This is a genomic window from Serratia sp. LSHTC3 (genome assembly GCF_057197125.1).
Map to the genome: position 1 here is coordinate 1,242,883 of NZ_JBXUNP010000001.1, position 57,671 is coordinate 1,300,553.

A 57,671-nucleotide genomic window follows, 5' to 3' on the forward strand; every position below is an offset into this window, starting at 1 on the left:
TCAACTCCTACGGTTCACGCCGTGGCAACCACGAAGTGATGATGCGCGGCACCTTCGCCAACATTCGCATCCGCAACGAAATGGTGCCGGGCGTGGAAGGCGGCTATACCCGCCATATTCCTTCGCAACAGCAGCTGTCTATCTACGACGCCGCCATGCAGTATCAGCAGGAGAAGGTGCCGCTGGCGGTGATCGCCGGTAAAGAGTACGGTTCCGGCTCCAGCCGTGACTGGGCGGCGAAGGGGCCGCGCCTGCTGGGCGTGCGGGTGGTGATTGCCGAATCCTTCGAGCGTATTCACCGCTCTAACCTGATCGGCATGGGGATTTTGCCGCTGGAGTTCCCGCAAGGGGTGACGCGTAAAACGCTGGGGCTGACCGGGGATGAGCAGATCAGCGTTGGCGGCCTGCAACAGCTTCAGCCGGGCCAGACGGTGCCGGTGCACATCACCTATGCCGACGGGCGCAAGGAAGTGGTCGACACCCGTTGCCGCATCGATACCGGCAATGAGCTGACTTACTACGAAAACGACGGCATCCTGCACTATGTGATCAGGAAAATGCTGTAATTAATCAATAAAAAGGGCGCCGTAAGGCGCCCTGATTGTTTCCGCTGCGGTGGCGATCACTTCTGGTCGAGCAAATGGCCCATTTTGGCGGCCTTGGTTGCCAGATAGCGTTCGTTCTTCGGGTTGCGGCCGACGATCAACGGCACGCGTTCGCTGATGTTGATACCGGCTTCGGTCAGGATCTCGACCTTTTTCGGGTTGTTGGTCAGCAAACGCACCGCGTCGACGCCCAGCAGTTTGAACATGTCGGCACACAGGGTGAAGTCGCGCTCGTCGGCGGCGAAGCCGAGCTGGTGATTGGCTTCCACGGTGTCTGCGCCCTTATCCTGCAGGGCGTAGGCGCGGATCTTGTTCAACAGGCCGATATTGCGGCCCTCCTGGCGATGGTACAGCAGGATGCCGCGGCCTTCTTCCGCAATCTGCTCCAGTGCGGCTTCCAGTTGAAAACCACAGTCGCAGCGCAGGCTGAATAACGCGTCGCCGGTCAGGCATTCGGAATGCACGCGTGCGAGCACCGGCGCTTCGCCGGAAATATCACCGAATACCAGTGCCAGATGGTCATGTCCGGTCGCCAGTTCTTCGAATCCTACCATCAGGAAATCGCCCCAAGGTGTCGGCAGTTTAGCCTCTGCCACCCGTTTCAGCTGCATGTCACTCTCCACAAAAACCTACGATTCAATCATTGTCGCGCATCCTAAGTCCGGTTTAGTAAATTGACCAAGACTAAAACGTGCTACGCCGATCTCTATTTCGTTAATTATCGGCTATTTTGCCACAACTTCTTGCCGGGCGGTGCTCAGCAAACCAGCAGATGGCGTTTTCTGGCCACCTATTATTGCGATAGGTTTTCTATCTGTTTAATTTTTCGCGTGTTATCAATATTGCACTCTTGTTACACTGCAGCCTGATTCACGCAGAGGAAAACGGGAATGTATGAGATAGCAAAACGTACGTCGGGCGGCGCGCTGCTGCTGCTGTTGATGCCGCTGGTGGTATGGGCCTCCGGCTGGCATTGGCAGCCCGGCGGCAATGAGCGGCTGCTCAAAGCGCTGTTCTGGGTGACCGAAACCGTAACCTCGCCGTGGGGCATTCTGACCAGCGCTATCCTTTGCGGTTGGTTTTTGTGGTGCCTGCGCTTTCGGCTGAAGGCGGCCATCGGTCTGGCGATCCTGCTTTCCGCCGCGTTGGTGATTGGGCAGGGGGTCAAGTCGTTGATCAAGGATCGGGTGCAAGAACCGCGGCCGTTTGTGGTATGGCTCGAGCAAACCCACGGCGTGGACGGAAAATATTTCTATTCGCTGCATCGCAAAGAGCGCAGCGCGCTGGTGCGCGAGCAACTGCAAGACCAGACGCTGGTGCCGAACTGGCTGCGCAAGCACTGGCAGTTTGAAACCGGCTTCGCTTTCCCGTCGGGGCATACGATGTTCGCCGCCACCTGGGCGCTGTTGGGCGTAGGGCTGCTGTGGCCGCGCCGCCATTATAAAACCGTTGCGCTGCTGATGGTGTGGGCAACGGGGGTGATGGGCAGCCGTCTGCTGCTGGGCATGCACTGGCCGCGCGATCTGGCGATGGCTACGCTGATCAGTTGGCTGCTGGTGGTGGTCACCTGCTGGCTGGCGCAGCGCTGGTTCGGCCCGCTGACGCCGCCGCCACAAGAGCAGCAGGAAATCGCGGCGCGCAAGCCGGAGATATGATCGCTATGTGACCACGTCACAAAATAGGCGGCATCGGATCGGTGCCGCATTAACCGCTTACATTTTCCCGCCATTGCAATTCGCCCGGTTGCCCCCATATCCTTATAAATTCGACGTTTTGAGAAGCTTTCTCATCAATTTGTTCGCTAAGACCGTTTACTGCCGAATATGCCAGCAGATATGTGGTTTTATCGTGCGGCAGGGTTTCCCTGCCGCAGCGGGAAATGCTAACTTAAGGGTTAGGGACGCCACATTTTGGCATCGTTCATCCGATTCACTCGGCATCGCGGGAAAGAATGTGAAATATTTGCTGATTTTTTTGTTGGTTCTGGTGATCTTCGTGATTTCCGTCACCTTAGGTGCGCATAACGATCAGGTGGTCAATTTTAACTATCTGGTTGCGCAGGGCGACTATCGCGTATCGACCCTGTTGGCCACGCTGTTTGGTGCCGGTTTCGTTCTCGGCTGGATCATTTGCGGCCTGTTCTACCTGCGCACGCGTATTGCGCTGGGTCGCGCCGAGCGCAAGATCAAAAGGCTGGAGCTGCAGCTTGAGCAGCCCGCTGAACCGGCGGCTCAGCCTGTTGTCAGCAAGGAATAATCCTCTATGTTAGAACTGCTGTTTCTGTTGCTGCCCGTGGCTGCCGCGTACGGTTGGTACATGGGGCGCAGAAGCGCTCAGCAGGATAAACAGCAAGAAGCCAACCGCCTGTCGCGCGAATACGTGGCAGGGGTGAACTTTCTGCTCTCCAACCAGCAGGACAAGGCGGTCGATCTGTTCCTCGACATGTTGAAAGAGGACAGCAACACCGTTGAAGCCCACCTGACGCTGGGTAACCTGTTCCGTTCGCGCGGTGAAGTCGACCGCGCCATCCGCATCCATCAGGCCTTGATGGAAAGCGCCTCCCTGACCTTCGAACAGCGCCTGCTGGCGGTGCAGCAGCTGGGCCGCGACTATATGGCGGCCGGGCTGTACGACCGCGCGGAAGACATGTTCAGCCAGTTGACTGACGAAGCGGATTTTCGCGTCTCGGCGCTGCAGCAACTGCTGGTGATCCATCAGGCGACCAGCGACTGGCAGAAAGCGATCGACGTGGCGGAAAAACTGGTCAAGCTGGGCAAAGAGAAGCAACGCGTCGAGATCGCGCACTTTTACTGTGAGTTGGCGCTGCAGGCAATGGGCAGCGACGATCTCGATCGGGCAATGAGCCTGCTCAAGCGCGCGGACGCCGCCGATAAACAGTGTGCGCGCGTGTCCATCATGTTCGGGCGCATCTACATGGCGCAAAACGACTACGCCAAAGCGGCAGAGTCGCTGCAACGCGTACTGAGCCAGGATAAAGAGTTGGTCAGCGAAACGCTGCCGATGCTGCAGGAATGCTACACGCATCTGCCGGAACAACAGCACAACTGGGCCGATTTTCTTAAGCGCTGCGTGGAAGAGAACACCGGCGCCACTGCCGATCTGATGCTAGCCGAGATCATCGAGCGGCACGAAGGGCGCGACGTGGTGCAGGTCTATATCAACCGTCAGCTGCAGCGTCATCCCACTATGCGGGTGTTTTATCGGCTGATGGATTATCACCTGGCGGACGCTGAAGACGGCCGGGCGAAAGAGAGTCTGCTGCTGTTGCGCGATATGGTCGGCGAGCAAATTCGCACCAAACCGCGTTACCGCTGCCACAAATGTGGCTTCACCGCGCACTCGCTCTATTGGCATTGCCCGTCGTGCCGCGCCTGGTCATCGGTCAAACCGATACGCGGTCTGGACGGGCAATAACGCGGCGGAGCGGCAAAAAAAACGGGGCGAAAATCGCCCCTTTTTTTATGTTCATCACTTACTTTTTCTTGCCGCCTTTGGCGCCGGTTTTCAACAGCTGACGCAGTTTCTTCAGCTCTTTCTGGCTCAGCGGCTGTTCAATCTCTTCTTCGGTGCTTTGATTGTCGATTTCGCCGTGGTGCAGCTCATCCGCCTTTTTGGCCGGTTTCTCTGCTTTGGTGGCGGGCGCGCTGAAACTGCTTTCCAGGCGCTGGCACACTTCCACGCTCAACGAAAATTCGTTTTCAGCGGCGGCGGCGCGGATTTTTTCCTTCAGTTCCAGAGGAATTTTAATGGTAAGTGTCGATATCTCGCTCATTTTGAAAGCCTTTCTGCAGGAAGATGCCTTCAAGCTAAGCCACTGACGATCGGGTGTCTAGTGTGTAATAAAAATTTAATATTTTTGTAACAAAGCAGGGCGAGGAAAATGCGGTTTTTTCAGGCGGCAAACAGAGGCAGGGCCCGAACGTTCGGGCCCTGTACCGGAAACATTATTTGTAGATGATCGCGGTGCCGCTCAACATGTTGTTACCACCGGCGGAGATGATGCGGTAGCTGCTGGCGCCCTGGGCATCCGCTTTAGCGGCCAGTTTTTTCTCCAGGCTGCTGAGGGTGGTTGCGTGGCCTGCGGAAACGATGCCGGCGGCGGTCAGGTTATCGGCCTGCTGGCTGCTGATCGGTTCAGCGGCGAAGGTGGCGAAAGAGGTCAGTGCGATAGCGGCTGCGGCTGCAAAATATTTGATGGTTTTCATGGGTGACTCCAGTCTGTTTATTTAGGAAGGAAGCCATTCGCTTCCGATGGGGTGAATAATAAAGCATCCGTGCCGATTGAAAATCTGATAATGCTGAGCAAGTCATTCAAAATATCTGATTAACAATTTACGCATCTTTACGGCGTTTTACGCTGCGTGGTTTATTGCTGACGGGCGTTCATTGACGCGCCATGACAAAGGCGGGAGGTAACATGACAGAGCGTAGGTGCGCGCTGCGGCTGGGATTTCGGGCCTCCGACATGTAGAATGCGGCGGTCAGTTTCGCGGGTGAGTCCCTGATTATCTCCATTTTACAAAAGGTAGAAGAAATGAAGTCTGAAAATAACGCTAATAACAATGACTTAAAATCATCTCCAATCGTTGTGGCGTTAGATTACGCCGATAAGAACGCTGCGCTGGCGTTCGCCGACCGTATCGATCCGCAAGACTGCCGGCTGAAAGTGGGCAAAGAAATGTTCACGCTGTTTGGGCCGCAACTGGTGCGCGATCTGCATGGGCGCGGTTTCGACGTGTTTCTCGACCTGAAATTCCACGATATTCCCAATACCACTGCGCATGCGGTAGCGGCGGCGGCCGAACTGGGCGTTTGGATGGTTAACGTCCACGCCAGCGGCGGCGCGCGCATGATGACTGCCGCTAAAGAAGCGCTGGCGTCATTCGGGACGGATGCGCCGCTGTTGATCGCCGTAACCGTGCTCACCAGCATGGAAGCGGAAGACCTGCGCGGCATCGGCATCGAGGCTAGCCCGGCGGAACACGCCGAGCGCCTGGCGCGCCTGACCCGCGACTGCGGGCTGGACGGTGTGGTGTGTTCGGCACACGAAGCGCAGCGGCTGAAGGCGGCCTGCGGGCAGGCTTTCCAACTGGTGACGCCGGGGATCCGCCCTGAAGGCAGCGCGGCGGGCGATCAGCGTCGTATCATGACGCCGGTGCAGGCGCAGGCCGCCGGCGTGGACTATATGGTGATTGGGCGTCCGATCACCCAATCTGCCGATCCGGCCGCGACGCTGCGCGCGATCCGCGCCTCTTTGGCCTGAGGAAGCGATGATGAATGACGATAACAGTCGTCTGGTGTATTCCACGGACACCGGTCGCATCAAGCAGGAAGAGGTTAAACCGCAACGCGCCAAGGGCGATGGCGTTGTGCGCATCCAGCGCCAGACCAGCGGCCGCAAGGGGAAGGGCGTGTGCCTGATTACCGGCGTCGATCTGGATGATGCCGCGCTCGATAAACTGGCGGCCGAGCTGAAAAAGAAATGCGGCTGCGGCGGCTCGGTGAAAGACGGGGTCATCGAGATCCAGGGCGATAAACGCGATCTGCTCAAACAGCTGCTGGAAGCCAAAGGCATGAAGGTCAAACTGGCGGGCGGTTGAGGTGAATCGCCATGCCGCGGTGCAATGCTGCGGCATGGCTAGAGGTTGTTGCTGCCGGGGGTTAACCCGTTAACGGCGAAAGAACCATAGACTTAACGTAAAACAGACCTGAAATCATCGTTATTGGTTAATACGTCAAAGCGCCAAGTCGCTTTTGCCCGCCTGTCGGCGGAGGAACATCGGGCAGGTTATTTGCCAACCTGGTGACCGATGATGCCGCCCACCGCTGCCCCACCCAGCGTGCCCAAAGCGCTGCCGTTGGTCAGCACTGCGCCGCCGACTGCACCGGCGCCGGCGCCGATGGCGGTGTTGCGATCGCGTTTGGACATGTTGGAACAGGCGCTCAGTGAAAACGCCAGAGTCAGAGCCAGAGCGGCGGTGGCGAAACGTTTATTGATAATCATCATAATGACTTCTCCTTAGCATTGGCTATATGGAAGTGCCTTATAAGTATAGGCGTTAACCATAAATCAGGCCTGCTGTTGATTCCCATACGGTATCGATATAAAAAATGGCATTTTTTGTTAACGGCCGAATAATTAGCGGGTTACGGCCCAAAAGTTACCGAAGCTGAGTATAGGTTTCTCGGGAAGGATAAACAGGTAAATAGTCTTAAAATCCCGCTGCGCAAGGGGAAAGACGCGCGGCGTGGCCCGCGCGGTGCGGCGGTGGTCTGCGTTATTCGTTGACCAATTCCACCTGTACGCCCTGGCGTTTCAGCTGATGCTGATACTCCAGCGCCAAACGTGAATCGGTGATCACCCGGCTGATTTGCCCCGGCTGCGCCAGCGGATTGGGCTGGATCTGGCCGAATTTGCTGGAGTCCGTCAGCACGATATTCTCCACGCCCTTGGCCAGTACCGCGCTGACCACATCGGCGCGCATCATGTCGCGGCCGGTAAAGCCGGTTTCGGCCTGAAAGCCGTCAATGCCGATAAACGCCTTATTGAAATGCACCTGCTGAATGCACAGCCGCGTCAGCGGGCCGACCACGGTCTCGCTTTTCTTCTGGTACATGCCGCCCAGCACAATCACGTCGCAGTCGGTTTCTTTCAGCAGGTTGGCGATGTAGTGGCTGACGGTGATCAGCGTAATGCGCTTGTGTTCGGCGATGTAGCGCGCCAGCAGGGCGTTGGCGCTGCCGCTCTCGATAAAGATCGTCTCGCCGTCGTTGACCTGCGCGGCGGCGTATTGCGCCAGCCGCTGCTTGAGGGTGAAATTGGACATCATGCGGGCGTCGACGTCGTCGCTCTCCAACGCCACGGCGGAACCGTGCACCCGCTTCAGATAACTGCGCTTTTCCAGCAGGTTGAGATCCTGCCGGATGGTGACTTCCGAGACGCCCGAGGCGCGCGCCAGCTCATTGACGCTGATCCGCCGGCGATCGTTAACCAACTGCAATATGGTCTGTTGTCGTAAATTCATATCGGCCTGATGATGCGGCCGCCAAGGCGCGGCCGCTAAGAGTCAAAGGTTTAAAGAGTATGTTCTGTGCGCGTAATAATATCATCCTGCGCCTCAGGGGATAATGCGGTAAAGAAGGCGGAATAGCCAGCTACGCGAACCACTAAATCACGATATTGGTCAGGGTGTTGCTTCGCCGCCAGCAGCGTTTCGCGCGACACGATGTTGTACTGCACATGCCAGCCGCGGTAGCTCTCGAAGAAGGTGCGCAACATCAGCATCAGCTTTTCCCGATCGCGCGGGTTGTCCAGCGTCGCCGGGTTAAGCTTTTGGTTGAGCAGCACGCCGCCGAGGATCGCCTCGGTCGGCAACTTGGCGAGCGAATTGAACACCGCCGTCGGCCCCAGATGGTCGGTGCCGGACGCCGGACTGGCGCCTTCCGCCAGTGGCGTGTGCGCCTTACGTCCATCGGGCGTGGCCAGGGTGGCAGAGCCGAACGGCACGTTGGCCGAAATCGACGAGGTGCCGGCGTAGTAACCGCCGCCGATCGGCCCGCGGCCGAAGCGGGTGTTGCGATACTGCTTCAGTTCTTCGATATAGGTTTGGTAGGCGCGCACCAGCAGCCAATCGACCTCGTCCACGTCGTTGCCGTATTTGGGCGCGGCGTTGAGCAGCCGCTGGCGCAGCTGCTCGCCATCCAGCCCGGCGAAGTCTTCGGCCAGCGCCGTCGCCAACTGCTGCTGGCCGATCGTCCCCTGGTCGAACACCAGTTTGCGCACCGCCGCGAGGCTGTTGCCCAGGTTGGCGATGCCGACCTGCAGGCCGGAAACCCAATCGTATTTGGCGCCGCCTTGCTTGATGCTTTTACCGCGTTCGATGCAGTCATCCACCAGCGCGGAACAGAGGATATCGTGGGCGTTCTCCTCCAGCACGCTGTCCACCACGCACTCGATCTCGATCGACTTGCGCGTGTAGTAGCGGATTTGCCGATCCCAGGCGGTTAAGACCTGCTCGAAATCGGCGAAGTTTCCTTTGGACAGCGCCTGTTCCTGTGGCAGGAAGATCTGCCCGGAGGTCGCGTCGCGGCCCTGTTCCAGCGCCGCCAGCAGCACGCGGGCGAAGTTGATGAAGCTCATGCCGGTGCAGCGATAGCCCCATTTTCCGCCGACGGCGGTCTCGATACAGCCGATGGCGGCGTAGTCGTAAGCGTCTTGCGGTTCGACCCCCAACTTGATGAACTCGGGAATGACGATTTCGTCATTATTGAATGCCGGCATGCCGAAGCCGCAGCGGATCACCTGCACGCAGGCGTCGAGGAAGTCGGCGCTCATCCCGGCATGGTAACGCACGCTGAGGTTGGGCTGGGTGGAGCGCAGGCGGCCGCAGGACTCGAGAATGGCGTAGGACAGCGGGTTGACCGCATCGCACGGCCGGCCGTCGATCAGCTTCTGTCCGCCGATGGTGACGTTCTGGTACAGCGGGCTGCCGGCGGAAGCCTTGGAATGCGAGCCGGAGCGGATCTTGTTGACCTCCAGCAGCTTCAGCCAGCAGCTGTGCAACAGCTCGATGGCGTCTTCCCGCGCCAGGTTTTGCTCCAGCTCCACGTCGCGCCGATACCAGGGATAGAGATACTGATCGAGGCGGCCAAAGGAAACCGAATGGCCGTTGGATTCGATCTGCAACGTCAGCTGGATGAAATAGCACAGCTGCAGCGCCTGCCAGAAGGTTTGCGGCGGGCGATGGGCGATCCGGTCGCAGTTGTCTGCGATAGCCAGCAGCTCGGCGCGCCGCCAGTCGCGGGCTTCGTTTTGCGCCATGTCGCGCGCCAGGCGAGCGAAGCGCAAGATGTGTTCGCTCAGCGCCGTCAGCACAATATCGATAGCGTTGAGAAACTGCGCCTTGTGCAGATCTTCCCACTCGGTCAGACGCAGGCGGCTGCGGCGCGCGTTCACCTTTTCACGCAGGCCATCGAGGCCTAACTCCAGCAGCAGCGGGAAGTTGACCGCCAGATGGGCGTCCCCGGAGGTCATATTGCCCTCGGCCTTGATGATGCCGGTGGCCAGCAGCGCCTTTTGTTCGTCGGTAAACATGCCGTAGCAGCGATCCTGCACCGTTTGGCCGCGCCACCAGGGGCACAGACGATGCAAAATTGCCTTGTTCTCGTCGCTGACCGAAAAACCGGCGCCCGGCCGGTCGGCCAACTGGTCTATTTCGTTTTCTATCCAGCCGACGGTGTATTCGGGGAAGATCGGCGCGGCGCGCAGCTCGCTGGCCTGGTTGCCGACGATCAGCTCGTCGTTGGCGATCCAGATGCTGCGTTTCGCCAGATGGTTGGCCAACGCCAGGGCGCGGCGCACCGGCAGCGGCTTGTCCTGATGCTGCTGATAGGCCTCGGTATAGTGCTGCGCGCGTTCGGTGCACACCGGCGGTTTGACGATGTGAATCAGCGCATTCTTATGCGCCTGGATACGGGCGCTCAGGGTAGTCAAATCCAACGTGGTCATGGTGTTATCCTCGCAAAATGGCGGTCAGGCCCTTGGCGCCGGCATAGTCTTCGGCGAAGGCCAGCAGGTCGGGTGCGTCCAGTGGCGTGCGGGCGGCACGGTAGGATTCGCCGAGCAGGTGGTACTTGTTGATGCCAAGCGTGTGGTACGGCAGAAAGTGGATCTCCGACACGCCGATCTCGTCGGCGGCGAAGTCGACGATGGCACGGACAGAGCGGCGATCTGCGTTGAAATCGGGGATCAGCGGCACGCGTACGGTCATTTGCGCGCCGTGCGCCGCCAGCCGACGAAAATTGCTCATCACCCGGCGGGCGGAACCGCCGGTCCAGGCTCTGAAGCGCGCTTCGTCGGTGTGTTTGAGATCGGCCAGCAGCAGATCCAGCCACGGCAGCGAAGGGGCGATATAACGCCATGGGACGTGCAGGCAGGATTCGACGGCGGTGTGGATGCCGGCCTCGCGGCCGCGCCGCAGCAGGTCCGCCGCGATGTCCGGCTGCATAAAGGGTTCGCCGCCGGACAGCGTTAAACCGCCGCCGCTGCGCAGGTAGAAAGGCTTATCCCGCATCACCTCGGCCATGATATCGTCGGGGTTGATCGGGCTGCCGCACAGACTGAGTGCGCCGGTCGGGCAGGCGGCGGCCAGGGCGGCATAATCGTCTGCGCTAATCAGCTCGCGTTGCAGCGTCAGCGGCCCGTCGGTGCGTTGCAGCCCTTGCGGACAACGCTCGGCGCACAGCGTGCAGCCGCTCAGGCACAGACGTTCGTCAAACAGCAGGTCTGCGTGGCGCGAGCGGCTTTCCGGGTTCTGACACCACCGGCAGCTCAGCGGGCAGCCTTTTAAAAAGACCACGCTGCGGATGCCCGGGCCGTCATGGGTCGAGTAGCGCTGCACATTGAAGATCATGAGTCACCCGTTTGGCGTTGCTGTATCTTTCGCCATTAAAGATGTTTCGAATGAAAGTTGAATTGATTTTGATCAAAAGTTAGCGCGGTTTTTGCCCTATGATGATCAGAGTTTGAATCCGCCTACAGAACATGACACAGGAGTCCGTGATGGAGCTTTATCTCGATACCGCCGATGTGACCGCGGTAAAACGCCTGGCGCGCATTCTGCCGCTGCACGGCGTCACCACCAACCCGAGCATCTTGGCGAAGGAAGGCAAGCCGATCTGGGAAGTGCTGCCCGCGCTGCGCGACGCTCTCGGCGGCACCGGCAAGCTGTTTGCACAGGTGATGGCGACCGATGCGGAACGTATGGTGGCGGAGGCGGCGCTGCTCAGCCAGCGGGTACCGGGGCTGGTGGTGAAAATCCCGGCGACCGCCGAAGGGCTGGCGGCGATCAAGAAGCTTAAAACGATGTCCATTCCGACGTTGGGCACCGCGGTGTACGGCGCTGCACAGGGGCTGTTGGCGGCCTTGGCCGGGGCGGAATATGTGGCGCCTTACGTCAACCGGGTGGACGCGCAGGGCGGCGACGGCATCGAAATGGTGCACGAGCTGCAGCAGCTGTTGAGCCTGCATGCGCCGTCGGCGCAGGTGCTGGCCGCCAGTTTCAAAACGCCGCGCCAGGCGCTGGAGTGCCTGTTGGCGGGCTGCCAGGCCATCACGCTGCCGGTGGACGTGGCGGAGCAGTTCCTGAATGCGCCGGCCGTACAGGCCGCGGTCGAGAAGTTCGAGCAGGATTGGCAGGGGGCGTTCGGCAGCAGCCTGCTGAACTGATGGCCTGCGTCTATTCCTCGGTGCTCACACTATTATCGCTAAAGGATGGCGGCTACGCGCCATCCTCCTTTCATTATCCATTATCGGCTTTCCTTTCACTTAATTTTCGCTGAACTGTTTATTTTCCGCACGATCTCTCTTTCGGGAAAAATCGATTGATTTTCGCCCTTATCGGCTCATAATTCGTCACTAAAGCAGTGTCATTACAATTATTTAAATTATTTATAATATTGCACCAATAAATTTATTGAAATAATAATGATGGGGAGCCAAGGATGCGCTCAAATTACGTTCGTGCTGTGCCTTGTTTTATTCGCTATGGTCTGTCGGGATTGTTGCTCGGCGCCGTGCCGTTTTTTGCCGCCTCCGCCTCTGCGGCTGAGGCTTTCAGCCAGGGCGCGGCGACTATTGATGCCCGTGAACAGCTGCGTCAGCAAGAGCGAGAACGCGCCCTGCAGAACCAAAACACCCCTCAGGCCGATGCGCGCGTGGCTGCCCCTGAGCGGGTGCTGCCCGATTACCCTCCTCACGAAAAACCCTGTTTTACCATCAACCGGTTGGCGCTCGTCGGCGAGTCGGCCGAACGCTTTCAGTGGGCGCTTGCGGCCGCCAACGATGCCAAAGGCCGTTGCCTGGGCGGGCGGGGGATCGTGCTCGCTATCAACAAGGTGCAAAATGCCATTTTGGCCAAAGGCTACGTCACAACTCGGGTGATGGCGCAGGAGCAGGATCTGACTCAGGGCACGTTGACACTTACGTTGCAACCCGGGCGCATTGGCGCCGTCCGCTTTGATGAGCCGGTTTCCTGGCGTGGACGGTTGTGGAACGCCGTTCCGGCCTCGCGCGGCGATCTTCTTAACCTGCGCGATATCGAGCAGGGGCTGGAGAACTTCAGGCGGGTGCCCAGCGCCAATGCCGACATTAAAATCGTGCCCGGCGCCCAGGAGGGCACCAGCGATCTGCAGGTCAACTGGCACGAGGGGCGCCCGGTGCGGCTCAGTCTGGGACTGGACGACAGCGGCTCCAAAAGCACCGGGCGCTATCTTGGCTCGGCCACCCTGGCTATTGATGCCCCGTTTGCGCAAAATGACCTGTTCTACGCCAACATCGGCAAGGATTTATTCCAACACGGGCCGTTCGGCAACCGTTCGCATACGCTGAACTATTTCTTCCCGGTGGGATATTGGGCCTTCTCGGCCAACTATAACGACTACACCTACCATCAGAACATCCCCAACGCCAATGAGGTGCTGCGCTACAGCGGCAAGAGCGACAACTTTCAGTTGACCGTTTCCCGGTTGCTGTACCGCGACCAATCGCACAAGACCACGCTCAACCTGCGCGGCTATCGCAAGCACTCGACCAACTATGTGGAAGACATCGAAATGGCCCAGCAAAAGAGGCGGACAGCGGGCTGGGAGATTGGACTGAACCAGCGCAGTTACCTCGGGCGCAATACGCTGGATGCGTCGTTAGCTTGGCGGCGCGGCACCGGCGCCCTGGGAGCGCTGCGCGCGCCGGAGGAAGCCAATCACAACGGTTCGGCGCGTACCGGCATCCTGCTCGGGGATGCGGGGTTCAACATACCGTTCTCCTGGGGCGAGCAGCCGTGGCGGCTGTATACCAGCGTGCGCGGCCAGTGGAGCTCGAACGCGCTGACGCCGCAGGAGCGGATGGCCATTGCCGGGCGCTACACGGTGCGCGGTTTTGACGGCGAGCAGATGCTGTCTGGCGAAAAAGGCCTGGTCTGGCGTAACGATATCGCCTGGAATGTGTTTGCCCGCGGTCAGGAACTCTATCTGGCCGCCGACTACGGGCGGGTGGACGGCCCGAATACGCGAGGCTTGCCGGGGCGGCAATTGGCGGGCAGCGCGCTTGGGGTGCGCGGCGCCTTATGGGGGCGACTCAGCTATGACCTGTTTGCCGGCATTCCTTTGTACAAGCCTGCGGGTTTCCACACCTCGGGTGCCACGGCCGGCTTCAGCGTTAACCTGGAAATCTGAACGCGGGCCAAGCATTAGTGGCGGCTTGCCTGACGTTGACCGTAACGGATTGATATTGATCACGGATGTGACCCATGAATAAACATTGCTATCGCCTTATTTTCAGTCGCACTCACGGGGAACTGCGGGTGGTTTCCGAACTGGCCCGCAGCTGCAGCACCGAATCGGGGCAAAGCCGCAGTGCGGGCGCCCCCCGCCTGTGGGTGACGGTGCGGCGCTCAGTGTGGATGCTGGGGCTGGCCTTGTTCGCCGGGCCGGCGATGGCTGACGGCATTGTGGCGGACGGTGCCGCCAATCCTTCTCTGCGGCCGGAGGTTATCGCCACGCAAAATGGGCTGTCGCAGGTCAATATCACGGCCCCCAATCAGGCAGGGATATCGCATAACCAATATCAACAGTTCGATGTTGACGCCAAAGGCGCCATCCTCAATAACTCGGCGGTGATGACAGCGACCCAGATGGCCGGGATGATCCAGGGCAACCCGAACCTCACCCCCAACGCTGCGCCGGCCAGAGTGATCCTCAACGAAGTCAACAGCAATAACCCCAGCCAGCTGCGCGGCTTTTTGGAAGTGGCCGGCGGCAAGGCGCAGGTGATCGTGGCTAACCCGGCGGGGATCGTGTGCAACGGTTGCGGTACGATCAACGCCGGGCGCATGACGCTGACGACCGGCAAACCGCAGATGAACGCCGACGGCAGCATGGCAGGTTATCAGATCGAACGCGGCGTGGTGCGCGTTGAGGGCGGCGGCCTCAACGGCGATGCCCGTCACGATACCGAATATGTAGACATTATGGCACGCGCGGTCGAGATCAACGCCGGCGTTTGGGCCAAGGAGAGCGTGTCGGTGGTGGGCGGCCGCAACCGGGTGAGCGCAGACGGCAAAACGGTGACGGCGCTGGCGGATGACGGCGGCGCCAGACCGGCGCTGGCAATAGACATGGGTCAGATGGGGGGCATGTACAGCGGTAGCATTCGCATGATCGGCACCGAGGCTGGCGTCGGCGTGCGCAACCAGAATGGGCAAGTGCAGGCAGGTAAAACGCTCACCGTCAGCAGCGAAGGCAAGCTCAGTTGGCGGTCTGATGCGCCGGATGCCGCCACGCAGTCCGGCGGCGACACCAAACTGGCGGCGAAAGGCGACATCGAGTATCGCGGCAAATTGCACAGCGGCGGTCAGCTGGCCGTGCAGAGCCGGGAGGGGACGCTGACGCAGTCCGGCACGCTGGCGGCGGCCGGGGATGTGCGGCTTGACGCCGCGCACGGCATTCAAAGCAGCGGCCATCTGCTGGCGGGCAGCGATGTCGACAGCCGGATTGTGCGCGACGCGAGCCTGCGCCTTGACAGCCAGGGCGACATTCGTGCCAGCGGCAGCTTACTGAGCAAAAGGGCGGTTAGCGCCAGCGGGCGCCGCGTTGATCTCAGCGGTGCGCAGGTGGCGGCGGCTCATGCCTCGCTGGCGGCCCGGCAGGGCGGCGTGGTGTTGCGCCAATCGACCGTCGATAGCGGTGAGTTTACCGTGAACACCCCGGGTGATGTGGACGCCCGGCAGGCTCAGTTCAAAACCGGGCGCTGGCAGGTTGATGCCAACAATGTGTTTGGCCAGGGGGCCGTCTGGTCCCAAACCGGCGGTGGCGAAAGTCGTTTCAGCCTGGGCGGTGAGCTGAATAACAGCGACGGCACCATTGAGAGCCGCCAGCTTGATCTCAAGGCGGCGGCGTTGACCAACCAGCGCGGCCGCCTGGTGGCGCTGGGCGACGCGGCGCAGCACTGGCGGATCGGCGGCCTGCTCGACAACAGCGACGGTGAATTGGGCGGCAACGGCGATCTGCGGCTGGATGCCGGCAGGCTTGATAACCAGGGCGGCAAGATAACAACGCCGGGTCAGTTGGTGGTTCAGGCGGGCGGTGCGATCAACAACGCCGGCGGCGGCCTGTTCGCCGGCCAGGCCCTGGAGCTCGAAGCGGGCGGCGAACTGAACAACCAGTCCGGAACGGTGGACGGCAGCCGGGTGCGGCTGACGGCGCAGCATCTGAATAACGTGCAAGGAAAGCTCGTCAGCCAGCGCAATCTCGATCTGACCGCCGGCCGCGTGGGCAACCGGGGCGGCCTTATCGGCGCAGGAGAGAAACTGGATCTTCACGCCGGTGACTGGGACAACCGCGGCGGTACGGTGCAAGGTGAAACGGCCGTTACGGCAACGGCAACTACCCTCAGCAACGACGGTGGCAAGTTGCTGTCCGGCCAAGCGTTAATTCTGAACACCGTGGGCCCGGCGACTAACCGCGCGGGTGAAATCAGTGGCGCGGCGCTGACGGTGAGCACCGGCCGGCTCGATAATACGCAGGGCAAGGTTATTGGCCTGCAGCGGCTTGAGCTGCACGCTCGCCTGGGATTGGACAATGCCCAGGGGCTGCTGGGTGCCGGCCAGACATTGACCATGCGCACCGATGGCGCGCTGAATAACCGCCACGGCACGATCTCGGGGCACGGGCAAACCCACATAGCGGCTGGGAGTGTGCACAACGAGGCCGGAAAGGTGCTGGGCGGGCAACAACTGGTGCTGAACAGTGCGGCAGAGTTGGTGAACCTCGAGGGCGAAATCAGCGGGGAATCGCTCACGCTGGCGGCACAGCAGGTGGATAACGGCCAGGGCAAAGTGGTGGCTCGTCAGGGGCTGGAGCTGACGACGCAACGGGAACTGAACAACGCGGCCGGCTGGCTTGAGGCCGGCAACGCCCTCGTCGTGCAGGCCGGCGGTGACTGGGATAATCGCGGCGGCGGCGCGCAAGGCGGTCGGCAGGTTGCTGCCTCGGTGCGCACTCTCGACAATACCGGCGGCAGCCTGCAGTCCGGCGGCGATCTCCGTTTGGATGCCGCAGGCGATGTCCGCAATCAAATCGGTAAGCTGACCGCACAGCGATCGTTGGCGGTTAATGGCGGCGCCGCCAGCCTGTTTGACAACGACGGCGGGTCGTTGCAAAGCGGCGGCGATCTGTCGCTGCAGGGTGGCCAGTTGACCAACCGCGCTGCGGGGGTGGTCTTCAGCGAGCAAGGGCTTGCCCTTAACCTGGCCGGCGGCTGGGATAACCAGGGGGGCACGTTTACCGGCAATGGGCGCGCCGAGGTACGCGCCGCCGGGCTGAACAATGCCCAGGGGGCGATCAATGCGCTGGGCAGCCTGGATATGCAATTCACCGGCGCGCTGGATAACCGCCGGGGCAGGATTTTCAGCACGTTATCCCAGGCCCTCACGGCGCAGGACATATACAACGCCGAGGGCTGGATGGGCAGCCAGGGCGGCTGGCACGCCGTCAGCGGCGGTTTTGACAACGCGCAAGGCAGCGTACAAAGCCAGCAGGATGCGCAGCTGTCGGCGGGCTGGCTGAACAATGCCAAAGGGGGGCTGCAGTCGGCGGCGGATTTGGTGCTGCGCGTTGCGCAGGATGTCGATAACCGTGGCGGTAAGGTCTCGGCGCAGGGGCAGCTTGCTGTGATGGGTGCCAAAGACGGCGAACACGCCGGCGCCATCGATAACGCAGGTGGTCAGTGGCTGGCTGGCGAGGGGCTGAGTATCGCCGCCCGTGCACTCGACAATACGCAGGGCGGGCTGCTCTACAGCCAGAAACAACAACGCCTTGCGCTGAGCGACGCGCTGAACAACCGCGATGGGAAAATGCAAAGTGGCGAGGCGCTTCAACTCGACGCGCAAACGCTGAACAATGTCGGCGGTCAGCTCGAGGGCCAGCAACAGGTGGCGCTGCGTATTCTCGGCATGTTTGATAATACCGGCGGCGCGGTGCGCAGCAATGGTGAACAGCAGGTGTCGGCGGCTGGCATTGTGAACCGTCAGGGCATATTCAGCAGCCGGAGCGGCCTTGATCTGGCCACGGCGCGGCTGGAAAATACCGGCGGCACGCTCATCAGCCAGGGAACGGGCGCCTACCGCATCGGTACGCTCAACAACCAACAGGGCAAGGTGCACAGCGGTGGGGCGCTCACGCTCGACGGCGCCCAGGTGAATAATCAGGGTGGGCAGCTGGTTTCGACCCAGCGGTTGACGCTCAGAGCTGCAGAGATAGACAACAGCGCTCAAGGAGCGCTGAGCAGCCAGGCGGCGTTGGAGGTGCAGGCTGAGCGCCTGAACAACCGCGACGGCGGCCTGATCCGCGGCTCTGCCCAGACCGACATCGCCGCGCGCGACATCGACAACACGGCTGGGCGGCTTCAGAGCGTCGGTCCGCTCACGCTCACGAACGTGGCCTCGCTGGACAACCGCCAGGGGCAACTCCTCGCCAACGGCGATCTTGGCATTAACGCCGGCCTGTCGCCGGCCGATTCGCCGCTGGTATTGCTTAACCAGGGCGGGCGGCTGGAGAGCGCCGGCCAACTTACCCTGCATGCGCGCACGCTGGATAATCAACACGGCAACTTGGTGGGATTGCAGGCGCTGAACCTGTCTGCGCAGCAGGACTACACCCGCCAGGCCGGCGAAAATATCAGCAGTAACGGCACGGTGACGCTCTCCCTGAACGGCGCCTTTATCAACCTGGTGGACTGGTTGCTGCCGGGCAATCTGGTGCTCAATGCGGCCAGCATCGCCAATCCGGCATCGCTGGTGGGCAAGACGCTACAGCTGACGACCGGGGCGTTGCAGAACACCGGGCGTATTGAGGCTGACAGCATGACGCTGAACGTCGATACCCTGGACAACGCCGCGGCGCTGATGGGGGACGCTATCACCGTGCGTGGGCGTGTTATCGACAACCACGGTCAACCTGCGGTGATGGCGGCGACCCAAAGCCTGACGGTGCAGGCCGGTGAACGCCTGACCAACCGGGATGGGGCACTGATCTACAGCGCCGACCGTCTGCAGCTGCACAGTGATGACCTGATTGAAAACCGGGCGAGCTTTATCGAAGCTGACGGTGATGCCACCGTCGAGGCTCGGCGTCTTGATAACCTGCGCGAAGGGCTGGTGATTGAGCGTGACGCCGAGAAGAGCGATTACAAATGGCATCGCTACAACTACTACTGGCGCTCCTATGGTTCGGCGGTCAACCCCGATAAAAGCACCATGGCGCCAACCACCCAACAGCTGAGCTTTCAGGATGACGCGGTGGCCCAGAACAATCGCTACGGCACCCTGCTGGCTATTGATGCGGCGGGCAAACGCGCGCAGGTGCGGGTCAAGGACAATAAGGGCGCACTTACCGACCTGTGGGTTAACTACCTGGCGCTCAAGCCGAATGCCGACGGCAGCTATGCCATGACGTTCTACGAAACGCGTGGGGGAAATCAGCTGGCAACCATCCCGACGCCTTATCAAAACGGCTTCCATTGGGAGCATGACTGGACGCAGGTGATGACGTGGGATCCCGAGAAGCATGTCGATATTGACAGTGCGCCGTTCGTCACCGATTACAACAACTTCCGCGAACGTACCGAGACCGGCACGCTGACGCGCGACAGGCTGGTCTCCGAGGGCATCGGCGCGCGTATTCTGGCGGGCGGCAATATGGTGCTGCGCATCACCGGGCAACTGCTTAATGACGCCAGCGTCATTACCGCCAACGGCAACCTGACGCAGGACGGCGGCGGCAGCCTGGACAACCGCGGTTACTCGGTTAACGAACGGCGCCAGGCGGTTATCGTCGACCACTATGACAAGGACACGCATCACTGGTATCCGACGTTCAACCGAGACGAGACCACGGCGCTGGCGACCGTTGACGGCGTGATCACCGGCAGTGGCACGGTCACCATCAATGGGGCTCGCATCACTAACATCACGGTCAATCAGGCGCAAATCAGCCAACTTGAAGCGGCATTAAACGCCGTGGATGCCGAACGCGCCGAACTGGAACGCAATCCGCTGGGCTTTGCGGTAGAGGGCGCTGGTATCCAGAATGGTGACACGGCGCTTGCTCCGGGCGAGCAAATGACAAGACCGGGCGCCATGCCGTCTTCGCCGCTGGGGCGTCCGCTGTTGCCGTCTGAGCTGGCGTTAACGCAGTTACAGCATCTGGGCAATGTGGCTACCGCGATCCCCAATAACGCGTTGTTCAGCCAACCTACGGCGGCCGGCAGCCCGTTCCTGGTGGTGACCGACGAACGCTTTACCCGCCGCGACAACTTCATCAGCAGCGACTATATGCTCGAGCGTGTGGGCTATGATCCTGCGCAGGTTCATAAACGCCTTGGAGACGGTTTTTACGAACAGCGGCTGGTGCGCGAGCAGGTGCTGGCGCTGACCGGCAAGCCGTCTATCAGAGGTGAAGATGCGATGGCGCAGTACCAGCAACTGATGAACAACGGGGCGAAGGTGGCGCAGGACTTCCATCTGGTGCCGGGCGTGGCTTTGACGCCGGAACAGATTGCGGCGCTGCAGCAGGATATTGTCTGGCTGGTGAGCGAGACGGTGCAAACCGCCGAAGGCCCGCAAACGGTGTGGGTGCCGAAGGTGTATCTGGCGCAGACCACGTTGCGCCTGACCGGCGATGGTGCGGTGATTGGCGGCGGTAGCCTGCAGCTCTCGGCAAACAGTGTCACCAATGCCGGCAATCTGTTTGCCGATAAGGCGCTAACCGTTGATGCCGGGCAGTTCCTGCACCAGGGCGGTGATATCAAGGCCGGCAGCATTGACGTGCGAGCCGACAGTCTGACCCTGAGCAATAATCTGCAGGAGGCGCTGCGCCAGGCGACGATGAACGCCGGCGATATTCGTCTCAGCGGCGCCGATATCACCCTCTCGGGGGCGAAACTCGATGCGACCGACACGCTCAGCCTGAGCGCGCGCAATGACCTGACCATCACCACCGCCAAAAGCAGCCATATCGCCGACCTTGAGGTTATCTCGGGGGCAATGGGTAACCGCACCCGTGGCGGCACGGAAGCGGCAGGCTCCCGGATGGCGCGCGTGAGCGGCGAATGGCAGCAAACACAGGGGAGCGAGCTTAACGCCGGCGGCAACCTTAACCTTTCGGCCGGACGGGACGTTACGTTCGCTGGCAGCCAGGCCAAGGCCGGCGGCAGCACCCGCGTACAGGCCGGCGGCGATATCGCTATCAGGGCCGAGAACACCACCAATACCACGCATCTGGCTGCCAACAGCCGTACGTCATCAGTCAGCAACGATCGCCAGGAAGAGCGCCTGACATTAAGTGCACTCGGCGGCGACCAAGGCGTCACCCTGGTGGCGGGCAACCAACTGCTGGCCGAAGGCGCGCAGGTTGACAGTAAAGAAGGGCGTATCGGCATCAGCGCGCAGGACGTGACCGTTAAAGACGCGCGCAGCCGCACGCAAGATCTGGACAGCGAAAATAAACGCGAGGGCAAAACCAAAAGCCATCGCATCGAACAAACCGAGCGCGAAATCAGCACCGGCAGCACCTTCAGCGGACGCGACGGCGTGACGGTAGTCGGGCGAGAGGGCGACGTCACCATTACCGGCAGCACCCTGCACAGCGACCAGGGCGTCATCGCCCTGCAGGCGAAAAACGATGTCACCCTCAATACGGCTACCGAGCGAGAGTCGCGCTACAGTGAGGAGCGTTCGGAGAAAAAAGGCTTCCTGAAAAAAAGCAGCAGCCACAGCGTAGCGCGCGATGCCACCACGCGTGAGAAAGGCACGCTGCTGAGCGGCGACAGCGTCAGCGTCAGCGCCGGTAATGATCTGACGGTCACCGGCTCGGCCATTGCCGCCGACCGGGACGTGAACCTGCAGGCCGGCCGTAATGTCGATATCGGAGCGGCCACCGAGACCGATACGCATTACCTGCTGGAAGAGAAGAAAAAGAGCGGCCTGCTGGGTAGCGGCGGCATCGGCTTCACGATAGGCAAGCAGTCGAGCAAACACGAAATCGACGAGAAAGCCACCACCCAGAGCCAAAGCGTCAGTACCGTCGGCAGCAGCCAGGGCAGCGTCAATATCACGGCGCGCAACCAACTGCACATTGGCGGTGCCGACCTGGTGGCGGGCAAGGATCTGGCCCTGACCGGCGACAGCGTGACTATCGATCCTGGCTACGATCAACGCACGCGCAAAGAAACCTTCGAGCAAAAGCAGAGCGGCCTGAGCGTGGCGCTGTCGGGCACCGTGGGCGGCGCGCTCAACACCGCCGTCAGCACTGCGCAGCAGGCGAGAAAGGAAGGCGATGGGCGCCTGAACGCGCTGCAAAACACCAAGGCGGCGCTGTCCGGCGTGCAGGCGGCGCAAGCCGTTGAGCTCGACAAACTCAATACAGATGCAGGGAAAGGCGCCACCAACACGGTGGGCATCAGCGCCTCCTACGGCAGTCAGTCGTCGAAGAGCGAAATCCGCACCGACAGCCGCCAGTCGCAAGGCAGCACGCTCACCGCCGGGCAAAACCTGTCGATAACGGCGCAGGGCAATAACCACAGCGCACAGAGTGGCGATATCGCCATCGCCGGCAGCCAGCTGAAAGCGGGTAAAGACCTGTCGCTCGATGCGGCGCGGGACATCAGCCTGCAGTCTGCGCAGAACAGCGAAAGCACCGTTGGCAAGAACAGCAGCAAAGGCGGCAACGTTGGCGTCGGTATCGGCGCCGGCTCGGGTGGTTATGGCATCAGCGTCTCGGCCGGCGTCAATGCCGGCAAGGGGCATGAGAGCGGCAACGGCCTGACCCATACCGAAACCACCCTGGATGCGGGCAGCCATCTCAGCCTGACCAGCGGCCGCGACACCAAATTGAAAGGCGCGCAGGCCAGCGGCGAAAAGGTTACCGTCGACGTGGGCCGTGACCTGACGCTGCAAAGTGAACAGGATAGCGACCGCTATGATGCCAAACAGCAAAACGCCAGCGCGGGCGGCAGTTTCACCTTCGGCTCGATGACCGGCTCCGCCAACGTGAGCGCCAGCAAGGACAAGCTGCACAGCAACTTCGACTCGGTAAAAGAACAGACCGGGCTGTTTGCCGGCAAAGGCGGGTATGACGTCAAGGTCAAAGAGCATACCCAGCTCGACGGCGCGGTGATAGCCAGCACGGCAGACAAAGAGAACAACCGCCTCGATACCGGCACGCTGGGTTGGAAGGACATTCACAACCAGGCGGACTACAGCGCGACGCACAGCGGCGGCAGCTTCAGCACCGGCGGGCCGGTGGGCAAAGAGCTGTTGACCAACACGGCCGGCGGCATGCTGTCGGGCGCCAACAACAGCGGGCACGCCGAGGGCACGACAAAAGCCGGGGTCAGTGAGGGAACGCTGATAGTCCGTGACACCGACAAACAGCAGCAGGATGTGGCGCAGCTAAACCGGGATACCGAACATGCCAACGACGGCAGCATCAGCCCGATATTCAACAAGGAGAAGGAGCAGAACCGGCTGAAGCAGGCGCAGCTTATCGGCGAGATTGGCGGCCAGACGATGGACGTCATCCGCACGCAGGGCGAGATTGCCGGGCTGAAGGCACAGAAAGACCCGGCGGCGCTGGCGCAGGCCAGGGAGCAGCTTGAGAAGAGCGGCAAACCGACGAACGATGCGGCGGTGATGAAGCAGGCGTACGACAACGCGATGCGGCAATACGGTACCGGCAGCGACTTGCAGAAGGCGGCGCAGGCGGTGACGGGAGCGCTGACGGCGCTGGCGGGCAATAACCTGGCGGGCGCGCTGGCGAGCGGTGCCTCGCCGTACCTGGCGACGGAAATCAAGAAACGGGTCGGTGAGGATAATATCGCCGCCAACGCAATGGCACACGCTGTGCTGGGGGCGGTGACGGCGCAGCTGAACAACCAGTCAGCCGCCGCAGGGGGACTGGGTGCGGGCGGCGGGGAACTGGCGGCGCGCTACATTGCCGGCCAGCTGTACCCGGGCAAAACGGCGCAGCAGCTGAGCGAAAGCGAGAAACAGCAGGTCAGCGCGCTGAGTCAGTTGGCCGCAGGGCTTGCAGGCGGGCTGGCGACGGGGGATACTGCGGGAGCGGTGACCGGCGGGCAGGCAGGGAAGACGGCGGTTGAGAATAACTTCCTCAGTACGACATCTTCAACGAAACGGGATGAGTTGGCAGAGAAAGTGCTGCAAGGTGATAAAACACTGCAAACCGCAAAAGAGTTTTTACAGTTGGAAAATGCCGATCAACGTAGTGATGCACTGGTCGCCAAATTCAACAAAGATCCGACAGGGATGACATCGGGAGAACGCGCTGAGTTGACCAGTTATCTGATGGTCTACGCTGCCGAAATGCAGGCTCAGTACGGTGAGGCAGTCACTAAAGAACTGATTACGGGAATGCTGACAGGGCAGGATTATCTGAAATCAGCCCCGCAGACTGAAGCCCAGCAAAAAGCGCAAACCATCATGAATACCTGGGGCTACCATAAATCCAATGCGAGTATTGGGGATCCTGTGGTTCTGTATGGTCTGGGGCCGCTGGGGAACTCAATCAAGGCTGGGATGCTAGGCAATGCGGCGATAGGCGTTGGTGTTAATACAGCCGTTCAACTTGGTGGTAAAGATCCCTTTAACTACGTTGATGCGATACTTGCCGGTGTTACTGCCGCAGCTACTACAGGTAAAGGCATAGGTGTATCTGCTGGAATCAATATGGGCGGAGCAGCTTTGGGTAGTGCTGTTAACGGCGAGAATCCTATTGGTGCAGTGATTGGCGCAGGAGCGGGTTCTCTGATAGGAAGTGGTACCACTAAGCTTGTTACAGAAGGTATGTCAGCAACAGCGAAAGAAGGAACAAAAGAGCTAGTGGGTGCGGTTAGTGGTTCTGCTGCAAGTGAAGTAGTAGGTGGAATTGTGAAAGATGGCATTAATGCAGCGGAGAAAAAAGATGATAAAAAGTAATTTAAGTCAGTTAATAACTCTTGTTCTACGTTGTATTTTATTGTTTTTTTTTCTTGTAATTATTGGAAATTTAATAGGTTCCGTCATCGTCTATTTTAAGTTGGGCCATTTCTCTTTTGAGTGGAAAGACGTTGCTATTACTTCTTTCAAAAGAAGCCTTTTACCGGGTGCTGTCTTAGGGATCGGTATTTGGATCAAAGGTATATTGCAGGAGAAAAAAAATCTTGGTTGACTATAGAATCCCTGCCAGTTGGCCGGGATTTTGCTTTTATGCCCTAAAAAGTCTCCACTTCCCGCCGCTGCATCCGGAGTACACCGGGCGCAATAATGAGTTCCAGTTGTTCCGCATCGGTAATGCCGGACTCCGTAAGCCAGTCGCCGCTGATAATCACCTCGCCGTTCTCCCGCGCCCAATAGGCTACTAAATTCTGCCTATCTTGGCTGGTCTCGCAGAGTTTTTCCTGGCTGGCTTCGTTAGTGACGACAGTGATCTTGAGTGTGGGATGCTGAATCGTCTCGGCCGGCGTCAATGCCGGCAAGGGGCATGAGAGCGGCAACGGCCTGACCCATACCGAAACTACCCTGGATGCGGGCAGCCGTCTCAGCCTGACCAGCGGCCGCGACACCAAATTGAAAGGCGCGCAGGCCAGCGGCGAAAAGGTTACCGTCGACGTGGGCCGTGACCTGACGCTGCAAAGTGAACAGGATAGCGACCGCTATGATGCCAAACAGCAAAACGCCGGCGCGGGCGGCAGTTTCACCTTCGGCTCGATGACCGGCTCCGCCAACGTGAGCGCCAGCAAGGACAAGCTGCACAGCAACTTCGACTCGGTAAAAGAACAGACCGGGCTGTTTGCCGGCAAAGGCGGGTATGACGTCAAGGTCAAAGAGCATACCCAGCTCGACGGCGCGGTGATAGCCAGCACGGCAGACAAAGAGAACAACCGCCTCGATACCGGCACGCTGGGTTGGAAGGACATCCACAACCAGGCGGACTACAGCGCGACGCACAGCGGCGGCAGCTTCAGCACCGGCGGGCCGGTGGGCAAAGAACTGTTGACCAACACGGCCGGCGGCATGCTGTCGGGCGCCAACAACAGCGGGCACGCCGAGGGCACGACAAAAGCCGGGGTCAGTGAGGGAACGCTGATAGTCCGTGACACCGACAAACAGCAGCAGGATGTGGCGCAGCTAAACCGGGATACCGAGCATGCCAACGACGGCAGTATCAGCCCGATATTCAACAAGGAGAAGGAGCAGAACCGGCTAAAACAGGCGCAGCTGATTGGGGAGATTGGCGGCCAGACGATGGACGTCATCCGCACGCAGGGCGAGATTGCCGGGCTGAAGGCGCAGAAAGACCCGGTGGCGCTGGCGCAGGCCAGAGAGCAGCTTGAGAAGAGCGGCAAACCGACGAACGATGCGGCGGTGATGCAGCGGGCATACGACAACGCGATGCGGCAATACGGTACCGGCAGCGATCTGCAGAAGGCGGCGCAGGCGGTGACGGGAGCGCTGACGGCGCTGGCGGGCAATAACCTGGCGGGCGCGCTGGCGAGCGGTGCCTCGCCGTACCTGGCGACGGAAATCAAGAAACGGGTCGGTGAGGATAATATCGCCGCCAACGCAATGGCACACGCTGTGCTGGGGGCGGTGACGGCGCAGCTGAACAACCAGTCAGCCGCCGCAGGGGGACTGGGTGCGGGCGGCGGGGAACTGGCGGCGCGCTACATTGCCGGCCAGCTGTACCCGGGCAAAACGGCGCAGCAGCTGAGCGAAAGCGAGAAACAGCAGGTCAGCGCACTGAGCCAGTTGGCGGCGGGGCTTGCCGGCGGGCAGGCTGGCAAGAATGCGGTGGAGAATAACTATCTGAGCAGTAAGCAGATAGATGCCTGGTCAGCTGAAATGAAATCCTGCTAGGCTGGCGGTGGTGACTGTACTGGGATTATTAAAAAGTACGAAGAACTGAGTACCGCCCAGCAGCAACAGCTAATCAGCGATTGTGCAAGCAGCCCAACAACCTGCCAGAAGAAGTACGGTAATGTCTTGGCGGATAGCCTGGCAGTGAAGCAGGCAATAGATCGCGCATTGGGAGAAGATATCCCGATCAAGATGGTCTATGATTTGACGGCGACTTGGGCGCACCAGATGGATGCTGACGGGGTTATTGCCAGTAATAAAGTGTCAGAGCAGATCATGGCCAAATATGGCCTTGATCAGGTTCAGGCGGATTTGATTGCGGGCGTAGCGTTAAGTGCGCTGGGTGGGGTGAGTAAGGTTGGAAAAGGTTCTGGTGGCTCTGCAAATAGCACAGCTAAACTTTCGATTAATCAAGGGCAACAGAATAAACACGTGCCAGGAACTAATGAATACAAAATAGCGTCTGAAGCAGGATTAAATAAAAGTGTACTCACAGTTAAGCCTGATTCATTACTTTCAAAATTAGGAACAGGTCAACAAGTCGGTAGTACGGTTATTGGGGTGCCAGGCTCTAAGGAAAGGATTAACTATGGAAAAGTTATTGGAAACTATATAGATCCTCAAACTGGCGTGTCCACGCCGACTACCAATGGTATTGTTCATTATGGAAAAAATGGTGTTCATATTGTTCCTGCAAGGCCGTCGGAGTAAATAAAACCATGAAAAATCAAACTAATTTTAATAACTATTTTAAGCTATCCATACAAAGGGCTTTACTTGGAAATGTCACTAATAACATGCGAGCCATAATAGCGGAGTTAAGTGAAAACAATATTATTTTATTTTTTTATTATGATGGCGAAGTACATGAAGATGATGAAGAAATCGTCTCTGAGATTGAGGCTGAAGTAATGGCTGATTTTAATGAAGATTGCAATTTTAATGTAAATATAATACGTCTTGATTATCCAAATTCGATCAAAAATGATCGTGGGTTCTGCGTATACCTAAGAAAAGAATCTTAATTAATATCCCGGCCAATCGAGCCGGGATCTTTTTTTTAAGGTTAGCCAGTTATCCTTCAGCAGCTAGTCGGAACATCAATTGTTCTAGCGTAATCCCACCTAGACCCGTAGCCCGGTGGTACAGTCCCGTCGGATAATCGCGAGAGACTTCATAACGCCCGGAATAAAACCTGGCCTCGCAACGCAGGGTGATATCGCCGGGCTGAAGGCACAGAAAGACCCGGCGGCGCTGGCGCAGGCCAGGGAGCAGCTTGAGAAGAGCGGCAAACCGACGAACGATGCGGCGGTGATGAAGCAGGCGTACGACAACGCGATGCGGCAATACGGCACCGGCAGCGACCTGCAGAAGGCGGCGCAGGCGGTAACGGGGGTGCTGACGGCGCTGGCGGGCAATAACCTGGCGGGCGCACTGGCGAGCGGTGCCTCGCCGTACCTGGCGACGGAAATCAAGAAACGGGTCGGTGAGGATAATATCGCCGCCAACGCAATGGCACACGCTGTGCTGGGTGCGGTGACGGCGCAGCTGAACAACCAGTCAGCCGCCGCAGGAGGACTGGGCGCGGGCAGCGGGGAACTGGCGGCGCGCTACATTGCCGGCCAGCTGTACCCGGGCAAAACGGCGCAGCAGCTGAGCGAAAGCGAGAAACAGCAGGTCAGCGCGCTGAGCCAGTTGGCCGCAGGGCTTGCAGGCGGTCTGGCGACGGGGGATACTGCGGGAGCGGTGACCGGCGGGCAGGCAGGGAAGACGGCGGTGGAGAATAACTATCTGAGCAGTAAGCAGATAGATGCCTGGTCAGCTGAAATGAAGTCCTGTCAAGCTGGCGGTGGTGACTGTACTGGGATCATTAAAAATTACGAAGAACTGAGTATCGCCCAGCAACAACAGCTCATCAGTGATTGTGCAAGCAGCCCAACAACCTGCCAGAAGAAGTACGGTAATGTCTTGGCGGATAGTCTGGCAGTGAAGCAGGCAATAGATCGCGCATTAGGAGAAGATATCCCGATCAAGATGGTCTATGATTTGACGGCGACTACTTCCCAATGGGACGTCGTTCCCGGAAAATTATAAAATCCCAGAGCATTACAACTATCCTATTAAATAAAACCAACCCCGGCCAGTTGGCCGGGGCGTTGCTGCTCAGCGTCAGCTCCGGCAACGGCTCATGGGGAAAAGTGATGTTCATGCGGTGCCCTCCGTGGTGGGTGCGATGCGGATGATCAACTGCCCCGACTCAATTAACACTTTGATCCTCTGCATTCCAATACGGGGGTGATCAGATTGCTGACTCAGGGCCAACAAATACAGGTGGAAAATATATACAGGAAGTTATCGAAACGGTAAGAGATAACGCCTCTTGCTTATAGGTGAAATCAACGCTTAGCCTTCCCGACAACTTCTGAATTATTGGAACCTTTTATATTGCATAAGGTTGTTTTCAATCAGATGCAAGCATTGGCATTCTGAATTTTCTGTCTAGGCAGCCATCTAGGTTGATGGTAAGGTAACCTTTCCAAACATTAATATGTCACGGGCAACATGATTGGGTAGGCTAAAAATATTATTTTTGTTTGGCAGCTATCGAGTTGATGAATGTATTTAACTGTTGTGATTCTACGGGTGTATTTTTATTTTCAGTCATGATTGAGTGGAGGTAATAATGTTGCATCGATGACTTTTTGTCACAAGAGTCGAAAAGATAAAGTGCTACGGAAATATCATTCAGTTTTCTCTGCTATTGAACCTTTGGCTATTCAACTTAATGGAGTTTGTCATGCATAAGGATTTGAAAATTTACATTTCATCAGGGCGGTTTAGAAAAATAAGAGAGTGGAACAGGAGGCGGAATTATTACTTCAAAAAAGTGAAGATGAATATTAAGGTTTATATTGCAAAGCTTATCTGGGATAAGCGTAGAAAAAATGTGATTGATATCAAGTCTGTCAAAACCGTATTGCTCCTGCGCAATGAAGGGACAATTGGCGATGTGGTGATTTCGACGCCGCTAGTGAAATGTCTTTATGAGTATGGTTATACGGTGGATTTATTGCTCACAAAATCGAGTAGCGCGGTGGTGAAACACAACCCCTATGTCAGGAATATCTATGAGGCAGATGATTGTAATAATGAGATATTTTTGAAACGGTTCACTCACACAGTTGCAAAATCAACAGTTAAGATGTTAAGCGGGAATAATTATGATCTGGTTGTTGATCTTTGTTTGTTTGATACCCCGGTACATAGGATGATGCTTTTTCGCGATATAAACGCAAGGTTTGTTCTTGGTTTTAATAAATGGGATTGCATTAACCACTACAGCAAATCTATTTCATTTGACAATGGTAAGGAACATGTGACGAAAGCAATTGCTTTGATTGCCCATGCCGCAGGGCTCAATCTTACAAATCGCCGTGCCTATGACTTGCATATCCCAGATGAGATAACTTTTGAAGTGAGAGAGTATTTAAGAGGTTGGAAGGATAAAATCAAGATTGTCATTAATGTTTTTACCGGAAGTCCAGAGAGAAATCTATCCAGAGAGCAACTTGTTCGGCTTATTGATATGCTTAATGAAAAATCGTCAAGTATAAGTATAATTATTCTCGATCACCGAAAGGAACTGACTATATCTCTACCAAGTAACGTTGTTATAAATCCATTTAATTCATTGCATCATGTCATGGCTTTGATCCGGGAGGTTGACGTGATTATATCCCCGGATACGTCGATTGTACATATTTCTGCTGCATGGAATAAATCATTGGTTTGCGTTTACAAGAACGTAACAGATAATAATGACCTGTGGGCGCCAGACTATGAAAATGCAAAGCAGATTATTGTTAATAGCAGAAAAATAGCTGATGTGGATAATGTTCCGGAGCTTATATTGCATGAAATCGGCCGAAGAGGCCTGTTAGATAAGCAAGAAATAAAACAGCTGCAGCAGTCCGTTGATCGGTGAGGCGGATGCCGCCGTAAACGCAATATTGCCCACCGGCGCGGTAACGACCCAACCCCTCGAGCAGCGCATTGCTCGAGAGGCCGGCCGTCTATCTCAACCCCGGGACTCAGCCACGGCTGGTTTCCTCCCGCAGTGCGGCGCTGACCTCGTGCGCCGTCGGTTGTTCGGAACGCAGCGCCCGGCGGATGGCGAAGAAAGCGGCGATCAGCATGGTCACCGCCACCAGCATAAAGAACCCGCACAGCGCGGCGTTGATTTGGTTGCTGAACACGATGGTCTCCATGTCCTTCAGCGACTTGGCCGGCGCAATGATCGTGCCTTGCTCGATGCCGGTGGAGAACTTCTTCGCCTGCGCCAGGAAGCCGATGCTCGGTTTTTCGTGGAAGATCTTCTGCCAGCCGGCGGTCATCGAGGTGACGAACAGCCAGGCGGTCGGCAGAATAGTCACCCAGGCGTAGCGCTGCTTCTTCATCTTGAACAGCACCACGGTGCCGAGGATCAGCGCCATCGATGCCAGCATCTGGTTGCCGATGCCGAACAGCGGCCACAGGGTATTGATGCCGCCGAGCGGATCGACCACCCCCTGATACACGAAGAAGCCCCAACCGGCCACCGCCACCGTGGTGCCCGCGAGGTTGCCGAGCCAGGAGCGGTTGTTGGCCAGCTGCGGCACCGCCACGCCCACCAGATCCTGCACCATAAAGCGGCAGGCGCGGGTGCCGGCGTCGACGGCGGTCAGGATGAACAGCGCTTCGAACAGAATGGCGAAGTGGTACCAGAACGCCATCATCGCCCGGCTATTGAACACCTCGCTGATGATGTGCGCCATGCCCACGGCGAAGGTCGGGGCACCGCCGGCGCGCGACAGTATCGAATTCTCACCCACCTCTTTGGCGATCAGCGCCAGCGTTTCCGGCGTGACGATAAAGCCCCAGCTGTTAATGACCTGCGAAGCATTTTCCACCGTGGTGCCGATCAGCGCCGCCGGCGAGTTCATGGCGAAGTAAACGCCCGGATCCAGCACCGAGGCGCAGATCAGCGCCATGATGGCGACGAAAGACTCCATCAGCATGGCGCCGTAACCGATAAAGCGAATGTGGCTTTCGCGCTCCACCAGTTTGGGCGTGGTGCCGCTGGAGACCAGCGCGTGGAAGCCGGAAATGGCGCCGCAGGCGATGGTGATGAACAGGAATGGGAACAGGGCGCCGGCGAACACCGGGCCGCTGCCGTCGATAAAGCGCGAAACCGCCGGCATTTTCATCTCCGGCATGGCGAAAACGATGCCGATGGCAAGGCCGATGATGACGCCGATCTTCATAAAGGTCGAAAGGTAGTCGCGCGGCGCCAGCAGTAGCCACACCGGCAGCACCGAGGCGACGAAGCCGTAGATCACCAGCACCCAGGTCAGGGTGGTGCCGTGCAGCGTGAAGAACGGCCCCCAGTAGGGATCTTGCGCCACGTTGCCGCCGTAAACGATCGCCAGCAGCATCAGCACGAAGCCGATCACTGAGATTTCAGCGATTTTGCCCGGCCGGATAAAGCGCATGTAGACGCCCATGAACAGCGCGATCGGGATGGTGGCGGCGATGGTGAACAGCCCCCACGGGCTGTCGGCCAGCGCCTTCACCACCACCAGCGCCAGCGCCGACAGGATGATGATCATCACCCCCAGCGCGCCGAGCATGGTAATCACCCCGGCGAACGCCCCCAGCTCTTGCTTGGCCATCTCCCCCAGCGAACGTCCGTCGCGGCGGGTGGAGATGAACAGCACCAGAAAATCCTGCACCGCGCCGGCCAACATAACGCCGACCAGGATCCAGATGGTCCCCGGCAGGAAGCCCATCTGCGCGGCCAGGATCGGCCCCACCAGCGGCCCGGCGCCGGCGATGGCGGCGAAGTGGTGGCCGAACAGCACCCATTTGTTGGTGGGCACGTAGTCCAGGCCGTCGTTGTGGCGTTCGGCCGGGGTAAGACGGCGGTCATCCAGTTCAAAGACCTTGTCGGCGATGAACCGGCTGTAGAAGCGGTAGGCGATGCTGTAGCAGGCGACGGCGGCGACCACCAGCCAGACGGCGTTGACGTGTTCGCCGCGGCTGAGCGCCAGCATGGCGAAGGCGAAAGCGCCGACCAACGCCACCAGCAGCCAGATAAGTCCGGACCTGATGTTTTTCATGAAACAACTCCTTGGCGTACAGAGGTAGAAATTGACGTTGTTATTAGGGATGACGTTTTAACAGTAGAAGTTTTGCCGCCGAACCGCGGCAGGTCGGATGAGAAATGTGAAGCAGGTGGGGTTTTGGTGGAAAAACAACGTGATGAAACCCCATTGGTGCAGGCTGTCGTCGCAATGTGGCCCGGCAGCGTTTCCTGCTGCATTTTTAATTTTTATCTGGCGAATAATATCTAAACCCATCGCTTGCGCGATCCCTTTGGCATTATTTTTCTGTATTGCCGACACAAGGGGTACTAATAAACGTTTTGCGTGATATATCTTGGCTCGCGCTCGAAGCGCCATTCATTTATTTCACAAATAATAAAGTCAATAAAAGGAATTAATAATGATAGATAAAGTCATTGCAGGTTATTTACCGCAGCTAACGGCCATTCGTCATGATATTCATCAGCACCCGGAGCTTGGCTTCGAGGAGTTTCGTACCAGCGATTTGGTGGCGGATTATCTGAGTTCGTGGGGGTATGAGGTGCACCGCGGATTGGCGGGCACCGGCGTCGTCGGTACGCTGCGGGTGGGTGACGGCGTGAAAAGCCTCGGGCTGCGCGCCGATATGGATGCGCTGCCGATCGAAGAAAACAACGGCAAATCCTGGAGCAGCAGCGTGCCCAACCGCATGCACGGTTGCGGCCACGACGGCCATACCACCATGTTGCTCGGCGCTGCGCGTTACCTGGCGCAAACCCGCCGCTTCAATGGCACGCTGCATCTGATTTTTCAGCCGGCGGAAGAGACGCTGGGCGGCGGCGCGTTGATGGTGGAGCAAGGGTTATTCGAACGCTTTCCCTGTGACGCCATCTTCGCCATGCACAACATGCCGGGTCTGCCGGTGGGCGAGTTTTTCTTCCGTCACGGCGCCTTTATGGCTTCGACGGACCAATTCGTCGTTACCGTGCAAGGCTGCGGTGGGCACGGCGCTATGCCGCATCTGACCGTCGATCCGGTGCTGGTGGCCTCGCATATCGTCGTCGCGCTGCAAAGCATCGTCTCGCGTAATACCGATCCGCTGGAGGCGGCGGTGATCACCGTCGGCAGCATTAAGGCCGGTGAGGCGGCCAATGTTATCCCGGACAGCGCGGAAATGCGGCTTAGCGTGCGATCGCTGGGGCGCGAGTGGCGAACCGAGCTGTTAACGCGCATTCCTGCGCTGATTCAGGCGCAGGCGCAAAGCTTCGGTGCCACGGCAATCGTGAACCACATCAACGGCGCTCCGGTATTGGTTAACGATGAGGTCATGACGCGCTTCGCGCATCAGGTGGCGCAGCAGCAGTTCGGCGCCGCGCGCGCGCACTACGGCGCCAAGCCGCTGATGGGCAGTGAAGATTTCACCTTCATGCTCGAGGCGCAGCCGCAGGGTTGTTATCTGCTGATCGGTAATGGCGACGGTGAAGGAAGCTGTATGGTGCATAACCCGGGATATGACTTTAACGATGAATGCCTGGCGGCGGGCAGCCATTATTGGGGCGCGCTGGTGGAAGCCTATTTAAAATAAACTAAAAGAATAATAACAGGGAAGGTCATAATGAGTGAAAATACGGCGGTGACGCAATCAGAAATAAATGCGCCGTCGAAGACGGGTGGCAAGAAAGTGATATTTGCCGCCTCCTTCGGTAATGCACTGGAATTTTTCGACTTCGGCATTTATAACTTCTTCGTCATTTATATTAGTGTGCTGTTCTTTCCGCCGTCGAGCGATCCTAATCTGGCGTTGCTGCTGGCGTTCGCCACGTTCGGCGTCAGTTTTATTATGCGGCCTCTGGGCGGTATTTTGATCGGCGCCTATGCCGATCGCCGCGGCCGCAAACCGGCGATGATCCTGACGATTTCGTTGATGAGCCTGGGTACGGCGATGATCGGTTTTGCGCCGACCTACGCCAGCGCCGGCTATTGGGGAACCATCACGCTGGTGGCGGCGCGCCTTATCCAGGGTGTGGCGGCGGGTGGAGAGGTGGGGGCGTCGATGTCGTTGCTGGTGGAGTCGGCGCCGCCTAATCGGCGCGGCTTCTATTCCAGCTGGTCACTGGCGACGCAGGGTATCGCCAGCGTGATTGGCGGTGTGACAGCGCTGGGGTTGAGCGCCGCGCTGCCGCTGCTTTCGGGCGAACCGAACGCGATGGCTGAATGGGGGTGGCGCATTCCTTTCTTTATCGGCGTGGCGCTTGCTCCGCTCGGTTGCTGGCTGCGCCTCGGGCTGGAAAGCGACCGTCCGCCGATGTCGCGCACTCAGGAGCCGCCTGCGCAGCTGCGCCGGCACTCGCGAGCGGTGGTGCTCGGCGTGATGTTGACCATCGGCGCCACGGTTGCCACGTACATTTCTATGTATTATCTCGGTACCTTTGCGGTGAAGTATCTGGGCATGGCGCAGACTTACGGCTATGCCGCGATGCTGCTGGCCGGGATCATCACTTTCGGCGGCAGTTTGCTGGTTGGGGGCTGGTGCGATCGCTATGGCCGTCTGCCGCTGATCCGCTGGGCGCGGATCGCCATTTTGCTGCTGGCGTTGCCGGTTTTCTGGTTGCTGACGGTGGCGCCGTATCCGGCGGTGTTGCTGAGCGTGGTTGCGCTGATGGTTGGGCTAACGACGTTGGGGTCTGTTCCTACGCTGTTGGTGATTTCCGAGCTGTTTCCGCAGCGCGTACGCGCGCTGGGGTTTGCGTTGGTTTATAGCCTTGGCGTCGCAATCTTCGGCGGCTTTGCCCAATACATCGCTTCACAGTCGATCGCACTCAGCGGTTCGCTGCTGGCGCCCGCCGGCTATCTGATGTTGGCGACGCTGATCTCGCTGGCCGCGCTGCCGCTGTTGCGTGAAACCGGCGGCGATCCGCTGCGCTAGCAGACGCGGGGCAAAAAAAGCGCCGGCGGTTCTCACCGCCGGCGTTTTGCGTTACGACCGTTTCAGGTTGGCGTTCAGGCCACAGGGCGGGCGATCACGCTGCGGGTTTCCATGCGTACTTCGGCGATGGTGACCTGCAAGGTGTCGCTCTGGCGATAAACCACTTCACCTTTGATCTGCACGGTGCCGGTTTCCTGGCTGCATTGCATCTCGTCACGCACCGCATGAATGAACGGCGCCGGGATGAAGGCAACCGCGCCGTTGTCCAGCAGGCGCACGCGCAGGCCGCCGCGTGTCACGTCGATAATCTCGGCGTTGAAGCGGGTATCGGTGCCGGCCTTGTCCTGCAGGAAACGGGCGTACAGCCAGTCGCCGACGTCGCGTTCCGCCATGCGGTTCAGGCGGCGGCGTTCCGCCAACTGCACCGTCACGTCATCCTGCGGTTTTTCCGCCGGCTGCTGGTTGATGATCGCCTTCAGCAGGCGATGGTTGACCATATCGCCGTATTTACGGATTGGCGATGTCCAGGTGGCGTAAGCCTCCAGCCCCAGACCGAAGTGCGGCCCCGGCGTGGTGCTGATCTCGGCGAAGGTCTGGAAGCGGCGGATGCGGCTGTCGAGGAACTGGGTCGGCTGCGCATCCAGATGGCGGCGCAGTTCGCAGAAACCGTCGAGAGTCAGCAGCTTCTCGGCTTCGGCTTCCACGCCGTTAGCCTGCAGCACGGTGACCGCTTGCTCGACCAGCGCAGGATCGAAACCGGTGTGCACGTTGTACACGCCGAAGCCCAAACGATCGCGCAGCACGATGGCGGCGCAGACGTTGGCGGCGATCATGCACTCTTCAACGATACGGTTGGCGCTGCGGCGCTGCTCGGTGACGATCTCCAGCACGTCGCCTTTTTCACCCAACACGAAGCGGTAGTCCGGGCGATCTTTGAATACCAGCGCATGCTGGTGGCGCCAGGCGTTGCGCGCGTCGCAAACGCGTTTCAGCAGGGTGATCTGTTGCGCGATGGCGTCGCTCGGCGGTTGCCAGCCAGCAATGCCGTCCAGCCAGTCGGAGACTTCGTCGTACACCAGTTTGGCTTTGGATTCGATCTCGGCGGCGAAGAACTGAATATCGTCACCCAGCGCGCCGTCGGCGGCGATGGTCACGCGGCAAGCCAGCACCTGACGGCGCTCGTTAGGGCGCAGTGAGCACAGGTTGTCCGACAGATCGCGCGGCAGCATCGGGATGTTGAAGCCCGGCAGGTAGTTGGTGAAGGCGCGCACGCGGGCAATATCGTCCAGTTTGCTGCCTTGTTCGACGTAGGCGGTCGGATCGGCGATGGCGATGGTCAACTGCAGCGAACCGTCAGCGTTGTCGGTCACGTACAGCGCATCATCCATGTCCTCGGTGCTGGCGCTGTCGATGGTGACGAATTCGAGCGCGGTCAGATCTTCACGCACCAGCGCCGCGTTCGGCTCGCTGAGTGCCTGCATCTCCGGCGCCTCTTTTTCCAGGTTGTGACGCGCCAGCGTCACCCACCACGGGGCGAAATGGTCTTCACCGTCGGTGATAAACTGGGTCAGGTCGGCGTTGAAGCCGCGATCGCCTTTCAGCGGGTGACGACGCATTTCCGCCACCGCCCAGTCGCCGGCCTGGAAGTTGTGGGTCAGTTCACGCACCGGGCGGCACGGAATCGCCTCTTTCAGCAACGGATGATCGGGCACGATGGACAGACGATCGTCGCGCTTTTGCACGCGGCCGACAAAGCGCGACAGGAACGGCTCGACCAGGGTTTCCGGCTCGGCGATTTCGCGCTCTTTCTCGGTGTGCAGGGTGGCGATAATGCGATCCCCGTGCATGACTTTCTTCATGTACGGCGGTGGAATGAAGTAGCTTTTTTGACCGTCTACTTCAAGAAAGCCAAAGCCTTTCTCAGTCCCTTTCACGACGCCTTCAACGCGCGGGGTCTGAGAGTGAAGTTGCTGTTTAAGCTGCGCCAGCAGCGGGTTATCTTGAAACATATCGTCCAGTGAATGGGTTGTGAGTGGCAAGATTTGCGGCTGACAGTTTTACGCGAATCACCCGCTGCGAGCAAGCCTAACGTCACGGAACCCCGCGTTGCCGCGCGATTTTGCGCAAGAATGGTCAATCGAAGTGCGATAGATGAAAAACCCCGGCGCGAGGGCCGGGGTGAAGGAGGGGGCAATCAGTCCCGCAGCGGCGTCGGCTGCAGGATTTCAATCCAGTAATCGTCCGGATCGCGAATGAACGCCACGTAGTTCATGCGGCCTTCGTGCAGGCGTTTCTGGAAGGTGACGCCGAGGCGTTCAAACCGCTCACAGGCGGCGCGCACGTCCGGCACCGTGACGCACAGGTGGCCAAAGCCGCGCGGCTCGCCGTTGCCGTTGTGGTAGTGGAAATCCGCCTGATTCTCGGTGCCGTGGTTATGGGTCAGTTCGAGAATGCCCGGTTGGCTCAGCGCCCAGCGTTTGCGTTCGTCGTCATCCTGCGGGATCTGCTCGCGTGGGCTGCGCGTCAGGTAGCAGATGGTGAAAGCGGCTTCTTCGAACGTTTCCAGATAGACCGGGGTAAAGCCCAGTACGCGGGTATAGAAATCCAGCGCCTTGGTCAGGTCCTTCACGCGGATCATGGTGTGGTTGAACACGTAACCGTCGGTTACCGCGTCCGGTTGGGCCGCCACGCCGGGCAGCGTCAGTAGGTCATTCAGTGGCATCAGAGGTCCTCCTCAGGGTGTTGGCAGACTGTAGATGAAATCGATGCTAATCTAAAGTGATTGTTTTTAACTAAAACACTAACTAAAAGTGAATAATTAATGAAGCTGAGTCAGCTGAAGTTTTTCTGCACCGTGGTGGAACACAAAACCATCGCCGCCGCCGCCCGCGAGCTGCACTGCGTGCCTTCCAACGTCACGCTGCGGCTGCGCGAGCTGGAGGAGTCGCTGGGCGGCGAGCTGTTTTTCCGCGACAAGAACCGGCTGTACGTCAATCCCAAAGGACGACTGTTCTATCAGCAGGCGCGCGACATCGTGGCGCAGGCCGAGCGCAGCAAGCAGCTGTTCGCCGGCGAGCAACAGCATGGGCTGTTAAACCTCGGCGCGCTGGATTTTTCGCTGGTCAGTCACTTGCCGGCGCGCATTGCCCGGCTGCGCCGTTTACAGCCTCATTTGCAGATCAACGTGCTGAGCCGCGACTCGCTGGTGCTGGAACGCATGCTGATCGACAGCGATCTCGATCTGGCGATTACCGACGGCCCAATTGAACATCCGCTGCTGGCCAGCCAAAAGGCGTTTGACGAACGGCTGGTGCTGCTGATGCCGGCCGACGCCGGGCAACCCGACGCCGCTATCCTGGCGGCGCTGGAGTTTTACACCTTCAGCCGCGAATGCTCGTTCCGCCTGAAGGTCGATCACTGGCTGGCCTCGCGCGGGCTGAAGCCGCGCATGACGCTGGAAATGGAATCTTATGCCGCGATGGCGGCCTGCGTGCAGGCCGGTTGCGGCGTCGCCTGCGTGCCTGGCTCTTTGCTGCCGCAGATCTTGCCAGCGCCGGGGCTGAAGGTGGTGGAAATGGGCGAGGAGGGCGTGAGCGATCTCTACTTCGTCTGGCGCAGGCATCAGTTGTCTGACGAATTGCAGACCATCCTGGAGATATTGGCGCGCCCGGCGTGAACCGGGCGCGCGTTTTCAGGCAATACGCAGCGAGGGTTGCTGCTCGCTGCGGCGAATCACCACCGGGATTGACTTCGACGTCGGGGTGCCGGTGCCGTCGCCGAAGCTCGCCAGCGGCACCAGCGGGTTGGTTTCCGGATAGTAGGCCGCCAGGTTGCCACGCGGAATGTCGTAACTCACCAGCTTGAAGCCGTCCACCTTGCGCACCACGCCGTCGTTCCACAGGGTCTCTATCTCAACCCGTTCGCCATCCTGCAGGCCCAGCGCCGCCAGATCTTCCGGATGGATGAACAACACTTCGCGCTGCCCGTAAACGCCGCGGTAGCGGTCATCCAGGCCATAGATGGTAGTGTTGTACTGATCGTGCGAACGCAGGGTTTGCAGGGTAAACGGCGCTTGCTCGTCGCCCAGCTGCGGGAACAGGGTCGCCGGCAGCGCGGCGGCGCTGAATTCCGCCTTGCCGCTTGGCGTGGCGAAGCGCAGTTCGGCGGCGGCGTTGCCCAGGTAGAACCCGCCGGGCTGGTCGCAGCGCCGGTTGAAATCCTCGAAGCCGGGAATGGTGGCGGCGATATGATCGCGGATCAGCGAGTAGTCGTCGGCCAACTCCAGCCAGTCCAGCTGCTGCGTGCCCAGCACCGCGTCGGCAATGCCGCAAACGATCGCCGTTTCCGAACGTTGCGTATCCGCCAGCGGTTTGCCGATGCCTTCCGAAGCGTGAACCATGCTGAACGAATCTTCGACCGTGATGTACTGCGAGCCGCTGGCCTGCATATCCAGCTCGGTGCGGCCCAGCGTTGGCAGGATCAACGCGTCTTTGCCGGTCACCAGGTGGCTACGGTTAAGTTTGGTGCTGATGTGCACCGTCAAATCGCAGTTGCGCAGGGCGCGGGCGGTGCGCTCGGTGTCCGGCGCCGCGGCGGCCAGATTGCCGCCCAGCGCGATCAGCACTTTCACTTCGCCGCGCAGCATCGCTTCGATCGCTTCCACCGTGTTGTGGCCCAGCGCGCGATTGGCGGTGAAGTTAAAGTGGCGTTCCAGGCTGTCGAGCAGCGCCTTCGGCGACTTCTCATCGATCCCCATGGTGCGGTTGCCCTGGACGTTGCTGTGGCCGCGTACCGGGCACAGACCGGCGCCCGGTTTGCCCAGTTGCCCGAACAGCAGCTGCAGGTTGGTGATTTCACGCACCGTCGCAATAGAGTGCTTATGCTGAGTCACGCCCATCGCCCAGGTGCAGATCACCCGTTCAGCGCCCTGGTAGGTGGCCGCCGCCTGGCGCAATTGCGCTTCGCTCAGGCCCGATTGTGCGGTAATGGTCCGCCACTCGGTCGCATCCACCTGCGCCAGGTATGCCTCCACGCCGACGCAGTGCCGTTCGATAAACGCCAGGTCAAACAGGGCGGGTTCACCGGCGGCCAGCCGCTGGCGGTGGGTTTCCAGCAGGGCTTTCACCATGCCGCGCACCGCCGCCATATCGCCGCCCAGATTCGGCTGGTAATAGGAGGAGCTGATCGGCGAGGATTTTGGCGTCAGCATCTGCACCGGATCCTGCGGATCGGCGAATCTTTCCAGCCCGCGCTCGCGCAGGGTGTTGAAACTGACGATGCGCGCGCCGCGTCGGGCGGCGTTTTTCAGGCTGTGCAGCATGCGCGGGTGGTTGGTGCCGGGGTTTTGACCGAACACGAAGATGGCATCGGCTTTTTCGAAGTCATCGATGCGGATGGTGCCTTTGCCGACGCCGATGCTCTGCTTCAGCCCAACGCCGCTCGCCTCGTGGCACATATTGGAACAGTCGGGGAAGTTGCTGGTGCCGAGCATGCGGCCAAACAGCTGATAAAGGTACGACGCTTCGTTGCTGGCGCGGCCCGAGGTATACAGCTCGATCTGGTTCGGGTTGTCCATGCCGTTGATGTGTTTGGCGATCAGCGCCAGCGCGTCCGGCCAATGGATAGGCTCATAGTGGTCGGTTTCGGCGTTGTAACGCATCGGATGGGTGAGGCGCCCCTGATACTCGAGGAAATAGTCGCTCTGCTGCTGCAGGGTGCTGACGCTGTGGGCGGCGAAGAACTCAGGCTCGACGGCGCTGCGCGTCGCTTCCCAACTGACCGCCTTGGCGCCGTTTTCGCAGAAGCTGAAGGTGCTGTGGTTATCGTCGCCCCAGGCGCAACCGGGGCAGTCGAAGCCGCGCGCCTTGTTGACGCGCATCAGGTTGCGCATGTTTTTTAGGGTTTGTTTACTGTCGAGGACAAAGCGGGTGGTGGCTTCAAGCGAACCCCAGCCGCCCGCTGGGCCGGTATAAGGCTTGATTGACGGTTTGAATTTCATGGTGACACTTCGCAGGTGGTTGTAGCTAAAAAGTAAACGCTTTTTTATGCGTCTTGCGTATTTATGTCACAAGTTTAGGGGGGCGGCAGGCAGGCGTCTAATCGAATGGGGCAATGGCGGCATAGAGCATATCTATCGCAGGCGGACGCTGACCTAAACAAATGGTTGCATAAAGACACCCGCTGCAAAAGAGTAATGGTTTCGCCTGAAAGTGAATTAATGCAGTCTATCTCGCGGATTATATTGGCATTTTATTTAGCCTGCGGGCCTGAGGAACACAGCGTGAAGCGTTCAGTATCAGTGGTGATCGGCGGTATCTTACTGCCTTTAGCTGCGCAGGCGGCGGAAACGGCGTCCCATTTTCCCACCATGACCCCACCGGCGATAGACGCCGCCTCTTACGTATTGATGGATTACACTACCGGCCAGGTGCTGGCTGCCGGCAATGCCGACGAGCGCCGCAATCCGGCCAGCCTGACCAAACTCATGACCGGGTTGGTGATCGATCATGCGCTCGATGAGCATAAGATTGGCCTCGATGATGTTGTTACGGTGGGCAAGGACGCCTGGGCGCAGGGCAACCCGGTGTTCAAAGGCTCCTCGCTGATGTTCCTGAAGCCTGGTGACAGGGTCACGGTGCGCGATCTCAGCCGCGGCATCATCATCGATTCCGGCAACGACGCCTGCGTGGCGATGGCGGACTATGTGGCGGGCAGCCAGGCCAACTTCGTCAAGCTGATGAACGAGAAGAGCGCCCAACTGGGATTGCAGAACACCCATTTTGAGACGGTGCACGGGCTGGATGCGCCAGGGCAGTTCACCACCGCCGGCGATCTGGCGGTGATCGCGCGCGCCATCATCATGAGCGAGCCGGCGGAATACCACATGTACAGCGAGAAATCGCTGACGTGGAACGGCATCACGCAGCAGAACCGCAACGGCCTGCTGTGGGATAAGACTCTGCACGTCGACGGCCTGAAAACCGGGCACACCGCCTCGGCCGGCTTCAACATCATCGCCTCCGCCACCGAAGGAGATCGCCGCCTGATCGCCGTGGTGATGGGCGGCAAAAGTTCCAAAGGCCGCGAGGAACAGGCGCGTAAGCTGTTGACGTGGGGGCTGCGCGACTTTACCACGGTGCACCTGTTCAGCGCCGGCCAGAGCCTGGGGGAAGAACCGGTCTGGTACGGCGAAAGCCACCGCTTGCCGGTCGGCAGTGCGCAGGACCAGTCGCTCAGCCTGCCGAAAAGCGAGGCGGACAAACTGAAGGCGCAGTATGTGATCAATGCTGCGCGGCTGGAAGCGCCGGTCAACAAAGGACAAACCGTTGGCGAGATCCGCATCAGCGATAATGGCCAGGTGGTGAAAACCCTGCCGCTGGTGGCGCTGCAGGCGGTGCCGCAGGGCGGCGTGTTCTCACGCCTGATGGATTACATGAAGCTGAAGCTCTGACTCACCGGGCGAGCGACGACGCCCGGTGGTATACTGAGCGCGAATGCCGATCATTGAGCCGCGCTATGGATATTAAACAACTGATTTATTTGTGTAATTTAGAACGGGAACGCCACTTCGGCCGGGCGGCGGAGGCCAGCTTCGTCAGCCAGCCGACGCTGTCCATGCGATTGAAAAACCTGGAAAAAGAGCTGGGCGTTTCGCTGATTAACCGCGGCAACCATTTCGGCGGTTTTACCGCCGAAGGCGAGCGGGTGCTGGCGTGGGCGCGTGAGATCGTCTCGGTTTACCAAGGGCTGAAGCTGGAGGTGGAGTCGCTCAAGCACGGTTTGCACGGTACGTTGCGCCTTGGCGTGGTGCCGCAGTGCAGCATCTCGGTGGCGGAAATGCTCAAGGCGGTCAGCGAGCGTTATCCCCATCTTGATTACCGGCTGGCGGTGCTGAGCGCCGATCAACTGCTGGAGGCGTTGACGGCGCATACCGTCGACATCGGCATCGGCTTTTTCGAGCTGTCGACGCTGAAGGAACTGCATTTTCAATCACAACCGCTGGTGGAAACCGGCGTTGAGCTGGTATTTCATCCGCAACACTTCCCTAAGCTGGTGGGCGACACGCCGTTGCCGCTGGAGGCGGTGGCCGCCTTGCCGCTGTGCCTGGCCGAGCCGACGCGGTATTTTCGCCGCTATCTCGATCAGCATTTCCGCGACGCCGGGTTGACGCTGCACCCGCGGCTGGAGACTGCCTCGATCTTCCAGCTGCTCGAGGGCATTTTCGTCGGCTTGGGCTGCGGGTTGTTCCCGCGCGGCCAGTTGCAATCGCCGCTGATGCCGGAACTGCAGCGGCGGCCGGTGGCCATCGCCGCCATGCCGCGCCATGCGGCGGTGGTGGTTGATATGGCGGAGCGCGCCACGCCGTTGGCGCAAAAATTCTTCGATGCCGCCAGCGAGTGGTTGCGGCGGCAAAATATCTGAAGGAAGAATGTATTGCGGCCAGTAATTAGCCGCGTAGTGGTATTCAGTCGATAGCGCTGAAAGATTCCGCATCGCCCAACGTTTGGCGCAGGCGATTTTCCCAGGCGTAGAGCGCGGCGGTGAGGATCACTTCCAGCGCCTGCGCCTGATTCAGGCCGCTGTTGAACAACGGCTGCACGCTCTGCGGGGTGAACTTCTCCGGTGCGCGAGTCAGCTCGGCGGCAGTGCGCATCACCGCGAGTTTTACCGAGTCTTCGGTATACGCCAGTCCCTGAGGCAGCCCGGCGAACAGCGCCTGAACCAATCCCTCATCCTGCAATTCTTGCGCGACGGTGGCCGCGCAGTAATGGCTGCCGTTGATGCGCGAGACCGCCAGCGTCGCCAGCGCCTTCAGGCGGCTCGATAACCCATATCCTTCGGCATTGATGCCGTTGAACACCCCGTTACGCTCGCGCAGTGCGGCGGCATCGTGCGCCAACAGCAGATAATAAGATTCGGCGCGCGCCTGCGGGTGGCTCTGATCCAGCACGTCAAGCTGTTCGGCGGCGGCGGCTTCCGTGTCGATTGGCGGCAGACGCGCGGTCCAGCTTAACTCTTCGGCACTGAACGCGACGCCATCGGCGTCTTCGACGTTAGGGAAGCCGGGCACCACCACCGCCGGCCGGCCGGCCAACGCCGCGACGCCCGCGACCACGCGCGCCTGATAGCTGACAAAACCGATGATTTGCGAAAAGGTGACGATATCCGCCGGGCTCAGCCCGACGTCGGCGAGCTGTTGCAGCGCTTTGCGGCAAATCAACGTGGGCTGGCTGGCAAGCTGGCGGGCATATTGGGTGATCTGAGCGAGGCGGATATTGCTTTCCCGGGAGGCGTCCGGGCTGTGCAGCGGGGCGAGGCGAGCGGCGTAGTGGCTACAAAGCGATTGCACGCCCGTCACCTGAGCGACGGTCAACGCGGTGCTGAGGCGATCGTAGGGTGACAATGTCACGTATCGTGACAGCGGCACCTGATCGGGAAACAGCGCGTGGTAGCCGGCCAACGAGGCGCTGAACACGCCGCCGCGAGCGCTGAGCGCATTGTTTAAGGCTTCATCGGCGAAGGCGCCCAGCCCCAGCAGAAAGCGATCGCGAAGGGTGGCCGCCTGCGGTTCCAGCGGCGCATCGCCCCGCACGCTGCTTTGGGTTTCGTGATACCACTGGGCATTATGTTGTCGACGGAGTCGTTCCATAGGGTCAATCCTTAATCATGATCAACAGCCGCCGCTGCGCGCGGCAGCGTCGGCTGGACAAAGAGGCAACATGCCCGCAGGCGGGGCGAAAGGCGGTTTTAGCGCAGCTCATCACAGCAGAGGGCGTGGCCGTAAACAGAAAAACCGGCTGCCAGCGTGAGCAGTAGCTGCGTAAGGCGGCGATGGCGAAGGCTGTTCATCAGTGCGATATCCTGTCGTATGAGAAGTGCAACGTAGGGGATATCCTCACCGATCGCCCTGGCGAGATAAAATAATGTTACGGACTAATCAATAACTGAAAGGAATAAAATATAAGGATATATAACAAGAATGTAATTTGCATGTGCGCTTTCTCGCTAAGCGGCAGGCGCGCAAGGCGATAAAAAACCCGCCGCAGCGGGTTTGTAGGTGAAGGTGTGACTCAGAAGCGGCCGCCGTCGCGCCGCCAGGCATCGGCGGTCAGCGCCTCGCCGAAGTGGCTGGCGATAAGGCGCTTGGTCAATTCGTGCAGCGGCGCCGCCAACACCTCCGCGGTGCTGCCGCGTTCGACGATTTCCCCTTCGTGCATCACCAGCACCTGGTCGCTGATATGCTTCATCATGCCGAGGTGCTGGGTGACGTAGATATAGGAAATACCGTGTTTTTCCTGCAGCTCCAGCATCAGGTTGATGATTTGCGAGCGCATCGACATGTCCAGCGAGGCCAGCGCCTCATCGGCGACGATCACCTTCGGTTGCAGGATCAGCGCACGGGCCAGCGCGACGCGCTGTTTTTGCCCGGAGGCCAGCATGTGCGGATAGTAGTAGGCGTGATCCGGCAGCATGCCGACCTGGCGCAGAGTCTGGTTGATACGCTGCTCGCGCTCGGCGGGCTCAAGATCGGTGTTCAGCCGCAGCGGCGCGTCCAGCAGCTGGCCGATGCGCTGGCGCGGGTTGAGCGAGGTGCTCGGATCCTGAAAAATCATGCGAATGCGCTGGCTGCGGTAACGATAATCGCCGAATTCCAGCGGATGATCGTCGATCAACAGTTCGCCGGCGGTCGGTTCTACCATGCCGGAGAGCATCTTCGCCAGCGTGGATTTGCCGGAGCCGTTCTCGCCGATCACCGCCAGCGTCTGGCCTTCGCGCAGGGTAAAGCTGACCGATTTCACCGCCTCGACGTGCTGGCGGCGGAACAGCCCGGTGCGATAGCGGTAGGTTTTGCTCAGGTTGCGCACTTCCAACAGCGTTTCCATGTTATTGCTCCTCCATGTTCAGCGGGAAGTGGCAGGCGAAGAAGTGGTTTTTGACCGGGCGCAGGCGCGGCGTTTCGATGCACTTCTTCTGCGCGTAAGGGCAGCGCGGCCCCAGGCGGCAGCCGATCGGCAGGTGTTCCAGCGAAGGAATGGCGCCCGGCAGCGTATTCAACCGGCTTTTGTGCGGCAGCGAGCGGCCGAAGTCCGGCATGGCGCGGATCAGCGCCTGGGTGTAAGGGTGGTGCGGCGCCGCCAGCAGTTCTTCGCACTGGGCGCTTTCCACCGTTTGCCCGCAGTATAAGACGTTCACCCGGTCGGCCCACTTGCTCATCATCTGCAGGTCGTGACTGATCAGCAGAATGGTGGTGTTGTTGTTCTGGTTGAGACGCGCCAACAGGCGGAAAATCTGCGCCTGCGTGGTCGGTTCCATGGCGTTGGTCGGTTCATCGGCGATCAGCAGGCGCGGTTGGTTGGCCAGCGCGATGGCGATCATCACTTTCTGGCACTCGCCTTCCGTCAGCTCGTAGGGGAAGCTGCCCATGATGTCGTCATGATCCTTGATGCCGACGCGGTGCAGCAATTCGATGGCGCGGCGTTTGCGCCAGTTGAAGCGCTGCCACCAGTGGCCCTTGTAGGTCCAGCCCGGGATGGCCTGCGCCAGCTGGCGGCCGATGCTCTCGGAAGGGTCGAGACAGGACTGCGGCTCCTGGAAGATCATTGAGACGTTGTGGCCCACCAGCCTGCGCCGCTCGCGCGGGCTCAGCTGCAGCAGATCGATGTCGTCGAAGCGGAAACGATCGGCGGTGACGCGCCAGTTGTCTTTGGTCACGCCGCAGATGGCCTTGGCGATCAGGCTCTTGCCGGAGCCCGATTCGCCCACCAGGCCGCGCACCTCGCCCTCGGTCAGCGTCATGCTGACGCGATCGACCGCCTTGACCGGCCCTTCGGCGGTCATAAATTCAATCGTCAGATTTCGGATATCGAGTAACGGCATTATTCCACCCCGGCATTGATTGCGCGGCGCATACCGTCGCCCAACAGGTTAACCAGCAGCACGCTGACGAGGATGGCCGCGCCGGGCAGCATCACCGTCCAGGGCGCGACGTACACCAGCTCGAGCGAATCGCCGAGCATCGCTCCCCATTCCGGCGAAGGCAACTGCGCGCCGAGATCGAGGAAGCCGAGCGCGGCGATATCCAAAATGGCCATCGACAGCGCGCGGGTGAACTCGGTCACCAGCACCGCCGCGATGTTCGGCATGACCGCGTACCACAGGATCTGCAGCGTGGAAGCGCCGTCAAGCCGGGCCGCCACCACGTACTCTTTCTCCAGTTCGTCGTGCACCGCGCTGTAGATGGTGCGCACCATGCGCGGCAGCAGAGCCAGCCACACCGCCAGCATGGCGTGTTCGAGTTTGGGGCCGATAAACGCCACCACCACGATCGCCAGCAGCAGCGACGGAATCGACAGCAGGGTATCGAGGATATGGTTGAGCACCGCCGAGCGTAGCCCGTGGGTGACACCGGCGAACACGCCGAGGATCACGCCGCAGAACGCCGCGGCCAGCGTCACCGCCAGCGCGGAACCGAAGGTGGCGGCGGTGCCGGTCAACAGGCGGCTGAGGATGTCGCGCCCGAGATCGTCGGTGCCGAGGAAGAACGACACGTTGCCGTAGCGCGACCAGGACGGCGGCAGCAGTTGATAGCCGAGGAACTGCTGATCCAGCGCGTAGGGCGCTAGCAGGCTGCCGAACAGCGACAGCAGCAGCAGGGCGATCACGCCGTAAAAACCGATCATCGCCAGCGCGTCGCCGTAGAAAATCCGCCAGGTGTAGCGCAGCGGGCTCGGCATCTTTTTCTCGCGGTATACGTTATCGAAGGGCATACCATTCCTTATGTTTCAGCGGGTTGGTTGCCGCACCCAGAATGTCGGCCAGAACGTTAATGGTGATCACCAGCGTGCCGACCACCATCACGCCGGCGGAGATCGCCGCATAGTCCTGTTGGCGAATGGCGTTGATCAGCCAGCGGCCGAGGCCCGGCCAGCTGAACACCACTTCGGTGATCATCGCCAGCGTGAGCATGGTGGAGAACTGCAGCCCCAGTTTGGGCACGATCGGCGGCAGCGCGTTGTGCAACACGTGGCGACGAATGATGGTAAAGCGCGACAGGCCGCGGGTGGCGGCGGCCTTGATGTAGTTTTGGCTCAGCACGTCGTCGGTGCTGATGCGCATCAGCCGCACCACTTCGGTGGTGGGCGCCACCGCCAGCGCGGCGATCGGCAGGATCATGTGGCGCAGGGCGCTGCCGATCATCTCGGCGCGATACGGCGAGTCCGACAGCCAGGCGTCGATCAGCGCAAAACCGGTGATGGGTTTCACCTGATACAGCAGATCGAAACGGCCGGAAACCGGCAGCCAGCCGAGATGCAGCGAGAAGAACAGCATCAGCAGCAGCGCCAGCCAGAACACCGGCATCGAAAAGCCCAGCAGCGCGAAGGTGCTGATGGCGGTGTCCTGCCACTTGCCGCGCAGCACGCCGGCGATGATGCCCAGCGGAATGCCGATAAACAGCGCCAGGGCGAAGGCCAGCAGGCACAGTTCCATGGTGGCCGGGAACACTTCGCGCAACTGTTCGCTGATCGCCTGGCCGTTGATGCTGGAGACGCCGAAGTCCCAGTGCAGCAGGCTGACGAAGTAGAACTGATAGGCGTCCAGCAGGGCGGCGCCGTTCAGCGGCGCGCGCGGCGTGAAATAGCTCAGGCTGAAGCTGACCAGCGTCAGGAAGAACAGCGTGATCAGCAGCAGCAGAATGCGGCGCAGGGTAAAGATAATCACTTTTTCACCTCCGGCGCGGATTCACGGTACACCCCGGCGAACGAGGCGTTGCCGAACGGGCTCAGCACCAATCCCTTGATGTCGTAACGATAGGCCTGCAGGCGCAAGGAAGACGCCAGCGGCAGCACCGGCAGTTGCTGCTCGAGGATTTTCTGCGCCTTGCGGTAGTTGTCGATGCGCTGAGACAGCTGCTGCGACAGCAGCGCGTTCTGCAGCACTTCGTCAAAGCCCGGATCACACCAGTGAGCATAGTTGGTTTGCGAACGGATTGCCGCGCAGCTCAGCAGCGGCCGGAAGAAGCTGTCCGGATCGTTGCTGTCGGTGGCCCAGCCGGTCAGGGTCAGATCGTGGTTCATCTCCATCAGGCGCGCTTCCTGGAAGCGGCCCTCCACCGGCACGATGGTGACGTTGATGCCCACCTGGCCGAGATCGGCCTGGATCAGTTCGGCGGTTTTCAGCGGGCTCGGGTTGTAAGACTGCGAGGCGGTCGGCACCCACAGCTTCAGGTTCAGCTGGCTGACGCCGGCCTGCCGCAGCATCTCGCGAGATTTGGCCGGATCGTACTCGGTGACGTGCGCGTCGTTGTCATAGGCCCAGGAGGCGCGCGGCAGGATCGAGGCGGCGGTTTCCGCCGTGCCGTAATAGATCGACTGCATCAACCGCTGGTTGTTGATCGCCAGCGAGATCGCCTGGCGCACATTGAGGTTGTCGAGCGGCGGTTTACGGGTGTTGAACGCCAGATAGGCGATGTTCATCCCCGGGCGCAGCGTCAGGCGCAGGCGCGGATCGTCGCGCAGAATCGACAGCTGGCTGGCCGCCGGATAGGCCAGCACGTCGCACTCGCCGGTCAGCAGCTTGGAGAGGCGGCCGGTGCCGCCGGCGCCCAGATCGATCACCACCTGCGGCATGCGCGGCAGCCCTTTCCAGTAGGCGGCGTTGCGCGCCAGGCGAATATATTGCCCCGAGCGGTATTCGTTGAGCAGGAACGGGCCGCTGCCGACCGGCTCGCGGTCGATCAGCTCCTGATGGCCCTCACGCGTCAGCAGATCGGCGTACTCGGCGGACAGCACCGGCGCGTAGTGGGTGGCCAGGTGCCACAGGAACGAGGCGTCCGGCGACTGCAGGCGAATCTCCACCGTATAGTCGTCGAGCTTTCTCACGCTCTGCACCGAATCACCGAACTGCAGGCTGTCGAAATAGGGGTATTCGCCGCCGTTCACGTCGTGATACGGGTGTTTCTGATCGAATACGCGCGCAAAGCTGAACACCACGTCGTCGGCGTTCATCTTGCGGGTGGGCGTGAACCAGGCGGTGGTCTGGAACGGCACGTCCTTGCGCAAATGGAAGCGGTAGGTGGCGCCGTTATCCAGCACTTCCCAGCTTTGCGCCAGCTCGGGGATCAGGCGATAGGTGTAGGGATCGACGTCCAGCAGGCGATCGTACAGCTGGGCGGCCAGGGTATCCACCGTCAGGCCGCTGCTGGCCATTTGCGGGTTGAAGGTATTCAGTATGCCGCTGACGCAATAAACAAAGCCGCTTTGGCGAATGTCCGGTAGCGGCGCCGCGGTGGGCGCGGGCGGTGTTGTCGCGGCCAGGGCAGAGCCCGTCAGGCACAACGACAGTATCCAAAAGGGTAAACCACGCATAGAGGCTCATGGGTTAATCAGCAATAGCGTTAGTGTATCGCACTCTGACCAGCAGCCCAATCCATTGAGCAAAATCGCTGAGTTTTCTGCGACTTGATTAATCAGCCCGTTCAGCGGCAAGAAAAAAGTTTTTCATGTTATGTTATAATATAACAAAATCATGTTACCGTTCCCCGGCAAAGTCACCATAACGCAAGGGGATGTATGAACGAAGTTGCACTTCCACCACGCCGTTCGCTGCCGGACGCTCAGGCATGGCGCGGCGAAATGAGTGATGTCGGGCTCGATTGGGTCGGGATGCAAGGGATCGCGCTGCCGCTGGAGCTGGCCGGCAAGCCATTGATGGCGAAGGTCGACGCCGGTATCAACCTGCGCGCCGAAGCGGCGGGCGAGCGCGGCATTCACATGTCGCGGTTGTATCTGGCGCTGGACGAGTTGACGCAGGGCGAGCTGACGCCGCAGCGCATCGGCCGAACGCTGCAGGCCTTTTTGGCTTCGCAGCCGGAACACAGCGATCGCGCCAGCTTGTCGATCAGTGGCGAGCTGTTGCTGTCACGCCCGGCGCTGCTGTCGCCGCAGCGCGGCTGGAAAGCCTATCCGCTGCGCATCGAGGCCACCCTGACGGACACGCTGACGCTGGTGCTGACCGTCGGCGTGCCTTATTCCTCCACCTGCCCGAGTTCGGCGGCGCTCAGCCGCCAGCTGGCGCAGCAACAGTTCCAGTTTGATTTTGAACAGGAGGCGGAGCGGGTCAGCCAGCGGCAGGTGAGCGATTGGCTGTTGGAGCAGGGCATGCCGGCCACGCCCCACAGCCAGCGCAGCTGGGCCTGGATCACCGTAACGCCCGAGAATGAACGGGCGTTTGAGCCGGTGAAACTGATTGACCGCATCGAACATGCGCTGGGCACGCCGGTGCAAACGCTGGTGAAACGCCGCGACGAGCAGGCCTTCGCGCTGGCTAACGGTCAGAACCTGATGTTCTGCGAGGATGCGGCGCGGCGCCTGTATCGCATGCTGCGCAGCCAGTGCGACTACCGCGCCTTCTCGCTGCGCGTCGAACATCAGGAGAGCCTGCATGCCCACAATGCGGTGGCGGAGCTGAGCTGGCGGGGAGAACACCATGCTGCGTAAAAATCCCAGCGGCCATCTGCCGCAGGTCTCGCCGCTGGCCTACATCGATCCCACCGCCATTATTTGCGGCCGGGTGATCGTTGAAGATTTCGTTTACGTCGGCCCGTATGCGGTGATCCGCGCCGACGAGTTGAACGCCGCCGGCGACATGGAGCCGATCGTCATCGGCTCGCACTCCAATATTCAGGACGGCGTGGTGATCCACTCCAAGAGCGGGGCGGCGGTCACCATCGGCCGTTACAGCTCGATCGCCCACCGCGCCATCGTCCATGGCCCGTGTCGCATCGGCGATCGGGTGTTTATCGGGTTCAACAGCGTGCTGTTCAACTGCCACGTTCAGTCCGGCTGCGTGGTGCGCTACAACGCGGTGGTGGACGGCGTGACGCTGCCGGAAAACCGCTATATCCCCTCGACCGAACGCGTGGGCGCCGACAGCGATCTGTCGCGCTATCGCCAGGTCGATCGCGGCGCGCTGCAGTTTTCGGAAGAAGTGGCCGCCACCAACGTCGAACTGGTGCGCGGTTACCAGGCATTACGCAATGAATTTTAATGAGGTCCCCATGAAACAACTTCCCGTGACCGTGCTTTCCGGCTTTCTCGGCGCCGGCAAGACCACGGTGCTGAACCATATCCTGAACAACCGGCAGGGCATGCGCGTGGCGGTGATTGTCAACGACATGAGCGAAGTGAACATTGACGCCGCGCTGGTGGAGAATGAAGTGCATCTCGATCGCCAGGAAGAGAAGCTGGTGGAGATGAGCAACGGGTGCATCTGCTGCACGCTGCGCGAAGACCTGCTGGTATCGGTGCGCGAACTGGCGCAGGACGGGCGTTTCGATTACCTGTTGATCGAATCGAGTGGCATCTCGGAGCCGCTGCCGGTGGCGGAAACCTTTACCTTTGAGGATGAAACGGGCGAAAGCCTGTCCCAATTCGCCCGGCTGGATACGCTGGTGACGGTGGTCGACGGGGTGAATTTCATTCAGCAATACCAGCAGGCGCAAAGCCTGCAGGAGGCCGGCCAAAGTCTGGGTGAGGACGATCTGCGCAGCGTGGCGGACCTGTTGATTGAGCAAATTGAATTTTGCGACGTGATCCTGGTCAGCAAGACCGATCTGTTGACGCCAACGCAGCAGGGCGAAGTGATGGCGCTGCTGGCCAGCCTGAATCCCGACGCCCGCATTGTGCCGATCGCGCCGGGCAAACTGCCGCTGGAGGCGGTGCTGAATACCGGCAGCTTCAGCTTTGAAAAGGCGCAGCAGGCGCCCGGCTGGCTGAAAGAGCTGCGCGGCGAACACGTGCCGGAAACGGAAAGCTACGGCATCAGCAGCTTTGTCTATCAGGCGCGGCGGCCGTTTGCGCCGGACAAGTTCTACCGCGTGATCAACGGCGATTGGGGCGGCGGCAAGCTGCTGCGCTCGAAAGGCTTCTTCTGGCTGGCGACGCGGCCGCGGCAGGCCGGGCAGTGGAGCCAGGCTGGCGGCATCGCCCATTACGGCCTGGCGGGCACCTTTTGGCGCGCGATCCCGCAAGATAATTGGCCGCAGGATCCGCAAACGCGGGCGCATATTCAGGAGAAATGGGTGGAGCCGTTCGGCGACATGCGCCAGGAGCTGGTATTTATCGGCCAGCACTTGCAACAGGCGGCGATCGTGCGTCTGCTGGACGACTGCCTGCTGAACGACGACGAAATGGCCGCCGGCGTGGACTATTGGCTGGACATGGCGGACCCGTTCCCTGAGTGGTAATTGCGCAATCTTCGTGTGGTAATGAGAAAAATTCTCAACAAAGTGCTTTACAGACGATACTGATAACTATTATCATCGCCTGGCAGTTCACGGAAGGCCACAGTTTGCGGCTCTGATGTGGAAGGCACGACATTGCTCACATTGCTTCCAGTGTTTTTTAAGCCAGCTCGGGTGCTGGCTTTTTTTTGCCCGCTATTCCTCGTCCGTTTCGCCGTTTTGCAGCAGCGCATGCTTTTTCAGCATACCGCGTAGCTGATGGTAGGTGAGCCCCAGCAACTGCGCCGCCTTGCGCTGGTTGAATCGCCCTTGCTGCAGCGCCGCCTCGATCAGCGCCTTCTCTTGCTCCAACTGCCAGTTTTTCAGCTCGAGCGGCAGCGACGGCAACACGCCGACGCCTTCAGGGGCGGGCGCAAGCGGCGTGGCCTCGCGTGGTGCAAACGGGTTGATGACGATCTCATCCAGCGGGTTGTCGCTGTCGCCGTGACGATAGACCGAACGTTCCACCACGTTTTTCAGTTCACGCACGTTGCCTGGCCAGCCATACTCGAGCAACGTCTGCCTGGCGCGTTCGGTAAAGCCGGGAAACAGCGGCAGCCCCAGCTCGCGGCACATTTGAATGGCGAAGTGCTCGGCCAGCAACATGATATCGGGCCGGCGTTGGCGCAGCGGCGGCAGCTGCACCACGTCGAACGCCAGCCGATCCAGCAGATCGGCGCGAAACTTGCCCGCCGCCGCCAGCGCCGGCAGATCGTCGTTGGTGGCGCACACCAACCGCACATCCACCCGCAGCGGCTGGCTGCCGCCCACGCGTTCCAGCTGACCGTATTCGATCACCCGCAGCAATTTCTCCTGCACCAGCATCGGCGCGGTCGCCAGCTCATCGAGGAACAGCGTGCCGCCGTCGGCACGCTCGAAGCGGCCCAGATGACGTTTCTGCGCGCCGGTAAAGGCGCCGGCCTCGTGGCCGAACAGCTCGGAGTCCAGCAGGTTTTCATTCAGCGCCGCACAGTTGAGCGAGATGAACGGCCCTTGCCAACGGTTGGAGAGGTAGTGCAGACGATGGGCGATCAGCTCTTTGCCGGTGCCGCGTTCGCCGATCACCAGCACCGGTTTGTTCAGCTTTGCCACCTGGGAGACTTGCTCCAATACTTCGACAAAGGCGTTTGCTTCGCCCAACAAATTTTCTGGCTGTTCGTTCATGATGAAATTCGCCAATGTTTGGTGAAAATAATCACTCTACAGCAAGCGCGCAGAGAGTCAAAAATAAAGAGTTGTTGTTTTTCAATGGCATAAAAGTTGGCACGGGTTTTGATTATCTCTTTGGGCAAGCTGTACGACTTAACGCGGCGCTTCAGACGCCATCAGAACCAAGAGGAAGTGAATTATGGGTATTTTTTCTCGTTTTGCCGACATCGTGAACGCCAACATCAACACCCTGCTGGACAAGGCGGAAGATCCGCAGAAGCTGGTGCGGTTGATGATCCAAGAGATGGAAGACACGCTGGTTGAAGTCCGTTCTACGTCGGCGCGCGCGCTGGCGGAGAAAAAGCAGTTGCTGCGTCGCATCGAGCAGGGCGAAAGCCAGGTAAGCGACTGGCAGGAAAAAGCCGAACTGGCGCTGCGCAAAGATAAAGAAGACTTGGCCCGCGCGGCGCTGATCGAAAAACAAAAGGTTGCCGACCTGATCGCCACGCTGATGCAGGAAGTGGCGACCGTAGAAGAAACGCTGGCGCGCATGAAGAGCGAAATCGGCGAGCTGGAAAACAAGCTGACCGAAACCCGCGCGCGGCAGCAGGCGCTGGCGCTGCGTCATCAGGCCGCGTCTTCTTCCCGTGAAGTACGTCGCCAGCTCGACAGCGGCAAGCTGGACGAGGCGATGGCGCGTTTCGAACAGTTCGAACGCCGCATCGACCACATGGAAGCCGAAGCGGAAAGCATCAGCATCGGTAAAAAGAAGTCGCTGGACCAGGAGTTTGCCGAGCTGAAAGCCGACGACGCCATCAGTGAGCAGCTGGCGGCGCTGAAAGCCAAGATGAACCGCTCAGAGTAAGGCGAACCGCGGCCACACACCGGAGGTGGCCGCCAATCCAGGACCCGATAAGAAGGAATAACAATGAGTGCTTTATTACTTGCCATTCCGCTGACAATTTTCGTGCTGTTTGTCGCGCCGATTTGGCTTTGGCTGCATTACAGCAATCGGCAACAGACCGGCATCCAGCTGAGTCAGCAAGAAATGCAGCGCCTGGCGCAGCTGGCGGAAGACGCCAAACGCATGCGTGAACGCATTCAGGCGCTGGAAGAGATCCTTGATGCGGAACACCCGAACTGGAGACAGTCCTGATGAGCACAACGCTGGGCAGTAAAAAGCTTTATCGCGTTCCCGAAGAAGGCATGGTGAAAGGCGTCTGCGCCGGTTTGGCCCACTATTTCGACGTGCCGGTGCGCCTGATCCGCGTGATGGTGGTGCTGTCGCTGTTCTTCGGGCTGTTCTTCTTCACGCTGGTGGCCTATATCGCGCTGGTGTTCGTGTTGGACGAAGCGCCGGCCAGCCGTTTCGAAGGCGAACATCAGAAGACGCCGCGCCAGCTGCTCGATCAGCTGGAGTATGAGCTGGGCAGCGGCGAGCAGCAGCTGCGTCAGGTCGAGCGCTACGTGACGTCCGATACCTTCGGCGTACAGAGCCGTTTCCGCAAGCTGTAACCCTTCTTGCGATACCCGGCCTGCACAGGCCGGGTATCTTCGCCGCCGCTATCCCGTGAATGTAACCTTAATCATCTAGTGCCGGAGGGCATTGTCATGAATAAAATCGATGTCGCAAACACCGCCAGAACGGGTGGATTTAAACGAGGAGCGGCGGCAATGTTGAAGACATTGGCTAAAGTCATCATCATAGCGTTATTGAACTATGGCCCGGCGGGCGCTGCCGGCTGGCTGTTGAAAACCGTCGGCCGCAAACCGGTGCGCTTCGTGCTGGCGCTGGTGCTGGAACCGCTGTTCCGTAAAGGCCTGAACAAGGCATTCGGGCGTTACGTCAAGGAGAGCAATGAAACGACTGCAAAATGAGTTAACCTCGCTGGTCAACCGCGGAATGGATCGCCATCTGCGCCTGGCGGTGACCGGCCTGAGCCGCAGCGGCAAAACCGCCTTTATCACCGCTTTCGTTAACCAACTGCTGCATGTGCACAGCGGCGCGCGCATGCCGTTGTTTTCACCGGTGCGCGAAGAACGCCTGTTGGGCGTTAAACGCATCCCGCAGCGCGATCTCGGCATCCAGCGTTTCACCTATGACGAAGGGCTGGCGCAGCTGTACGGCACGCCGCCGGCCTGGCCGACGCCGACGCGCGGCGTCAGCGAAATTCGTCTGGCGTTGCGCTACCGCTCCAACGACTCGCTGCTGCGCCACTTTAAAGACACCTCCACGCTGTACCTGGAGATCGTCGACTATCCCGGCGAATGGTTGCTGGATCTGCCGATGCTCGAACAGGATTACCTGGCCTGGTCGCGCCAGATGACCGGGCTGCTGCAGGGCGAACGCGCCGAATGGGCCAAGCCCTGGCTTGAGCTGTGCAAAACCTGCGATCCGCTGGCGCCGGCCGACGAAAACCGCCTGGCGGCGATCGCCCAGGCCTACACCGATTATCTGTTGCGTTGCAAGAGCGAAGGGCTGCACTTCATTCAACCGGGGCGTTTCGTGCTGCCGGGCGACATGGCCGGCGCGCCGGCGCTGCAGTTTTTCCCGTGGCCTGACGTGGCCGCGATCGGCGAGTCGAAGCTGGCGCAGGCCGACAA

At 59.8% G+C, this 57,671-nt stretch carries 47 protein-coding genes and 1 pseudogene (2 of these 48 only partly in view); 28 read left to right on the plus strand and 20 right to left on the minus strand.

The annotated features are described in order from the left end of the window. On the plus strand, window positions 1-566 hold the 3' portion of the coding sequence (acnA, locus tag AC2CGI_RS05970) for an aconitate hydratase AcnA (protein WP_021503816.1). The gene continues 2,107 nt to the left of window position 1, outside the view; the window shows 566 of its 2,673 coding nt (coding positions 2,108-2,673); the start codon falls outside the window, past its left edge; it ends in the stop codon at window positions 564-566. 56 nt (window positions 567-622) lie between these two features. Here the strand turns inward: acnA and ribA are convergent, their stop codons facing one another. Then, a complete protein-coding gene (ribA, locus tag AC2CGI_RS05975; protein ID WP_004930678.1) occupies window positions 623-1,216 on the minus strand; it encodes a GTP cyclohydrolase II in 594 nt (197 codons plus the stop codon). Window positions 1,217-1,495: 279 nt separating this feature from the next. Here ribA and pgpB point away from each other — a divergent pair, with 279 nt between their 5' ends. The 3 genes from pgpB to lapB all read left to right on the plus strand — a co-directional run bounded on the left by pgpB (window position 1,496) and on the right by lapB (window position 4,040). Next, window positions 1,496-2,260: a phosphatidylglycerophosphatase B gene (gene pgpB, locus AC2CGI_RS05980; protein ID WP_076740780.1), complete on the plus strand. Its 765-nt coding sequence runs from the start codon at window positions 1,496-1,498 to the stop codon at window positions 2,258-2,260. 298 nt (window positions 2,261-2,558) lie between these two features. Further along, on the plus strand, window positions 2,559-2,861 hold the full coding sequence (locus tag AC2CGI_RS05985) for a LapA family protein (protein ID WP_004930650.1): 303 nt from the start codon (window positions 2,559-2,561) through the stop codon (window positions 2,859-2,861). Between the two features lie 6 nt (window positions 2,862-2,867). Next, window positions 2,868-4,040 carry a lipopolysaccharide assembly protein LapB gene (gene lapB / locus AC2CGI_RS05990; RefSeq protein ID WP_021503814.1) on the plus strand — a complete coding sequence of 391 codons (1,173 nt, stop codon included), beginning with the start codon at window positions 2,868-2,870 and terminating at the stop codon, window positions 4,038-4,040. Between the two features lie 58 nt (window positions 4,041-4,098). On the opposite strand, the gene AC2CGI_RS05995 is transcribed toward lapB, so the two are convergent. Then, window positions 4,099-4,398, minus strand: a complete 300-nt coding sequence (locus AC2CGI_RS05995) for an Arc family DNA-binding protein (protein ID WP_015378033.1) — start codon at window positions 4,396-4,398, stop codon at window positions 4,099-4,101. 172 nt (window positions 4,399-4,570) lie between these two features. Beyond that, window positions 4,571-4,831, minus strand: a complete 261-nt coding sequence (bhsA, locus tag AC2CGI_RS06000; protein ID WP_004930642.1) for a multiple stress resistance protein BhsA — start codon at window positions 4,829-4,831, stop codon at window positions 4,571-4,573. A gap of 329 nt (window positions 4,832-5,160) precedes the next feature. Between bhsA and pyrF the strand changes: the two genes are divergently transcribed. Next, entirely contained in the window at window positions 5,161-5,889 is a 729-nt protein-coding gene (pyrF, locus tag AC2CGI_RS06005; RefSeq protein WP_004930640.1) for an orotidine-5'-phosphate decarboxylase, read from the plus strand. A 10-nt stretch (window positions 5,890-5,899) separates the two neighbouring features. Continuing rightward, window positions 5,900-6,226 carry a stress response translation initiation inhibitor YciH gene (yciH, locus tag AC2CGI_RS06010; RefSeq protein WP_021503812.1) on the plus strand — a complete coding sequence of 109 codons (327 nt, stop codon included), beginning with the start codon at window positions 5,900-5,902 and terminating at the stop codon, window positions 6,224-6,226. A gap of 188 nt (window positions 6,227-6,414) precedes the next feature. Here the strand turns inward: yciH and osmB are convergent, their stop codons facing one another. The 4 genes from osmB to AC2CGI_RS06030 all read right to left on the minus strand — a co-directional run bounded on the left by osmB (window position 6,415) and on the right by AC2CGI_RS06030 (window position 11,038). Beyond that, window positions 6,415-6,633: an osmotically-inducible lipoprotein OsmB gene (gene osmB, locus AC2CGI_RS06015; protein ID WP_004930634.1), complete on the minus strand. Its 219-nt coding sequence runs from the start codon at window positions 6,631-6,633 to the stop codon at window positions 6,415-6,417. A gap of 271 nt (window positions 6,634-6,904) precedes the next feature. Continuing rightward, entirely contained in the window at window positions 6,905-7,651 is a 747-nt protein-coding gene (locus AC2CGI_RS06020) for a DeoR/GlpR family DNA-binding transcription regulator (RefSeq protein ID WP_044031124.1), read from the minus strand. Window positions 7,652-7,701: 50 nt separating this feature from the next. Further along, complete coding sequence (locus tag AC2CGI_RS06025) at window positions 7,702-10,134, minus strand: formate C-acetyltransferase/glycerol dehydratase family glycyl radical enzyme (protein ID WP_484593937.1); 2,433 nt, start codon at window positions 10,132-10,134, stop codon at window positions 7,702-7,704. A 4-nt stretch (window positions 10,135-10,138) separates the two neighbouring features. Further along, on the minus strand, window positions 10,139-11,038 hold the full coding sequence (locus AC2CGI_RS06030; protein ID WP_046687150.1) for a glycyl-radical enzyme activating protein: 900 nt from the start codon (window positions 11,036-11,038) through the stop codon (window positions 10,139-10,141). A gap of 149 nt (window positions 11,039-11,187) precedes the next feature. Here AC2CGI_RS06030 and fsa point away from each other — a divergent pair, with 149 nt between their 5' ends. From fsa to AC2CGI_RS06050, 4 genes are all read left to right on the plus strand, one after another. Further along, window positions 11,188-11,853, plus strand: a complete 666-nt coding sequence (gene fsa / locus AC2CGI_RS06035) for a fructose-6-phosphate aldolase (RefSeq protein WP_076740782.1) — start codon at window positions 11,188-11,190, stop codon at window positions 11,851-11,853. A 275-nt stretch (window positions 11,854-12,128) separates the two neighbouring features. Further along, entirely contained in the window at window positions 12,129-13,856 is a 1,728-nt protein-coding gene (locus tag AC2CGI_RS06040) for a ShlB/FhaC/HecB family hemolysin secretion/activation protein (RefSeq protein ID WP_076740783.1), read from the plus strand. Window positions 13,857-13,930: 74 nt separating this feature from the next. Next, on the plus strand, window positions 13,931-24,670 hold the full coding sequence (locus AC2CGI_RS06045) for a hemagglutinin repeat-containing protein (RefSeq protein WP_484593938.1): 10,740 nt from the start codon (window positions 13,931-13,933) through the stop codon (window positions 24,668-24,670). Beyond that, entirely contained in the window at window positions 24,657-24,902 is a 246-nt protein-coding gene (locus tag AC2CGI_RS06050; protein WP_075686845.1) for a hypothetical protein, read from the plus strand. Before AC2CGI_RS06045 ends, AC2CGI_RS06050 begins: the two co-directional genes overlap by 14 nt. 43 nt (window positions 24,903-24,945) lie before the next feature. Here the strand turns inward: AC2CGI_RS06050 and AC2CGI_RS06055 are convergent, their stop codons facing one another. Then, window positions 24,946-25,227, minus strand: a complete 282-nt coding sequence (locus tag AC2CGI_RS06055) for a hypothetical protein (RefSeq protein WP_075686847.1) — start codon at window positions 25,225-25,227, stop codon at window positions 24,946-24,948. Here AC2CGI_RS06055 and AC2CGI_RS06060 point away from each other — a divergent pair. The 5 genes and pseudogenes from AC2CGI_RS06060 to AC2CGI_RS06080 form a co-directional block, all read left to right on the plus strand. Further along, window positions 25,184-26,554, plus strand: a pseudogene (locus AC2CGI_RS06060) (hemagglutinin repeat-containing protein); the annotation flags it as partial. The gene AC2CGI_RS06055 and the pseudogene AC2CGI_RS06060 sit on opposite strands and share 44 nt — an antisense overlap. A gap of 162 nt (window positions 26,555-26,716) precedes the next feature. Next, complete coding sequence (locus AC2CGI_RS06065) at window positions 26,717-27,301, plus strand: polymorphic toxin type 50 domain-containing protein (RefSeq protein WP_076741178.1); 585 nt, start codon at window positions 26,717-26,719, stop codon at window positions 27,299-27,301. Window positions 27,302-27,309: 8 nt separating this feature from the next. Beyond that, a complete protein-coding gene (locus AC2CGI_RS06070; protein ID WP_130054758.1) occupies window positions 27,310-27,615 on the plus strand; it encodes a MafI2 family immunity protein in 306 nt (101 codons plus the stop codon). Window positions 27,616-27,730: 115 nt separating this feature from the next. After that, complete coding sequence (locus AC2CGI_RS06075) at window positions 27,731-28,684, plus strand: VENN motif pre-toxin domain-containing protein (protein WP_423251865.1); 954 nt, start codon at window positions 27,731-27,733, stop codon at window positions 28,682-28,684. Window positions 28,685-29,387: 703 nt separating this feature from the next. Next, the gene (locus AC2CGI_RS06080) at window positions 29,388-30,575 is read left to right on the plus strand and encodes a glycosyltransferase family 9 protein (protein ID WP_076741179.1); all 1,188 of its coding nucleotides are present in this window, start codon (window positions 29,388-29,390) and stop codon (window positions 30,573-30,575) included. Window positions 30,576-30,681: 106 nt separating this feature from the next. On the opposite strand, the gene AC2CGI_RS06085 is transcribed toward AC2CGI_RS06080, so the two are convergent. Both AC2CGI_RS06085 and AC2CGI_RS06090 read right to left on the minus strand, forming a co-directional pair. Continuing rightward, the gene (locus tag AC2CGI_RS06085) at window positions 30,682-32,748 is read right to left on the minus strand and encodes a carbon starvation CstA family protein (RefSeq protein WP_046898209.1); all 2,067 of its coding nucleotides are present in this window, start codon (window positions 32,746-32,748) and stop codon (window positions 30,682-30,684) included. 57 nt (window positions 32,749-32,805) lie between these two features. Next, window positions 32,806-33,090 carry a hypothetical protein gene (locus AC2CGI_RS06090; RefSeq protein WP_126181070.1) on the minus strand — a complete coding sequence of 95 codons (285 nt, stop codon included), beginning with the start codon at window positions 33,088-33,090 and terminating at the stop codon, window positions 32,806-32,808. A 43-nt stretch (window positions 33,091-33,133) separates the two neighbouring features. Between AC2CGI_RS06090 and AC2CGI_RS06095 the strand changes: the two genes are divergently transcribed. Next, the gene (locus AC2CGI_RS06095) at window positions 33,134-34,297 is read left to right on the plus strand and encodes a M20 aminoacylase family protein (RefSeq protein ID WP_076741180.1); all 1,164 of its coding nucleotides are present in this window, start codon (window positions 33,134-33,136) and stop codon (window positions 34,295-34,297) included. Window positions 34,298-34,327: 30 nt separating this feature from the next. Beyond that, complete coding sequence (locus tag AC2CGI_RS06100) at window positions 34,328-35,638, plus strand: MFS transporter (RefSeq protein WP_015378025.1); 1,311 nt, start codon at window positions 34,328-34,330, stop codon at window positions 35,636-35,638. A 74-nt stretch (window positions 35,639-35,712) separates the two neighbouring features. Here the strand turns inward: AC2CGI_RS06100 and AC2CGI_RS06105 are convergent, their stop codons facing one another. Both AC2CGI_RS06105 and gloA read right to left on the minus strand, forming a co-directional pair. Beyond that, window positions 35,713-37,647, minus strand: a complete 1,935-nt coding sequence (locus AC2CGI_RS06105; RefSeq protein ID WP_031299676.1) for an exoribonuclease II — start codon at window positions 37,645-37,647, stop codon at window positions 35,713-35,715. 185 nt (window positions 37,648-37,832) lie between these two features. Next, on the minus strand, window positions 37,833-38,360 hold the full coding sequence (gloA, locus tag AC2CGI_RS06110; RefSeq protein WP_015378023.1) for a lactoylglutathione lyase: 528 nt from the start codon (window positions 38,358-38,360) through the stop codon (window positions 37,833-37,835). A gap of 99 nt (window positions 38,361-38,459) precedes the next feature. On the opposite strand from gloA, the gene AC2CGI_RS06115 reads away from it, so the two are divergent. Further along, a complete protein-coding gene (locus AC2CGI_RS06115; RefSeq protein ID WP_076741181.1) occupies window positions 38,460-39,314 on the plus strand; it encodes a LysR family transcriptional regulator in 855 nt (284 codons plus the stop codon). 15 nt (window positions 39,315-39,329) lie between these two features. Here the strand turns inward: AC2CGI_RS06115 and AC2CGI_RS06120 are convergent, their stop codons facing one another. Continuing rightward, on the minus strand, window positions 39,330-41,636 hold the full coding sequence (locus AC2CGI_RS06120; RefSeq protein WP_076741182.1) for an FdhF/YdeP family oxidoreductase: 2,307 nt from the start codon (window positions 41,634-41,636) through the stop codon (window positions 39,330-39,332). A gap of 282 nt (window positions 41,637-41,918) precedes the next feature. Here AC2CGI_RS06120 and dacD point away from each other — a divergent pair, with 282 nt between their 5' ends. Together dacD and AC2CGI_RS06130 are read left to right on the plus strand one after the other, a co-directional pair. Further along, a complete protein-coding gene (dacD, locus tag AC2CGI_RS06125) occupies window positions 41,919-43,088 on the plus strand; it encodes a serine-type D-Ala-D-Ala carboxypeptidase DacD (RefSeq protein WP_015378020.1) in 1,170 nt (389 codons plus the stop codon). Between the two features lie 65 nt (window positions 43,089-43,153). Then, a complete protein-coding gene (locus tag AC2CGI_RS06130) occupies window positions 43,154-44,059 on the plus strand; it encodes a LysR family transcriptional regulator (protein WP_033632921.1) in 906 nt (301 codons plus the stop codon). A 43-nt stretch (window positions 44,060-44,102) separates the two neighbouring features. Here AC2CGI_RS06130 and AC2CGI_RS06135 read toward each other — a convergent pair whose 3' ends face one another. The 6 genes from AC2CGI_RS06135 to sapA all read right to left on the minus strand — a co-directional run bounded on the left by AC2CGI_RS06135 (window position 44,103) and on the right by sapA (window position 51,003). After that, complete coding sequence (locus AC2CGI_RS06135; protein WP_075684395.1) at window positions 44,103-45,287, minus strand: CMD domain-containing protein; 1,185 nt, start codon at window positions 45,285-45,287, stop codon at window positions 44,103-44,105. A 421-nt stretch (window positions 45,288-45,708) separates the two neighbouring features. After that, window positions 45,709-46,521 carry a putrescine export ABC transporter ATP-binding protein SapF gene (sapF, locus tag AC2CGI_RS06140; RefSeq protein ID WP_004930589.1) on the minus strand — a complete coding sequence of 271 codons (813 nt, stop codon included), beginning with the start codon at window positions 46,519-46,521 and terminating at the stop codon, window positions 45,709-45,711. A 1-nt stretch (window position 46,522) separates the two neighbouring features. Continuing rightward, a complete protein-coding gene (gene sapD / locus AC2CGI_RS06145; protein ID WP_004930587.1) occupies window positions 46,523-47,515 on the minus strand; it encodes a putrescine export ABC transporter ATP-binding protein SapD in 993 nt (330 codons plus the stop codon). Beyond that, window positions 47,515-48,405, minus strand: coding sequence for a putrescine export ABC transporter permease SapC (gene sapC, locus AC2CGI_RS06150; RefSeq protein WP_004930580.1), 891 nt, complete (start codon window positions 48,403-48,405; stop codon window positions 47,515-47,517). The genes sapD and sapC overlap by 1 nt, the downstream gene beginning before the upstream one ends. Continuing rightward, window positions 48,392-49,357, minus strand: a complete 966-nt coding sequence (sapB, locus tag AC2CGI_RS06155) for a putrescine export ABC transporter permease SapB (protein WP_004930575.1) — start codon at window positions 49,355-49,357, stop codon at window positions 48,392-48,394. The genes sapC and sapB overlap by 14 nt, the downstream gene beginning before the upstream one ends. Then, window positions 49,354-51,003, minus strand: coding sequence for an ABC transporter substrate-binding protein SapA (gene sapA, locus AC2CGI_RS06160; protein ID WP_076741183.1), 1,650 nt, complete (start codon window positions 51,001-51,003; stop codon window positions 49,354-49,356). The genes sapB and sapA overlap by 4 nt, the downstream gene beginning before the upstream one ends. Before the next feature lie 204 nt (window positions 51,004-51,207). Here sapA and folE2 point away from each other — a divergent pair, with 204 nt between their 5' ends. The 3 genes from folE2 to zigA are packed head-to-tail and all read left to right on the plus strand — an operon-like array spanning window position 51,208 to window position 53,882. Then, window positions 51,208-52,134 (plus strand): GTP cyclohydrolase FolE2, encoded by a 927-nt coding sequence (gene folE2 / locus AC2CGI_RS06165; protein ID WP_076741184.1) that lies wholly within the window; start codon window positions 51,208-51,210, stop codon window positions 52,132-52,134. Next, window positions 52,124-52,684 (plus strand): LbetaH domain-containing protein, encoded by a 561-nt coding sequence (locus AC2CGI_RS06170; protein WP_015378014.1) that lies wholly within the window; start codon window positions 52,124-52,126, stop codon window positions 52,682-52,684. Before folE2 ends, AC2CGI_RS06170 begins: the two co-directional genes overlap by 11 nt. A 10-nt stretch (window positions 52,685-52,694) precedes the next feature. Then, window positions 52,695-53,882, plus strand: coding sequence for a zinc metallochaperone GTPase ZigA (gene zigA / locus AC2CGI_RS06175; RefSeq protein WP_021503798.1), 1,188 nt, complete (start codon window positions 52,695-52,697; stop codon window positions 53,880-53,882). Window positions 53,883-54,074: 192 nt separating this feature from the next. Here zigA and pspF read toward each other — a convergent pair whose 3' ends face one another. After that, window positions 54,075-55,082, minus strand: a complete 1,008-nt coding sequence (pspF, locus tag AC2CGI_RS06180; RefSeq protein WP_044031138.1) for a phage shock protein operon transcriptional activator — start codon at window positions 55,080-55,082, stop codon at window positions 54,075-54,077. A 184-nt stretch (window positions 55,083-55,266) separates the two neighbouring features. Between pspF and pspA the strand changes: the two genes are divergently transcribed. From pspA to AC2CGI_RS06205, 5 genes are all read left to right on the plus strand, one after another. Beyond that, window positions 55,267-55,932 (plus strand): phage shock protein PspA, encoded by a 666-nt coding sequence (gene pspA, locus AC2CGI_RS06185; protein ID WP_076741185.1) that lies wholly within the window; start codon window positions 55,267-55,269, stop codon window positions 55,930-55,932. A gap of 63 nt (window positions 55,933-55,995) precedes the next feature. Beyond that, window positions 55,996-56,223: an envelope stress response membrane protein PspB gene (gene pspB / locus AC2CGI_RS06190; RefSeq protein ID WP_004930553.1), complete on the plus strand. Its 228-nt coding sequence runs from the start codon at window positions 55,996-55,998 to the stop codon at window positions 56,221-56,223. Continuing rightward, a complete protein-coding gene (gene pspC, locus AC2CGI_RS06195; RefSeq protein WP_004930552.1) occupies window positions 56,223-56,582 on the plus strand; it encodes an envelope stress response membrane protein PspC in 360 nt (119 codons plus the stop codon). Before pspB ends, pspC begins: the two co-directional genes overlap by 1 nt. 96 nt (window positions 56,583-56,678) lie before the next feature. After that, a complete protein-coding gene (pspD, locus tag AC2CGI_RS06200) occupies window positions 56,679-56,945 on the plus strand; it encodes a phage shock protein PspD (RefSeq protein WP_031299672.1) in 267 nt (88 codons plus the stop codon). Next, window positions 56,926-57,671 carry the 5' portion of a YcjX family GTP-binding protein gene (locus AC2CGI_RS06205; RefSeq protein WP_049188991.1) on the plus strand. It continues 652 nt past the right edge of the window, so only the first 746 of its 1,398 coding nucleotides appear in the window; it begins with the start codon at window positions 56,926-56,928; its stop codon lies beyond the right edge, outside the window. Before pspD ends, AC2CGI_RS06205 begins: the two co-directional genes overlap by 20 nt.

Excerpts from the sequence above, each read along its gene's own strand:
- sapA (WP_076741183.1), bottom strand. The coding sequence starts at position 51,003 with ATGCGTGGTTTACCCTTTTGGATACTGTCGTTGTGCCTGACGGGCTCT.
- yciH (WP_021503812.1), top strand. The coding sequence starts at position 5,900 with ATGAATGACGATAACAGTCGTCTGGTGTATTCCACGGACACCGGTCGC.
- pgpB (WP_076740780.1), top strand. The coding sequence starts at position 1,496 with ATGTATGAGATAGCAAAACGTACGTCGGGCGGCGCGCTGCTGCTGCTG.
- pspA (WP_076741185.1), top strand. The coding sequence starts at position 55,267 with ATGGGTATTTTTTCTCGTTTTGCCGACATCGTGAACGCCAACATCAAC.
- AC2CGI_RS06130 (WP_033632921.1), top strand. The coding sequence starts at position 43,154 with ATGGATATTAAACAACTGATTTATTTGTGTAATTTAGAACGGGAACGC.
- pspD (WP_031299672.1), top strand. The coding sequence starts at position 56,679 with ATGAATAAAATCGATGTCGCAAACACCGCCAGAACGGGTGGATTTAAA.
- AC2CGI_RS06045 (WP_484593938.1), top strand. The coding sequence starts at position 13,931 with ATGAATAAACATTGCTATCGCCTTATTTTCAGTCGCACTCACGGGGAA.
- pyrF (WP_004930640.1), top strand. The coding sequence starts at position 5,161 with ATGAAGTCTGAAAATAACGCTAATAACAATGACTTAAAATCATCTCCA.
- ribA (WP_004930678.1), bottom strand. The coding sequence starts at position 1,216 with ATGCAGCTGAAACGGGTGGCAGAGGCTAAACTGCCGACACCTTGGGGC.
- osmB (WP_004930634.1), bottom strand. The coding sequence starts at position 6,633 with ATGATGATTATCAATAAACGTTTCGCCACCGCCGCTCTGGCTCTGACT.
- AC2CGI_RS06050 (WP_075686845.1), top strand. The coding sequence starts at position 24,657 with ATGATAAAAAGTAATTTAAGTCAGTTAATAACTCTTGTTCTACGTTGT.
- zigA (WP_021503798.1), top strand. The coding sequence starts at position 52,695 with ATGAAACAACTTCCCGTGACCGTGCTTTCCGGCTTTCTCGGCGCCGGC.
- AC2CGI_RS06070 (WP_130054758.1), top strand. The coding sequence starts at position 27,310 with ATGAAAAATCAAACTAATTTTAATAACTATTTTAAGCTATCCATACAA.
- bhsA (WP_004930642.1), bottom strand. The coding sequence starts at position 4,831 with ATGAAAACCATCAAATATTTTGCAGCCGCAGCCGCTATCGCACTGACC.
- folE2 (WP_076741184.1), top strand. The coding sequence starts at position 51,208 with ATGAACGAAGTTGCACTTCCACCACGCCGTTCGCTGCCGGACGCTCAG.
- AC2CGI_RS06100 (WP_015378025.1), top strand. The coding sequence starts at position 34,328 with ATGAGTGAAAATACGGCGGTGACGCAATCAGAAATAAATGCGCCGTCG.
- gloA (WP_015378023.1), bottom strand. The coding sequence starts at position 38,360 with ATGCCACTGAATGACCTACTGACGCTGCCCGGCGTGGCGGCCCAACCG.
- AC2CGI_RS06080 (WP_076741179.1), top strand. The coding sequence starts at position 29,388 with ATGCATAAGGATTTGAAAATTTACATTTCATCAGGGCGGTTTAGAAAA.
- pspF (WP_044031138.1), bottom strand. The coding sequence starts at position 55,082 with ATGAACGAACAGCCAGAAAATTTGTTGGGCGAAGCAAACGCCTTTGTC.
- pspB (WP_004930553.1), top strand. The coding sequence starts at position 55,996 with ATGAGTGCTTTATTACTTGCCATTCCGCTGACAATTTTCGTGCTGTTT.
- AC2CGI_RS06105 (WP_031299676.1), bottom strand. The coding sequence starts at position 37,647 with ATGTTTCAAGATAACCCGCTGCTGGCGCAGCTTAAACAGCAACTTCAC.
- fsa (WP_076740782.1), top strand. The coding sequence starts at position 11,188 with ATGGAGCTTTATCTCGATACCGCCGATGTGACCGCGGTAAAACGCCTG.
- sapC (WP_004930580.1), bottom strand. The coding sequence starts at position 48,405 with ATGCCCTTCGATAACGTATACCGCGAGAAAAAGATGCCGAGCCCGCTG.
- AC2CGI_RS06115 (WP_076741181.1), top strand. The coding sequence starts at position 38,460 with ATGAAGCTGAGTCAGCTGAAGTTTTTCTGCACCGTGGTGGAACACAAA.
- AC2CGI_RS06025 (WP_484593937.1), bottom strand. The coding sequence starts at position 10,134 with ATGACCACGTTGGATTTGACTACCCTGAGCGCCCGTATCCAGGCGCAT.
- sapD (WP_004930587.1), bottom strand. The coding sequence starts at position 47,515 with ATGCCGTTACTCGATATCCGAAATCTGACGATTGAATTTATGACCGCC.
- AC2CGI_RS06095 (WP_076741180.1), top strand. The coding sequence starts at position 33,134 with ATGATAGATAAAGTCATTGCAGGTTATTTACCGCAGCTAACGGCCATT.
- AC2CGI_RS06120 (WP_076741182.1), bottom strand. The coding sequence starts at position 41,636 with ATGAAATTCAAACCGTCAATCAAGCCTTATACCGGCCCAGCGGGCGGC.
- AC2CGI_RS06020 (WP_044031124.1), bottom strand. The coding sequence starts at position 7,651 with ATGAATTTACGACAACAGACCATATTGCAGTTGGTTAACGATCGCCGG.
- AC2CGI_RS06090 (WP_126181070.1), bottom strand. The coding sequence starts at position 33,090 with ATGGCGCTTCGAGCGCGAGCCAAGATATATCACGCAAAACGTTTATTA.
- lapB (WP_021503814.1), top strand. The coding sequence starts at position 2,868 with ATGTTAGAACTGCTGTTTCTGTTGCTGCCCGTGGCTGCCGCGTACGGT.
- sapF (WP_004930589.1), bottom strand. The coding sequence starts at position 46,521 with ATGGAAACGCTGTTGGAAGTGCGCAACCTGAGCAAAACCTACCGCTAT.
- pspC (WP_004930552.1), top strand. The coding sequence starts at position 56,223 with ATGAGCACAACGCTGGGCAGTAAAAAGCTTTATCGCGTTCCCGAAGAA.
- AC2CGI_RS06030 (WP_046687150.1), bottom strand. The coding sequence starts at position 11,038 with ATGATCTTCAATGTGCAGCGCTACTCGACCCATGACGGCCCGGGCATC.
- AC2CGI_RS06040 (WP_076740783.1), top strand. The coding sequence starts at position 12,129 with ATGCGCTCAAATTACGTTCGTGCTGTGCCTTGTTTTATTCGCTATGGT.
- AC2CGI_RS06085 (WP_046898209.1), bottom strand. The coding sequence starts at position 32,748 with ATGAAAAACATCAGGTCCGGACTTATCTGGCTGCTGGTGGCGTTGGTC.
- AC2CGI_RS06170 (WP_015378014.1), top strand. The coding sequence starts at position 52,124 with ATGCTGCGTAAAAATCCCAGCGGCCATCTGCCGCAGGTCTCGCCGCTG.
- AC2CGI_RS06135 (WP_075684395.1), bottom strand. The coding sequence starts at position 45,287 with ATGGAACGACTCCGTCGACAACATAATGCCCAGTGGTATCACGAAACC.
- AC2CGI_RS05995 (WP_015378033.1), bottom strand. The coding sequence starts at position 4,398 with ATGAGCGAGATATCGACACTTACCATTAAAATTCCTCTGGAACTGAAG.